This is a genomic window from Anaerostipes caccae L1-92 (assembly GCF_014467075.1).
Classification (GTDB): domain Bacteria; phylum Bacillota; class Clostridia; order Lachnospirales; family Lachnospiraceae; genus Anaerostipes; species Anaerostipes caccae.
In genome coordinates this window covers 834,309-891,979 of record NZ_AP023027.1, presented here as the reverse complement: position 1 = coordinate 891,979, position 57,671 = coordinate 834,309, and the positions used below count along the sequence as shown (strand labels likewise).

The following is a 57,671-nucleotide window of genomic DNA, read 5'->3' as shown; positions in this document are numbered from 1 at the left end:
AGGATATAAGCAATTCTGGAAACCGCCAGAAAGTGCCCGGTGTCGTGAAGACAGAAGGCCCTTTCTTTCTCCGCATCCTGAATCTGCCGGTAAGCATTCTGATATTCCGGATGATTCGTGATATATAAAAGCCGCTTCACTGCTCTAACCTCTCAGTTCTTTTAAAAATGATAAAGTTCCGAACACGACAATAACATCGTCCTGTCCGCATTCCTTCTTAACCTGCTGATAACATTCTCCAAGACTCCCTCCCTCGGTCACTTTCCGGTAAAACGGACGGGCTGCTTCGGCTAATACCCCCGAAGGCAGGGCACGGTCACCTTCTGGTGTCACCGTGTAGATTTCATCTGACATTGAAGACATGATTTCAAGCATCTGCGGATAATCTTTATCCGACAATACTCCCATTATATAGATTATTTTTTTATTTGTAAAATTCTTTTGAAGGAACTGTAAAAGCTTCTGGGCTCCGTCCGGGTTGTGAGCTCCGTCGCAGAAAGCCGCAGGAACCGCGGAAATACGCTGTAATCGGCCATCCCACCTGGCTTTTTTAAATCCTTTTCTTATGGAATCCTGCCGAAAAATATAAGATTTTTTTAAGATTTGAATGGTCTCCAGAGCGGCTGCGGCATTAAAGATCTGGTGCTCCCCAAGCATACCGATTTCCATATTCCGGTACTCTGTTCCATCTGCACAGACATAAGAAAATACTGAGCCCTCTAAGTTCTCGGATAAGATGGTGACACGGCTTGTGTCTGCGAAGATGAGAGGCACGTTTTTTTCTTCTGCAGCCTTCTCTATCACTTCCCTGGCCTCAGAAGTATTATCGTAAGAAACGGCAGGACATCCTTTTTTCAGGATACCTGCCTTCTCACCTGCGATCTCCTGAATCGTGCTGCCCAGATACTGGGTATGGTCATAGCCGATCGATGCAATGACTGTACAGATCGGGTGCTTTATCACGTTTGTTGCATCCAGTCGTCCCCCAAGCCCTGTTTCCAGAAGGACTGCGTCCACTTTTTTATCGAGAAAATAAAGAAATGAAAGGGCAGTCTCCATTTCGAAGACTGTCGGATGCTCTTTTCCGTCCCTGACCATCTCCTCCGCTGTTTTTTTTATTTTCTCCATATAAAAGCAGAGATCTTCCTTTGTGATGATCTCATCGTTAATACGGAACTTTTCTTCATAGCAGAAAGAAGCAGGAGACACATACCGCCCTGCTTCATAACCCTGCTCTTTGAATACCGACGCAAGAAACGCCAGGGTAGAACCTTTTCCGTTAGTTCCTGCTATATGAACGATCTTCAGCCGGTCCTGGGGATTCCCGAGACGGTTTAACAATTCCCTGATATTGTCAAGTCCTAAAATACTTCCAAACTTATTGGCTCGTCCAATAAATTCCATTGTCGCCTGATAGTTCATGTTAGCTGCCTCCCTGTCTCATCTCTTTTTCTGTTAAGAAAGAAGAGCCTCCCTTATGACGTCCTCAATCTTTTTCACATATACGATCTCGATATTTTCTGTAATCTCTGTATCAAATTCCCTGACATCTTTTTCATTGGCCTTTGGCACAAGTACTTTTGTCATGCCCGCGCGTTTTGCAGCCAGCATTTTTTCTTTCAGTCCCCCGATTGCCAATACCTGTCCTCTGATCGTCACCTCTCCGGTCATTGCCACAGTTCCCTGGACTTTTCTTCCCGTGATCGCCGAGATGAGGGCAAGAGTCATGGTAATTCCGGCAGACGGTCCGTCTTTTGGCACCGCACCTTCCGGAATGTGAATGTGGATATCGTGAGATTCAAAGAAATCATCCTTGATCTTATATTTGCCGCTCTTGCTCCGGATATAGCTGACTGCAGCCTGGGCCGATTCCTTCATCACATCACCAAGAGATCCTGTGACGGTAAACTTGCCCTTCCCCGGCATTGTGTTTACTTCCACGTTGAGCATGACGCCTCCGACACTGGTCCATGCCAGTCCGTGCACGATTCCCACCTCGTCCTTCAAATTTTCTTTTTCCAGTTCATACGGAGCCGTTCCCAGATAATCCCGGACTGCTTTTTTCGTCACCGTCACTTTTTTCTTCTTTCCCTGATAAATGTCTTTTGTAATCTTTCGGGAAACATTTCCAATGGTTCTCTCCAGGCTTCTCACACCCGCTTCTCTCGTATAACTGTCGATCAGCAGCCTGAGAGCATCGTCCTTCCAGACAATTTCCTTCGGAGTCAGCCCGTTGGCTTCCATCTGCTTTTTTACCAGATAATTTTTGGCGATGTGAAATTTCTCGTTTTCAGAGTAACTGGAAACTTCTATGACCTCCATCCGGTCTAAAAGCGGTTTTGGGATCGTGGAAAGATCATTTGCCGTGGCGATGAACAGTACATCACTTAAATCCAGCGGCACTTCCAGATAATGATCCCGGAAATGTTCGTTCTGCTCTCCGTCCAGGACTTCCAGGAGCGCCGATGCCGTATCTCCTCTCTGGTCCTTTCCCACCTTATCCACTTCATCCAGAAGCATCAGCGGGTTGCGTACTTTAGCCTGACGGATCGCTGCCACGATCCTTCCCGGCATAGCTCCCACGTAAGTCTTCCTGTGCCCCCGGATCTCGGACTCGTCTCTGACGCCTCCCAGTGATAATCTCACATATTCTTTGTGGGTAGCCCTGGCAATCGACCTTGCGATGGATGTTTTCCCCGTTCCCGGAGGGCCCACAAGGCAGAGGATAGCCGCGTCCTTCTTCTGGCTCATGGCCCTTGCCGCCAGATATTCCAGAACCCGCTCCTTCACTTTCTTCAGTCCATAGTGATCTGCTTCCAGAATCTTTTCTGCTTCTTCCAGATCCATGGAATCTTCCGAAAGCTTTTCCCACGGCACATCCAGCATAATCTCGATGTAAGTTCTGAGCACCGCGCTCTCGGCGGCACTGTTTCCCATAGCCTGGAACCGGGAGATTTCTTTCTTTATCTTGTCCTTCACCTCTTCGCCGGCTTCCATTTCAGAAAGACTGCGCAGGAACTCATCGGCTTCATCTGCGATATTGGTCTCTCCAAGTTCTTCCCGGATCACCTTGAGCTGTTCCCTCAGCATATATTCACGCTGATTGTCGTCAATATTCTCTTTAACCTTCTCCTGAATGTCCAGCCTCAAATAGGCGAGACGCAGTTCCTGTTCCAGAAGCACAAGCATCAGCTCACATCTCCGTTTTAAGTCCATCTCTTCCAGAAGTTTTTGTTTGTTCTGAAGAGAAAACGGAAGATGGGTTGCCAAATGGTCCACAAACACTTCCAGATCTGTCTGCATGAGGATATAACTGTATACATTAGGGTCCATCTGATTCCAAACCCCGGTATATTTTTCAAAACTTTCTTTTAAGGCTCTGAATACCGCCTCCTTCTCATCCTGTTCAAATTCCTGCTGCTCTGTATGCTGATAAGCCGCTTCCACCCGGAATATCGGTTCTTCCTCACAGACTTCCAGAATTTCAGCCCGGAACATGCCCTCGGCGAAAACCCGGATAATATTTTGAGGCAGTTTTACTACCTGGCGGATTCTCGCCAATGTCCCGATCTGGTAGAGGTCGTAAGATTTAGGATCTTCCATCGCCGGATCGATCTGATTATCCAAAAAAATCATCTGATCGTTCTGCATGGCTTCCTCGATCGCGCGCACCGATTTACTCCGTGAGACATCAAAATGAATCACCGAATTCGGATATATGTATTTCCCTCTCAGCGCAAGCATCGGTAATACTTTTTTCATCTGTTTCTCCTTCGTTGTTATATCGTTATTTATGCCAAAAAAACTGCCTCAATAGCAAGAAATTCTTGTATTAAAGCAGTTTGTTGACTTTGGGCCGGATGTCTTATGCTATCTCGCCATTGCTCTTCTTCGTTCTTTTTTTTACGCCTGACGTCCTCTTTGATCTGTCATCAGACCTCTCGATCACCGGCTCTTCCGAAGATTCTACAACGCCTCTGGTGATCACGCATTTGGACACTTTCTCGTCAGAAGGCACCTGATACATCAGATCCATGATGACGCCTTCCATGATGGCCCTTAACCCCCTGGCTCCTGTCTTTCTCTCCATGGCCTTCTCTGCAATCGCTTCCAAAGCACCATCTTCAAATTCCAGGTCTACTCCGTCGAGTTCAAACAGCTTCTGATACTGTTTCACCAGTGCGCTCTTCGGTTCTTTCAGTATGCGCACAAGCGCTTCTCTGTCCAGAGGATTTAAGGATACATTCACTGGAACTCTTCCGATGAACTCAGGAATCAGACCAAATTTTACGAAGTCTTCGGGCAGAACCTGCTGAAGCAGACTTCCGATGTCTTCTTTCTGTCCATTTCCAATTTCTGCATTGAATCCGATAGACTTCTGTCCGATTCTGGATTCAATAATCTTCTCCAGCCCGTCAAAAGCTCCTCCACAGATAAACAGGATATTGGTTGTATCAATCTGTATAAACTCCTGGTGCGGATGCTTCCGTCCTCCCTGCGGCGGAACAGAGGCTACCGTACCCTCGATGATCTTTAATAAAGCCTGCTGCACGCCTTCCCCGGAGACATCTCTGGTGATAGAGGTGTTTTCTGACTTTCTTGTAATCTTATCAATCTCGTCAATATAAATAATCCCGCACTGTGCCCGTTCGATGTCATAGTCTGCCGCCTGGATAATCTTTAAGAGAATATTCTCCACATCCTCTCCCACATAGCCGGCTTCAGTCAGCGCCGTAGCGTCTGCGATGGCAAACGGAACGTTGAGCATCTTTGCCAATGTCTGGGCAAGCAGCGTTTTTCCTGATCCCGTTGGCCCAAGCATTATAATATTGCTCTTCTGAAGATCAATATCTGAGGAATCTCCCAGAAGGATCCTCTTGTAGTGATTATAGACTGCTACAGACAGCACTTTCTTGGCCTCGTCCTGTCCGATCACATAATCGTCCAAAAATGCTTTGATTTCTTTCGGTTTATTTAAATGGATCTCTGTATCATCAATATACTGCTCAAATTCCTCTGCAATGATATCCGCACAGACCTCAATACATTCATCACATATATAGACGCCTTTTGCCTTCGGCCCTGCGATCAGTTTTCTCACCTGGTCCTGGGTCTTATTGCAAAAAGAGCAACGAAGCTGCTTTTTGTCATCGCTGTGATTTACCATAGAATTACCTCGCTCTTTCTAATTATGATTCCCTCTTCTTGTCAAAGACGGCATCAATCAGTCCGTACTCCACAGCTTCCTCTGCAGTCAGCCAGTTGTCACGGTCCGTATCCCGTTCGATGACTTCTAATGGTTTTCCTGTATTTTCACTTAAAATGCGGTTTAAGCGCTTCTTCGTCTGTAAAATATGCTCTGCGGCAATCTGGATCTCTGTTGCCTGACCCTGAGCTCCGCCCATCGGCTGGTGGATCATGATCTCGGCATTCGGCAGCGCCATACGCTTTCCTTTTGCTCCCCCTGAAAGCAGGAAAGATCCCATGCTGGCTGCCATACCCATGCAGATCGTAGACACATCACACTTGATGAAATTCATCGTGTCATAGATGGCCATGCCTGCTGTGACAGATCCCCCCGGACTGTTGATATACAGGCTGATATCCTTCTCCGGGTCTTCTGCTTCCAGAAAAAGAAGCTGGGATACAATCAGGCTTGCTGAAACATCGGTAACTTCTTCTCCCAGGAAGATGATTCTTTCTTTTAATAAGCGGGAATAAATGTCATAAGAACGCTCCCCGCGGCTTGTTTGTTCAATGACATAAGGTACTAAACTCATCTTAAATTCCTCCCGGTTTTCTATCTTTCAATTATTTTGTCTGGCAGGAACTGATCAGGAAATCTACTGCCTTCTGAACAGCAATATCATCCATCATCTGTTCCTTCTGGCTTCCCTGTACCATCTTCTCTAACTGTTCTGTTTCCATCTGATACATACCAGCCATTTTTTCTAATTCTTTCTTAAAGTCTTCTTCACTGGCCTCGATACTTTCTGCCGCAGCGATCGCCTCTAATACAAGACGGGTCTGGATTCTCTTTAATGCCTGAGGCTTTAACTCTTCCGCAAACTTCTGAGCATCGCTCCCTGTATACTGAAGGTACTGTTCCATGTTAAGTCCCTGGTAGCTGAGTCTCTGTGAGAACTCGTCTGCCATCTGCTGTACCTGCTCTTCGATCATGGCATCAGGGATGTCCATGGATGCATTCTCCACTGCCTGGTCAACCAATGCATTTTCTTTTTCTGTCTTGGCAGCTTCTTCCTTCTGTGCCTTAATATTTTTCTTGATTTCTTTCTTGTAGTCTTCCAGAGTCTCAAACTCGGAAACTTCAGATGCAAATTCATCGTCTAATTCCGGAAGTTCTTTTTCTTTAATTCCTTTGATTTTCACTTCAAAAACAGCCGGTTTTCCTGCCAGTTCCGGTGCATGGTACTGTTCCGGGAACGTTACGTTGACTTCGATTTCATCACCGATATTTTTGCCGATCAGCTGCTCCTCAAATCCTTCAATAAAGGTACCTGATCCGATAACCAGAGTCTGGTCTTCAGCCGTTCCTCCTTCAAACTTTTCACCGTCAACAGATCCTGAGTAATCAATCAGAGTGATGTCTCCGTCTTTGACCGGGCGGTCCTCTACTGTAATCTCCCTGGCATTTGCTTCCTGTTCCTTCTTCAGCTGCTCTTCAATTTCTTCTTTTGTTACGCGGATTTTCTTTTCTTCGACTTCCAGTCCTTTATATTCTCCAAGAGTCACTTCCGGTTTAACCGCAATCTCGGCTGTAAAAATAAACGGTTTCCCTTTTTCTAACTGAACTACGTCGATATCAGGTCTGGAAACAATATCCAGGTCAGAATCTTTCATTGATTCACTGTATGCTTCAGGAATCAAAATATTCGCGGCATCCTCGTAAAAAACTTCTACTCCATATGCTTTTTCAATAAAGTTTTGAGGTACTTTTCCTTTTCTGAATCCAGGTACGCTGAACTGTGATTTCTTCTTATTATATGCTTTTTTGATCGCTGCATCTAATTTTTCAGGCTCTACCTCAATCGTCACTTTTACCATATTATTGTCTAACTTTTCAACTTGTAATCCCATTCTTACAAATCCTCCTAAAATATCATTATCTTTGTTGTAGTTTTATACAAACATTAAGTCATTATACCATGACGTTTCCGACCTGTCGACTGAAAATACAGATTTTACGCCATTTCTGTCAAATGAAGCCTTCCTACTGCTTTACTCCCTGATAGACATATTCACCGGATGTCTGAAGAATTCTCGGAGCCTTGCTCACGATTTTCACCGTAAATGCATCTCCCTTCTTCAGATCCTTTTTGGATACTTCCAACAGATGTTCGTTGTGGAATGTCGTATTGATCTTCGTCTCATCCACATACACCTGGCAGAAGTTTGTGAAGTTATTTCCTTCTATAAATATACTGTTCTCAGTCTCATAAGCTTTTGTCACATTGACTTTTTTAATGCCAAACGAGATATCTGTCGCCTGAAATGGATTTTTTTGATCCCAGACATACTGCTTGCCGTAAAGCATATCATACTGCAGTGTCTTCATATCCTTCTGGTAATTTTTCGTGCCCTGCCGGGTCTGGTGAAAACTGTTCATGACACCGTTTTTGATGTTCAGCTTAGCAAGGATATCGGAACCGAGCTGATAAGCTTCGATCACTCCGTCCTTCTTTTTCAGTCCCATGTTATCCCAGATAAAATAGCTTGTCTCATATTTATTCCCGTAGGTCAGATCTTTATCGTCTACCTCAAGACTAGGAAGATGGTCGCCATACATCACAAGAACCGTATCTTCACCCCGTTTTTTCAGTGCACTCACCAGATCTCCCACAAACTGGTCCATCTGGTATACCTGATTGGCATAGTAGGTATATTTGTTCTTTAAAGCCTCATCTTTGATTCCGCCTACGACCTTGATCTTTGGATTTTCAATAATCTCTGTCTTAGGATAATCTCCGTGCCCCTGGACAGAAATTGTATAGATATAGTCTTGTCCCTTTGTAGAATCCAAAGCGTTCAGAATACAGCCTGTGAGTATCGTATCCTTGGCCCATCCGTTTTCTGTCCACTTTTTGATATTCATACATTCTTTGGAGGTGAAGGTGTCAAACCCCAGCTGGGAGAAAACCAGATCCCTGTCATAGAAGGCGGCACTGTTGTTGTGGATAGCATGCGCAGTATAACCATTTTCCTTCAGCAATGTGGCCATGCTCTCTGTGGTAGTCGACTGCAGGACAGTTTTGTAAGGGTATTCCGCCGCTCCGAAATGATCCAGGTTCATGCCTGTAATCGCCTCAAATTCGGAATTGGCAGTCCCGGCACCGTAAGACGGCATGCTCAGCTGTCCAGAAGAGTATCCCTTCATATATTTGTGGAAATTAGGAAGCGGGTCCTGATTGAACTTCACTCCTTTTACCTGGGTGATATCAAAGTGTGACTCCAGCTGTACAAAAATAATATTCGGCTTCCTGACTCTGCCCTTTTTCTTATCCTGCGCCTGTTTGGTCTTTTGCTCAATCTGGTCAATTTTATCTTCTGAATAGTTGGACGGTTTATCAATCCCATTTTTCAAGGCAGTAATTGAAAAGCAATACGGTGTCCCGTAATCTCCATAGGCAATCCGGATGTTGCCGATCCTGTCTGTGAGCATATTGCTCCTGAAACCATATACAGTTGTCCCTCCGAATGCCGCAAAAATAACAGCAACCGCAAGGATATTCCTCTTATACTGCAGATTCTGTTTTTTGGGCAGATACAGAAATCCTACAACGAGCAGCACCAGTACGATTAAAATAAGTGCACCCATAAAGACGATGGCTGACGGCGAATAATAGTTGGTCATGACCGGAAGTACAGATTTCATCAGTGTGACGTCTACATACGTGAATGGAGTATTTCTGGCACTGAGCATCAGAAAATTGACGATCCCGATGACTGACCAGACCAATGTCACTATAATGTAGGTAAACAGCCTTCGCTTCACGATCAATACCACAGAATAAGTGACAAAAATGATGAATGCGCTGTACAGAAACATCTTGGTCCTGTCATTGACAAAGCCGAATACTCCCTGGTCAAATGTCTGGCGCCCGAGAACTTCCAGTAAAAATGCCATGCCAAATGCCAGCACAATATTGCACAGAACAGGAACCTTCTCGATCCACTTCCCAATCTGCCTTACTATATTCTTTACCAAAGATTTCATGATACTCTCCTTACTTTGATTCTGTCTTTCAAAAAAGGCCCCGAAAAACTCGGAGATTTCTTATTTGCAAAAAGTCATACAGTGTATTATAACACTGTCATTCCAAAGTATCTATACTTTAATTGTGAAAAATTTCTTAAATGCTCTGCCCAGATTGACAGTTTTCTGTATCCATGATACGATGCTCTAGGAAACTTTTCTTATGGTTTTTTGTAAAGTTTCTAGTTTATATAAAGAAAGGAGCAGAACAGTTTTAAGCGCCATGCACCTTCTGGCACGGAACCTGACTTATCGAACAGATAACGAAGATCAGAAGGTTAACGAGGTGGAAAGTGATCGAAGATTCGGCGGATGCTTTCCCGTGGCTTTGGACACGTGATGTACAGAAAAAAACTGTGAGTAATCGCAGAACAAAGGCTGTACAGCCAAAGATATAAAAACCACACAAAAGAACATTTAAATAGAAGGACACTTCATCGCTTTTACATTTTAAGCGACGTTTTCTTTGTGTCCGCATAAAATTAAATAAAAAGGAGATTTCAACATGTGTGGAATTATTGGATTTACAGGGAAACTTGAGGCAGCAGATATCTTGGTAGGAGGCCTGACACAGCTTGAATACCGCGGATATGACAGTGCGGGAATCGCAGTCAATGAAGGCTCCTCCACTAAGATCATTAAAACAGCCGGAAAGGTTTCCAATCTCCGCGAAAAAGTAGAGTCATCAGAAGACCGCAGCGGAACATGCGGGATCGGACACACACGATGGGCTACTCACGGAGGAGTGACTACCGCCAACGCGCATCCCCATGTAGCAGGAAATATTACGCTGATCCACAACGGAATTATCGAAAATTATAAAGAGCTTGCGATCGCTCTAAAGGCCCAGGGCCGGACTCCGGTCTCTGAGACTGACACTGAAATTGCCGCTCTTTATCTGGATTCTGTATATGAGGGAGACCCGTTTGCTGCCATGAAAAAAGCAAATGAAGCATTGGATGGAGCCTACGGCTTCTGTATTATGTTTAAAGATCATCCCGGAGAGATCTACTGCATGCGCAATTCCAGCCCTCTGGTAGCAACCTCCACAGAAGACGGTGCCTTCATCGCCTCCGATATGGTAGCACTGCTCCAGTACTCTAAAGATTATTTTGTCGTGCCGGAAGAGCACATCGTAGTTATGAAAAAAGACGGTATCACACTCTATGATATGGAACAGAACATCGTTTCACCGAAAATGCTTCACGTTGACTGGGATACTACTGCTGCTCAAAAAGGCGGATATGATTACTTTATGCAGAAAGAAATCTATGACCAGCCGGAGGCACTGACAAACACTGTTATGCCCAGACTTCACAATGGTCTTGCGGATTTCAGCGCCGATGGGATCTCAGATGACCTGTTCAAAGATATCAGCCGCGTGATCGTGACTGCCTGCGGTACTGCAATGCATGCCGGATTAGTGGGCCGTCATCTGATTGAATCCATGGTGCGTATTCCTGTCACCGTAGAACTCTCTTCAGAGTTCCGCTATATGGATCCTATTCTGGATGAACATACATTGGTTGTCATTGTTTCCCAGTCCGGAGAAACTGCTGACTCCCTGGCTGCTCTGCGCCTTGCAAACGAACGGGGTTCAAAAACACTTTCCATCGTCAATGTGAAAGGTTCCAGCATCGCAAGGGAAAGCGATCAGGTTTTATATACACACGCAGGTCCGGAAATCGCTGTTGCCAGCACAAAAGCATTCTCTGTACAGTGTTCAGGTTTCTATCTGATCGCACTGAAACTTGCTGAACTGAGCGGTAAATTCACCGAGGCAGAATTATCAGAGTACTGCAAAAAATTTGAGGAAGCGATCGCAACCGTGCCGGAAGTCCTGAAAATGGACAGTTACATCAAAGATATTGCCGAAAAGATTAAAGATACCTTCTCTGCATTCTTCCTGGGCCGCAGCCTTGATTATGCCATTGCAAGCGAGGGATCTTTGAAATTAAAGGAGATTTCCTATGTTAACTCTGAGGCATACAATGCAGGAGAATTAAAGCACGGAACCATCTCTCTTGTGACGGAAGGAGTTCCGATCATCGCTATTGCTACTCAGGATCATGTCCTTCCTAAGATCATGGCCAATGTAGAAGAAGTCAAAGCCCGCGGAGCCCATGTGATCATGGTGACCGACAAAGACATGTCAGATTACGAAGGTGTCTATGACGACCTGATCCAGGTACCTTCCGTGGATGACAGATTCGGAACCTTCGGCGTCACCGTGGCACTGCAGCTGCTTGCATACCACGTAACTGTATTCAGAGGAAATGATGTAGACCAGCCGAGAAACCTGGCGAAATCCGTAACCGTAGAATAGGCAGACTGCTGTTTCACGAATCATAAATTTGTCACATAAAAAACACCAGTTCAAAAATGAGCTGGTGTTTTGCTGTATGCCGTGAAAATATCAAAGACTATTTTACTTCTTTTAAGTGCTGTATTTCACCACTGTGATCAATGATTACGTCCTTCATCACCAGCAGCATATGTGTATTTTGCTCCACACGGTCACTTAATCTGCTGAACTCTGCATGCGGAATCCTGTCCTCATAGAGGGCATCCAGCTTTGGAATGATATCGTTCTCTACACGGAGACAGGTTCTCTTGATAGGAATTAAGTCTTCCTCCACTGCGGTCAGTCTGTCATCTATAGACTGCACTTTTCGTTCTAATGAATCAAATCTTTTTTCTAATGAATCAAGCCTTCTTTCTAATGGAGTGATCCTTTCTTCTAGTTTGCGGTCCAGAAGCTTTTCTATCTGTATGAGTAATTCATTGTTGTCCATTCAATGTTCCTCCTTCTTTTGTATTAATCTCATTATACTCCGGCATAAGAGGAAAAACAACAGATTTTTCCATAACAGATAATATTCAGAAACTTCAAACAATATCAACTTCGTCCTTTGTCGGTATTGACGGTGCCGCTCCCTTCCTGGATACAGCAATAGAAGACGCTTTGGCACATCTTTTTAAGTTGTCCGCCGGCCTCATCCCCTTTATAATACCTGCGATAAAATATCCGGTGAAAGTGTCTCCTGCGGCAGTGGTATCCACTACCTTCACCGGTATACAATCCTGTTTCACCCTTACAGAGCCCTTTTGATAGACCGCTCCCTCTTCCCCAAGAGTCAGTACAACCTCCGCCCTCGGAAACTGTTTGGCCATCACATCCAATATTTTTCCCGGTTCTTTCTTTCCTGTCATCTGAAACCCTTCGACCTCATTGAGCATAAAGACAGAAATTTTTGAGAAATCACAGTTTTCCAATGCTTTATTGTATGGAGAAGGATTACAGACAATACACATCCCCCGGTCAAATGCACTGTCAATCAAATCATCCAACAGATTGATTTCATTCTGAATCAGCAGGAAATCCCCCTCTTCAAACGCATCCAGAGTTCTGTCTATCTCTTCCTTTGACTGCTTTATATTTGCTCCTCCGAATAACAGGATGCCATTTTGAGCATTGCGATCTACCTGTATCACCGCGTGTCCGGTTTCTCCCTCTATCATTCGCACAAAAGCGGTATCCACTCCATATCTGTTCAGTTCGTCGAGAAGCATCTGTCCGTCAGAGCCGACCGTTCCGGCCTGAAAAACCTTTGCTCCTGCTTTTGCAAGGGCTATGGACTGGTTCAGTCCTTTTCCCCCGCAGAAAGTTTCTCTTTGTTCCGATGCCTGTGTCTCTCCCGCCGCTGTGATGTGATCTACCTGATATACAAAATCATAATTTAAGGAACCATAATTTAATACCTTCATAAAACCGCCTCCCGCCCATTTGTTAGGATTATTATACCATCTTCTGCCGCGCAGGGACATAACAAAAGGGAAGAGATCTATAAAAAGACCTCTTCCCTGATATGTCTAAAAAAACTATCATTGGACGGTTCCATTTGTTTGATGGATACTTATCCAGTAGATATTACGTCCATTTTCTACATGATTGGAGTGAGGCATTCTAAGAGCCGAACGGAAATCATGTGGAAAATGTTATACAAACGCTTTCACGCTCTTGTAAATTCCTTCGCTGTCCAGTCCGAATTCTTTGATCAGTTCCACTGCAGGTCCTGAGTGTCCGAATACGTCCTGTACTCCGAGTTTCAGTACCGGAGTCGGTGCTTTCTCGCTCAGTACATCGCATACTGCGCTTCCAAGTCCGCCGATCACAGAGTGTTCTTCCACTGTCACCACTTTTCCTGTCTCTTTTGCGGCAGCGATCACCAATTCATCATCCAAAGGCTTTACCGTTGCCATGTTGATGACTTTTGCATTGATTCCGTCAGCAGCAAGCTTTTCAGCGGCTTCAAGACTCTCACCTACACAAAGACCGTTTGCAATAATGGTCACATCCGTACCTTCTCTTAAAACAGTGCCTTTTCCGATCTCAAACTTATAATCTGCTGTATCATTGATCACAGGCACAGCCAGACGTCCGAATCTCATATAAACAGGTCCGTCAAGTTCTGCTGCTGCCTTTACGACTGCCTTTGCTTCCACATCATCGGAAGGCACGATGACTGTCATGCCAGGAATTGTGCGCATTAAAGCCACATCCTCGCAGCACTGGTGAGTCGCACCGTCTTCTCCAACGGAGATACCGCCGTGGGTAGCACCGATCTTTACATTTAAGTGAGGATATCCCACACCGTTTCTTACCTGCTCATATGCACGTCCTGCGGCGAACATTGCAAATGTGCTGACAAACGGGATCATACCGCTGGCAGCAAGGCCTGCACCCATTCCCACCATGTTGCACTCTGCGATACCGCAGTCAATATGACGCTCCGGAAATTCCTTTTTAAACACGCCTGTCTTGGTAGCAGCTGCCAGATCGGCATCTAATACTACTACGTTTGGATTTTCTTTTCCTAATTCAACCAGGGCATTTCCATAACTTTCTCTGGTTGCGATTTTCTTTACATCTGCCATCTTAACATCCCACCTTCTCTAATTCATTCAATGCCTGTTCACACTGTTCATCATTCGGAGCAGATCCATGCCATCCAACCTGGTTTTCCATGAAAGATACGCCTTTTCCCTTGACTGTCTTCATGATGATGGCGGTCGGTTTTCCTTTGCACTCCCGTGCCTTTTTCAGTGCGTCGGCAATCTCGTCAAAGTTATGTCCGTCAATATTGATCACATTGAAATTAAATGCCTCAAATTTTGCATCGATCGGATACGGAGAGCAGACATCGTCAACTTTTCCGTCGATCTGAAGGCCGTTGTTGTCCACGATGACAACAAGGTTGTCAAGCTTTCTGAACCCTGCGCTCATGGCAGCTTCCCATACCTGTCCTTCCTGGATCTCTCCATCTCCAAGAAGTGTATATGTGCGGTAGTCTTTGCCCTGTAACTTTGCAGCCACGGCCATACCAACTGCCGCTGAGATGCCCTGTCCCAAAGATCCGCTGGACATGTCAACCCCAGGGATTTTCTTCATATCAGGGTGTCCCTGTAAATAAGAATCAATATGGCGCAGTGTGAGTAAATCTTCTTTCGGGAAGAATCCTCTCTCTGCAAGTGTAGAGTAGAGTCCCGGTGCTACGTGTCCTTTGGACAGAACAAAACGGTCTCTGTCTTCCATCTTAGGATTTTTAGGATCAATGTTCATCTCTTCAAAATATAAATATGCAAACATGTCTGCGGATGATAAAGATCCGCCCGGATGTCCGGATTTTGCAGCGTGTGTCGCTTTAACGATCCCTTTGCGGATCTCATTGGCTGTTTTTTGTAATTCTGCCACTGTCATTTTTTCTCCCAACCTTTCTTATTCTCCGAATACTGCTTTATAGTCTGCCTGGAATTTTGCGATTCCCTGGTCTGTCAGAGGATGTTTCATCATCTGTTCAATGACATTGTACGGTACGGTAGCAATATCTGCACCCATCTTAGCACACTCGATTACATGGATTGGATTGCGGACACTTGCACAGATGATCTGGGTATCGATTCCGCCTGCTTCAAAAATTTCAACGATATCAGCGATCAGATCCAGTCCATTCTGAGAAATGTCATCTAATCTGCCTAAGAAAGGAGAAACATATGTAGCCCCTGCTCTTGCCGCAAGCAGTGCCTGTGTCGGGTTGAATACGAGAGTCAGGTTTGTCTTAACTCCCTCGGAAGATAATACTTTTGTAGCCTTTAATCCTTCTACGGTTGTAGGAATTTTAACTACCATGTTCGGGTGGATCTTTGCGATTTCTCTTCCCTCTTTGATCATTCCCTCTGCATCGGTTGTCGTTGCTTTGACTTCCCCGCTGATAGCTCCGTCTACGATAGAAGTGATTTCTTTGATGACATCTTCAAACTGTCTTCCGGATTTAGCGATCAGGGACGGATTTGTTGTCACTCCGCAGATCACACCCATGTCGTTTGCTTTTTTAATGTCTTCTACTTCTGCTGTGTCTAAAAAAAATCTCATATTATCTTCCTCCTAAAATGAATTGCTGCACTTTTGCTCTGGTATCATTTAACCATGGAACCCCCTGGTTTGTCAAACCCTTAAACCCCAGTGTTTATGCGATTTAACGTGAATTTATTAATAATTTTAGGCTTTATTAATAGTCCCAAATTTATGGTTATTGTATACCAAATTTACCTGTTTAAAAAAACCTAGGTTTTATCTGTTTTTTCTATTCCGTTTGTGTTATGATTTTTTCAGAGAATTAATATTTTTAAATATATTAGTAATATATCTTGATTTTATTAATGAATATTAATTAATAAATATTTTTTTTGATTAGGAGGATTTATGGCTTCAAAAAAAAAGGTCACAACAAAAGATATCGCAAAACATGCAAATGTTTCCCAGTCTGCAGTGTCAATGATTCTGAACAAAAAAAGCAATGTCTCCTTTTCCGAGGAGACAAGGCTCAAAGTTTTAAATGCGGCAAAAGAACTCGGATATGAAAAAAGAAAAAAAAAGGAGACTCAGCTCGTAGGGCTTTCCAAGGTGATTGTCATCATGTGCCCTTTCTTATCCAATCACTATTACTCGATTCTCGTCCATTCCATCACAGAGCGCGCCCACGACTATGGATATGTCACCTTCGCGGCCCCTACTCTGAGGAATCCCAACACCGAGCAGTTCTACCTGAATATGATCCAGGATTTTGACGCGGCAGGCATTGTCTATCTTTACCCGACTTCCTGGCTTGAAGATGTTAACGATATGTCCAAACATATTCCCGTCATCAACATCGGGGATAAAAATGACGACATCATGTTTGACTCCATCCATGTCAGCAGCACCAAGCCGGCCTATCTGGTGGCAGAACATCTTCTCTCCCTCGGGCACCGGAAGATCACCTACGTATCCACGCCTATGAGCACGATCGAGCGTTCCCGTTCTAAGCGCTTTGAGGGACTGAAAAAGGCCTTCTATGAGCATGGTTTTGATCCGGAAAATGTCACCTGCCGCTCTGTGTCGACCGGAGAGTACAACACCCTTTCCCCGAATATGCTGGAGTACTCCTGCGGCTTTAACCTGACCAAAGAAATCCTTGCCGAGGGAACAGATTCCACTGCGTTTGTGGCTTACAACGACATGGTCGCCCTGGGGATCTTAGACGCTCTTTTTGATATGAAATACAAGGTTCCGAATGATTTCTCTGTCTGCGGCTTCGACAACATCCCCATGGCAGACATGCGCAGGATCTCCCTTACAACGGTGGAACATTCCATCGAGGCAAAGGGGCGGGAGGCCGTGGACATCATCGTGCGGCACAGGGAATCCAAGACAAAAAATAAGCCGAGGAGCTTCGTTACGAAACTCGAGTTTGAGCCTTTCATCGTCAAGAGAAACAGCACCGGGAAAGCCAGGAACACCTAGCATTTCCGGTACACAGTCTCCCCCTCCTTCAGCGTCTCCGTCACCTTGATATCTTTCAGTTCTGATACAGGCGTTTTCAGTGGATTCCGATCGAGGATCACAAGGTCTGCAAGTTTTCCTTCCGTGATACTCCCTTTTTTGTCTTCTTCAAAATAGGCATAGGCCCCGTTGATCGTCACGGCTTTCAGTGCCTCGAAGACATCGACCCGTTCTTCCTCTCCAAGGATCTTTCCCTCCCTTGTCTCCCGGTTTACTGCGCACCAGACTGTATGCAGCATATCCGGAGGGACAACCGGAGAGTCCTGATGAAAATTCACACAAAGCCCCTGCTCAAATGCAGACTTGGCAGGACTTATGGCTTCTGCCCTTTCTTCTCCCAGATTCTTTAAATGAATGTCACCCCAGTAGTAAACATGGTCTACAAACATCGACGGGATCATTCCGATATTTTTCATCCTGAGAAGCTGATCTTTCCGCACGGTCTGGCAGTGAATCATGACCGGTCTCAAATCATCTTCTTTTGAGACACCGCACTGTTCCATGGCCTTTTCAAAACTGTCTATCCACTGCTGGGCAGCCGCGTCTCCGTTGCAGTGGGCGAGGATCTGAACACCGTTTTCTATGGCATTCCGGATATATGTCTGTACTTTCTCCTGTTCCATTGCCGGATATCCCCGGTATTCTTCTTCTCCCGCATAGGGTTTCGACAGCCATGCGGTCTTTCCCTGTGGAGATCCGTCCAGGATCACTTTCCGGCCGCCCAGTTTCAAGTGATTCCAGTATGCTTTTTTAAGTTCTGCATATTCCTGCTCCAGCTTTTCCGGTTCTTCTCCGACGAGGACATAAGAAACAACATCTGCTTTCAGCAGCCCTTCTTTTGCGGCCTCAAACAAAGTCTCCACATCCTGTCCGGATGCCGCACCGTCCTGGATCGTAGTAATTCCGTGGGACAGGTAAAGCTCCTGGGCTTTCTCTATCTGTGCTTTCGGGTCCCCTGGAATCTTTGCGTATACCCGGGCCAGAAGCAGGTTCAGTGCCTTCGTCTCTTCCGCATATCCGTCCGGTTCCATAGACCCCGGTATCCTGCCGAATCTGGAACCTTCCATATCAGGTGCCGACGCATCGATCCCTGCCTCTTTTAACAAAGCGGAATTTCCGACCCCCATATGCCCGGACGCATGCAGCACAAATACTGGTATGTGATCTGACACTTCATCCAATATATATTTATCCGGATGCCTCTTTTCTTTCAGAAAATTATGGTCATACCCCACACCTATGACAGCGCCGTCTTCACCAATCTTCTTTTCCTTCTGAAATGCAGCCAGGCGCATTTTGATGTCTGAAAAGCTTTCGCATCCGGACAGATCAGCAAACTGTGAAAATTGGGCCACAAGAGAAATATGACTGTGTCCGTCTATAAATGCCGGCATCAGGGTCTTCCCGTCAAGATCTGTCATCTCCGGCTGATGTGCAGCCCTCACTGCTTCTTTCAGGCTTCCTGTGAATGCAATGAAGCCGTCCGATATCAAAACTGCCTCCGGCTCTGTCCGGGTGTCTTCCATAGTAAGAATATCCCCATTATAGTATATCTTGTCCATCTGATCCCTTCCTCTCTGTAAATCATTGACCTTGTTAGGATTTACAGACGGGAACAATTTTACTCCTCCGTTCAGCCCAAAATCTGCAAATTTTCAGAGCCGATTTCTGCCGTCACGTGGCATGACTGCCCCGGTACTTCTCCGTCCATATGAAAAAACTGAGGTTTCTCCATAAAAAATTCTGCCTTCCGGCAGCGGAAGCTGTAAACACCCGGACAGCCAATATGCTTTCCTCCGGGTACTCTGGACAGCAGACGAATCATCTTTGCCTTTGATATGCCTGCCACAATACACAGATTCAGAAAACCGTCATCCGGCCGGGCATCCGGTGAAAATTTCAGGCCCCCGCCCTCATAAGGCAGGTTATGGACCGATGCAAACAGCACATCGTGAAATATTTCTTCTCTGGAATCATCAAGAACCAGCCGCATCTCAAACAGTTCAGCCGCAAACAGGCCGCGAAGACCGATCCCCAGATAAGTCAGTTTTCCCATGTGGAGCCGGTTCATCAGCTTTTTTGTCTTTGCGTGATTGACCATATGGCAGACCCGTGCGTCATATCCTATCCCGGAGCTGACGAGGAAACACCCGGAGGCATCGGGAGCAAAAGTGCTCCCCACATTGATCACGGCCCCGTTCTCATCTGCTAAGATGCTCCTGAGTCTCTCTTTCGGGTCTTTTGAATACCCCATCCCCCTGGCAAAGTCATTGCCGGACCCTGCGGGAATGAAAGCAAGCTTCGCCTCTGTTCCTTTTTTCATTCCCGAAACCGTCTCATGAAGTGTCCCGTCGCCGCCCACCGCTACGATCACATCCGGCCTGCCTTTCTCCGTGATCCGCTCTGCAAATCTCGCGGCATCACCTTCTCCTTTTGTCAGGAGTTCACGGAATACGATCCCTTCTTCCAGCAGATATGGCTTGATCTCCTCCCAGCAGCGCATTCCTTTTCTGGAACCTGCGTTTGGATTTACAATAAAATAATACATCATCATCCCCTATAAGCAGAGAAAGCCCCTTTTTAAAGGAGCTTTCCATCAAATAAATATTATACCGTGATCTCGGCTGTCATTCCGAGCATTTCTTTATTTTCATCCAGGATCGGCTGAATGACTTCGCTGACAAATTCCTCTGTCTGCTGTGGTGCACGTCCCACGAAGTTTTTCGGTTCCATGATCGCTTCCAGCTGTTCCATCGTCATTCCGAAAGAAGGATCGTTCGCAATCCTCTCCAGCAGGTCGTTTTCTTTCCCTTCTTCTTTGACCACTTTTCCGGCCGCCATAGAATGTACACGGATCTTCTCATGAAGTTCCTGGCGGTCTCCGCCTGCTTTTGCTGCGTCCATCATGATATTTTCCGTTGCCATAAACGGAAGTTCTTTCATAAGACGGCTTTCAATAACCTTAGGATAAACGACCAGACCATCCACGACGTTCAGGTACAGATCCAGGATGCCGTCAATTGCAAGGAATCCTTCCGGTACAGAAAGACGCTTATTGGCAGAATCGTCCAGAGTCCTCTCAAACCACTGGGTAGAAGCTACGAGCGCAGGATTCATGGCATCGGAGATCACATAGTCAGCCAGGGAAGCCATACGTTCGCTTCTCATCGGATTTCTCTTGTATGCCATAGCAGAAGATCCGATCTGGTTCTTCTCAAACGGCTCCTCTACCTCTTTCAAATGCTGAAGGAGGCGGATATCATTGGAGAACTTGTGCGCAGACTGTGCGATGCCGCTTAAAACGTTCAGCACTCTGGAATCAATCTTCCTTGAATAGGTCTGGCCGGATACCGGCTGGCACTTCTCATATCCCATTTTTTCGGCAATCATGCCGTCGATCTTTTTGATCGTCTCATGGTCACCCTCAAACAGTTCCAGAAAGCTTGCCTGAGTCCCGGTCGTTCCCTTGGACCCGAGAAGACGCATATTATCGATCACATGGTCAAGATCCTCCAGATCATACACAAGATCCATCAGCCAGAGGCTTGCCCGTTTCCCAACTGTAGTCGGCTGTGCTGGCTGAAAATGGGTAAAGCCAAGGGTCGGAAGGTCCTTGTATTCCAGAGCAAACTTGGAAAGCTCGGCGATCACATTCACAAGCTTTTTCTTCACAAGCTTTAATGCCTCTGTCATGATGATAATGTCTGTATTGTCTCCGACATAGCAGGAGGTGGCTCCCAGGTGGATAATGCCTTTAGCGTTAGGACACTGCTGTCCATAGGCATAGACATGGGACATCACATCATGACGGACTAATTTCTCACGCTCTTTTGCGACATCATAGTTAATGTCTTCTGCATGTTCTTTCAGCTCGTCAATCTGCTCCTGTGTAATAGAAAGTCCCAGTTCCTTTTCCACTTCGGCCAGTGCGATCCACAGTTTCCTCCATGTTTTGAACTTCATATCCGGTGAAAAGATATACTGCATCTCTTTGCTGGCATATCGTTCGGATAAGGGGCTCTGATATTTATCGTTCATGAATTCTTCTCCTTATTTGTCGTAATCTCCGCGAATATCATCCTTCGGCGGTTCCATCGGATATTCTCCCGTAAAACAGCCTTTGCAGATCGGCAGCCCCTCAGAGAGCTGTTCCAATCTCTCAGTCTTTAAGTAGCCCAGGCTGTCCGCTCCGATCAGATCACAAATTTCATCAATGCTTCGGTTATACGCGATCAGCTGCTCTCTGGCAGGAACATCGGTCCCGAAATAACACGGCCATAAGAACGGCGGTGAACTGATCCTTACGTGAACCTCACTGGCTCCCGCCTCTCTGAGCATGGAGATGATCCGGTCGCTGGTCGTGCCCCGGACGATAGAGTCGTCGATCATGATGACTCTCTTTCCTCTCACAGATTCTTTTAAGACATTCAGCTTAACCTGCACGCTGGACTCCCGGCTGCTCTGTTTCGGTTTAATAAATGTCCGTCCCACATAAGTATTTTTCACAAAAGCTGTTCCATAAGGAATCCCCGATTCCAGAGAGTAGCCCAGTGCAGCGGCATTGCCGGATTCCGGCACACCCACGACGATGTCCGCATCCACCGGTGAATCAATCGCCAGATACTTTCCCGCCTGAAGCCTTGACTGGTACACGCTGACTCCGTCAATACAGCTGTCCGGCCGCGCAAAATAGATGTATTCAAAAACACATCTGGCAGCTTCTCCCTTTGGAAGGCACATACTGCAGTCCGACTGAATGCCGTCTTTTGTGATCGTAACGATCTCACCCGGCTCCACATCCCGGATGAACTCAGCCCCTACCGTATCCAGAGCACAGGTCTCAGATGCCAGGATGTAGGCATTATCCCTCTTTCCGATGCAGAGCGGCTTAAAGCCATATGGATCTCTTGCCCCGATGAGCTTTCTCGGAGACATCACCACAAGAGAGTATGCGCCCTTTATCTTGCGGATGGCCTTTGCCACTGCGTCTTCCACGCTGTGGGTATTGACCCTCTCCCGGGCAATATGATAAGCGATCACTTCAGAATCTATGGTTGTCTGAAAAATAGCCCCGGAATATTCCAGTTCATGCCTTAACTCCAGCGCATTGATCAGATTACCATTGTGGGCCAGGCCCAGAGTACCTTTGACATAATTTAATACGAGCGGCTGCGCATTCTCGGGACAGCTCTGTCCTGCAGTAGAATATCTGACATGGCCGACACCAATATCGCCTTTCAGTTCGCCTAACGACTCCTGAGTAAAGACTTCATTGCAAAGTCCCATGCCTTTTCTGGAAGAAACCTTCCCTTTCGGACCGTTGGTATCGGAAACCGCGATTCCGCAGCTCTCCTGTCCCCGGTGCTGAAGCGCAAATAAACCATAATAAATTGTAGAAGCCACGTCATTGCCGTCAAAATCATAGACTCCGAAGACGCCGCACTCTTCTCCTAACTTGTCAAAACGTTCTATGTCCATTTTCAAGCCTCTCTTAAGAATAAATTATAAGCCAAGTCTTCTGTATACTTCTTCGTATGCCTCTTCCACGTCCCCTAAATCTCTGCGGAAACGGTCTTTGTCTAATTTCTGGTTTGTCTCTAAATCCCAAAGACGGCATGTGTCCGGAGAAATCTCATCTGCTAAGATGATCTCATCTTTATAACGGCCGAATTCAATCTTAAAGTCAACCAGTTTAATGCCGATCTTCTTAAATTCCTCAATCAATGCCTCGTTTACTTTAAATGCATACTCTGTGATACGTTCTACTTCTTTGCGGTTGGAAATACCGATAGCATAAGCAAAATATTCGTTAATCAATGGATCTCCAAGATCATCATCTTTGTAGCTGAACTCAAGGGTTGGCTCTAACAATTCAAACCCTTCTTCAATTCCAAGTCTTTTAGAAAAGCTTCCTGCCGCCACGTTGCGGATAATCACTTCCAAAGGTACGATCTCTACCTTTTTTACAACGGTTTCACGATCGCTGAGTTCCTGTACATAGTGAGTCGGAACACCTTTTTCTTCCAGCATCTTGAACATGTAGTTGGACATGCGGTTATTTACAACACCTTTTCCGATGATCGTTCCTTTTTTCTCTCCGTTGAACGCTGTCGCATCATCTTTATAGTCGACAATTAATAAATCCGGATCTTCTGTTGTAAATACTTTCTTTGCCTTTCCTTCATATAATAATTCCTGTTTCTCCATGTCTTATCTCCTTTATACTTCTGCTTTCACTGCATTGCCTCCCGCCGGAGGCTTCCTCACAAATAGTATCACATATAAAAAACCAGTGCAATATCTTCTATCGCACTGATTTTTATTTTTCGACATACAAAAAAATTATTGGTTATCCTCAAGAAGCTTGGTATCCGGCGGTATCACACCCCGTTTCAGTTTGGTGTAGAGGATCCTTCTTACGGCCTTGTCAATGACGGATTCCTCGATCTTTCCATCTTTCACTGCACGCTTCACGGCCTTGAATGCCTGTCCCAAATCCTCCGGCATGACGACAATGTTCACACCCGCTTTTATGGCTTTCACCGCCGCTTCCCCTGAGGTATAACTGTCAGTAATGGAATTCATATTCATGGCATCGGTTAAAATGAGCCCCTCGTACTCAAGCTCGTCTCTCAGGATGTCTGATATCACCCGCTCACTTAAACTGCACGGCTCTTTCTCATCCGTCACATTAGTTAGGATCAGATGGGAAACCATGACGGCATCCGCGTCTGCATCCATACCGCTTTCAAATGGAAGAAACTCTTTTTTTCTCAGCTCCTGAATGGACTGCTTGGTCTCCGCCGCTCCCCTGTGAGTATCTCCAAGGGCATCACCGCTTCCCGGAAAATGCTTTAACGTGGCTGAGATCTGCTGCTTCTGCATATTTTTTACAAGCGTCTTAACAACAGCAGCTACTTCTTTGGCATCAGAGCCGAAAGCCCGGTTTCCGACCTCCGTGTTGTATTGATTGGAGAGCACATCGGCCACCGGCGCCAGATTCATATTGATTCCGAGGGCCTTGAGCTGTCTGCTCTGTTCCTTCCCCATCTCTGCGATCTGCCGGTCTGTATAAGTCTCCCCGATCTCCCTCGCGTCAGGATACTGGCTGACTGCATCCGGAAGCTTTGAGGCGATTCTCGAAACACTGCCGCCTTCTTCGTCTGCCGCTATAAACAGCGGTACATGAGAAACACTCTGCAGATCTTTGGTCAGCTGCTTTAATTGTTTTTCGGAACTGACATTCTTTGAAAACAGAATGATCCCTCCCACAGGATACTTCTTCATGGTCTTCTTCATCGTTCCGGTTATTTTGGTCTGGTTCTTGCTTCCCGAATCATCCAGCGAGTACATGGATACCATAAAGAGCTGTCCGATCTTCTGTTTCAGTGTCATCTCCTTCGTGATATCCTTTGCCATGCCCTGAAGGGTAGCCTCGTCCAGATCTTCTGTTTTTGTATAGTCCTTTTTGCCGTCAATGTTGCACCCGCATAACAAAAGACAGAGTGCCAGCAGCATGCATGTAATACGTCTTTTCATCATAGAAATTCCTTTCTTCAATGAAGTTATTATAGCATGGAATGGCACTTCTGTCATTGTCCTTACATTTAAAACTTTGTGTCCTACGGAAGGATCGGGAACAGGATCATAGCCTTAAACTGATCTCCGTCGATCTCGATCTTAAATTCTCCCCCGCAGTTTGCAGTAAAGCTGTCTGCGATCGAGAGTCCCAGGCCGTTTCCTTCACTGGTCCTGGATTTTTCTCCTCTGTAAAAGCGCTCCATGATCTCCTCCTCCGTAAAGTCCATTTCATAACCGGACGTATTCTGGACCGTCAGGCAGACTCTGCTGCCCTGATTTGAGATCGTGGCAAAAATCCTTGTACCTTTCAGGGAATACTTCAGTGCATTTTCCAGTATATTCTGCACTACCCGGTACATGCGGTTCACATCCCCCTTAAATTTCGTATGCTCTGCATCACACTGAAATTTCACTTTAAAGCCGGACTCTCTGATCTGATCGCTCATATCCTCCAGAGTCTGTTCCATCAGTTTTTTAAGATCCATCGGCTCCAATGTAACCTTGGCCTCACCGCTGGTGGATTTTGCAAGTTCAAACAGATCAGCGATCGTATTTTTCAGTCTCTCTGTTTTCTGATTCAATATGGTCACATAATCCCTCGCCTCAGGAGAAAGTGACTCATCTCTTGCAAGAAGATCCACATAGCTGATGATCGACGTGAGCGGCGTTTTCAGATCATGGGATACATTTGTGATCAGGTCGATCTTCATGCGTTCCCCTTTCATCTGGTCCTGGAGGGATTTGTCCAGGCCGCTTCCGATGTTGCTCAGCTGTTTCGACGCGTTATAATACAGGGATTCTTTCGGTATGTCTGCATCGGCTTTCAGATCTCCCTCCGAGATCCTCTCGATCTGCCGGATCAGTTTCCCGAGATCCCTCTGCTGCCTCGCAACCTCATCAAAATGTTCTCCCAGATATTTCATGCCAAGTACACCGACACAGAGCGCGATTACTGCCAGAAGAGGCGACCAGCCGATCATAAACAGCCCTGCAAAGAAAATTGCAAGCATGAGGTATTTTCCTTTTCGGTAGATCGAAAGCCGTTCCACAGCCAGACGGTCTGCAAACTCCAGAGCTTCTTTCTCGGCCACCCGTCTCTGCCTGTTCCTGCGGTACCATCTCCGGGCCGTACCCACACAAAGTGTGTGTTCTAAAAATGTCCCTTCCTTCAGGCGCCAGACCGTTGTCTGCAGGCAGACAGAAAGTACAAGCCCGATCATCAGCAGTACGATCCCCGCAAATGTCATAATCGGTATCAGTTCTTCCTGCTGAAGAGCACCGATGGATGCAGCCGCCACTGTTCCTGTTCCCATGAACAGGCCGAAGCCAATAACGCATAGGATCACCTCATACCAGATACGGTCCATATTCTCAAAAAAGCGTGCGCGGCTTTTCTGAAGTGCAAACAGCACGGACAGAGCAAGCAGTCCCAATACCTCTGCTCCCAATAAGATGGACAGCTTGATCATCATTTCTTTCCTCACATCAGGAAATGTCTTATAGTGTTTATTCAGCGCGTTATAATACCCATCGTAAAAGCCTACTTCGATCACTGCTGATTCCAGCCTCTGCTGCTTGGCATCGTCAATGAAAAATGTCTGTGGCAGGGAAAGGCTTCCCCTGTTCATAGAGTTTCCGCTGATATTGTAAAAATCCGACGGTGACATAATATTATCTTCGGAATCATAATAGGCCTCATCCATATTTGCATTACTTGAATATTTTGCTCTTATGCTTTTGTTGGGATTCAATCCATACCCCAGCGTATCGTTTCTGTTGATCACGATCTTTTTCTTAAATACAGGTTTTCTTGCTGTCTTGGCATCGGCACCGTATTCTTTCGTCACGGCTTTTTTGCCGTAGGGCTGAATCGTAAGTTTTGCCTTTACAAAAATTTCGTTTTCAAGGTTGGACGGAAGTTCTGATTCAACATCATCATAATTCTGATCCATCAGATTATTCGCTTTCACCCATTTGCTTAAAATCCTCTGGACGGCGTGCACATAGTAATCGGAGTCTTCCATCCGCTCACCTTTTTTGATCGTTGTGAAATCCAGTCCGTCATTATAATTATCCATGGTATGCATCTGATAGATGCCGAACAGCACTCCGCCCACCATGGCGATGATCACCGCAGCGATCAGTCCGCTGTTAATCCATTTTTTCCATTTTGTATCCAATTCCCCATACCACCTTTAAATATTTTGGGTTCTTCGGATCAATCTCAATCTTTTCACGGATCCTCCGAATATGAACCATCACTGTGTTTTCTGTTGCATATGCCGCTTCTTCCCAGACTCTTTCATAGATTTCTTCGGCGGAAAAAACTCTGCCCGGATGCCTCATCAGCAAATTCAGAATTTTAAACTCAGTTGCTGTGACTTTCACCGGTTCCCCGTCCACATAAATGCATTTGCCGTCCAGGTCCAGCGTCAGTCCGCCAAGGATCAGCCGGTTATTATCTTCCGGCCCTGCCGCTTTGCTGCCGAGCTGTAAATATCTGCGAAGCTGGGATTTTACCCTTGCAATCAGCTCATCCGGCCGGAAAGGTTTGCTGACATAATCGTCCGCCCCCATGGAAAGTCCTAAAATCTTATCGCTCTCCTCCGTCTTAGCAGACAGGATGATGATCGGAATATTTTTACTCTCCCGGATCTTCATGGTAGCAGATAATCCGTCCATACCCGGCATCATTATGTCAATGATCAGAAGCTGGATATCCTGCTCCACGAGCACATCCAGAGCCTCCAGGCCGTTATAAGCTGGAACTACATCATATCCTTCCAGTTCCAGACGCTTTTTGATCGCTCCCACAATCTCTTTGTCATCATCTACTACTAAAATCTTGGGCTGTGCCATAGTCTTCCTCCTCTTTTTCTTGATAACCACAGTGTATCATCCAATTCTGAGATTTCATTGAATACAATTCTGAAAAAAATCTTACAATCGTTGTTTTATTTTTTTTTCTTCGGCGCATAGTCTTTAAGTTCCGGGAGTGCACCTCCTGCCACAGCCCACAGATAAAGGCTGGCCACAGTTCCACAGGGGCTGTACCGCCCCGCGTATTTTGCAAATAACTTGGGAGTAATGGTTCTGTGATGGTAAAGCATTCTCATCCCTCTCTGAATCGCCAGATCAGAATAGCTTACGATATCCGGCCGCTGCATGGAAAATGTCATCAGCATCTCCGCCGTCCATACCCCGACTCCGGGCAGTTTTGTAAGCTCCTTCTTGACCTGTTCATCCCCGGCCTCTTTCAGGCCCTCAAGGTCCAGACTGCCGCTCAGAATTCTGTCAGCAGCAGCTTTTATGTACCCTGCTTTCCTGAAAGAAATCCCAAAGCTTTGAAGTTCTTCTTCTGTACACTCCCCCACCTTTTCGGGAGTGACATCCGAAAGTCCGTCTTTTATCCTCCTCCAGACTGTCTCCTGGGCCTTCGTGGAGATCTGCTGTCCTACGATGGAATTCACAAGCGCCGCAAACAATTCTGTGTGAACCTCTCTTTTTATAAATCCGATCCGGTCAATAGCCTGTCCCAGGACCGGGTCCCTCGATTTTAAGTACCCGATTTCCTGTTCTCCGTATTTAAAATATTCCATGAATTTTTCTCCTTTATTCTTCTTTCTATTATAACAGAACCTGAGCCGGATGAAACAAAAAGGAACTGCATATTCTAAAGGCATGACATTTTCCACATGATTTCCGTTCGGCTCTTAGAATGCCTCACTCCAATCATGTAGAAAATGGAGATAATGTCTACTGGATAAAGAATTCTTCAAACAGGAGGCAACATTCTGCAATAGTTTTTCTTCACTATCATAAGGAAGCATTTCAAGAGCTGACTGGAGATAGTGGAGAAAAACTCACACTTACTTGGAAAGGAGTTTTTATGTCTATTTTTGAACCAAATCTTTTAATCCATGAAAAATCACCCTATCTGCTCCAGCACGCTCACAATCCGGTGCGCTGGTATCCATGGGGTTCCGAAGCTTTTGAAAAAGCCAGGGCAGAAGACAAGCCTGTTTTTTTGAGTATCGGCTATGCCTCCTGTCACTGGTGCCATGTAATGGAGGAGGAATCTTTCGAAGACCATGAGGTAGCAGAGCTTTTAAACAAGCATTTCATTTCTATTAAAGTAGACCGGGAAGAACGCCCGGACATTGATTCCGTCTATATGTCTGTCTGCCAGGCAATGACCGGTTCCGGAGGCTGGCCCATGTCTGTTTTTATGACACCTGACCAGAAACCGTTTTTTGCGGCCACCTACCTGCCCAAGACCACCCGATACCAGCTGACGGGACTCCTGGACCTGCTGCCCCGGATCTCTCTCTTATGGAAACAGGACCGGGAACGCCTTTTAAAGATCGGAAATGAGATCACAGACCACCTGAATACAAACCAAAGACCGTCAGAAACTGTTTCCCTGTCAGAAGATGTCCCGGCTCAGGCCCTGGCAGATCTTAATGCATCCTTTGACAATGTCAACGGTGGGTTCGGCACGGCGCCCAAATTTCCGACTCCGGCAGTGCTGCTGTTTCTGATTCAGCAATACAAGCAGTGCGGTGACAAGGACAGCCTGGCTATGGCAGAGCACACACTTCTTCGCATGTACCGGGGAGGGATCTTTGACCACATCGGGGGAGGCTTTTCCCGCTATTCCACCGATGACCGCTGGCTTGTGCCCCATTTTGAGAAAATGCTGTATGACAACGCACTGTTATTAGAGGCATATGCGGAAGCTTACGCGTGCTGTGAGAATCCTCTCTTCCCGGAAATCGCCGACGCCGTCGTCTCCTGCGTCTTGAATGAACTTTCTCATCCCGATGGAGGCTTTTACTGCAGCCAGGACGCTGACAGCGAAGGAGAAGAAGGAAAATACTATACTTTTACCAGAGATGAAGTCCTTCACGTTCTGGGAGAAGAAAACGGCAGCCTTTTCTGCTCCCTCTATGATATTACGGACCGGGGAAATTTTGAAGGCAAAAGCATCCCGAATCTGCTCAGGCAGTCTCCATTCCCGAATGACCCCGAGGGTCTGAAAAGGATGAAAAGGACCCTTTATCTTTACCGAAAAAAACGGACCAGCCTGTCCACAGACAAAAAGATCCTGACTTCCTGGAACTGTCTGATGATCTCTGCCCTTACAAAGGCATCCCGGATCTTCGGGCGGGAGAAGTTCCTTGCTGCCGCTCAGAAGGCAGAATCTTTCCTCGACAAACATTTAAGGAAAGATGACGGTCGTCTTTTTCTCCGGTGGTGTGACGGTGAAGCGGCTTACGACGGCCAGCTGGAGGACTATGCTTTTTATTCTCTGTCCATGCTTTCCCTCTACCGCTCTACATTTCTGGAAGAATATCTTGAAAAGGCGGTACAGGCGGCAGATCTCATGATCTCTCTGTTTTTTGACCGGGAACACGGCGGTTTTTTCCTCTATTCCAGCGAAAGCGAGGCCCTGATCTTAAGACCGAAAGAACTCTATGACGGCGCCATGCCTTCCGGCAACTCCGCTGCCCTCCATGTACTCTTTATCCTGTCTGAAATAACCGGAAAATCCATATACAGAGACTGCATGGATCAGACTTTTTCTTATTTTTCCCCCGAGCTGTCTGTCCATCCTTCTGCTTACTGTTATGCTCTGTCCGTGCTGTCTTCCCAGTTTCATCCGTCCAGACAGCTGGTCATCACAACAAAAAAAGAGAGCCTTCCCAAAAAATTCATGGAACTGCTCTCCAAACCTCAGATGAACGACTTAACCGTGCTGGTCAAAACAGAACAAAACGAAGATACACTGGCTGCCATTGCTCCGTTCACGAAAGAATATCCGGTTCTTGCTGATAAAACATCCTGCTACCTCTGTCGGGGAGGAGCATGTCAGGCCCCGGTCTTTGACGCAGAAAGCCTGGAAACACTCTTACAGGCGGCGGATTAACCCAGCCGCCTGTTCCGGCGTCATGTGATGGTGAAGTACCCCATTGATTATAAGATTAGGGCCTTTGCCGCACCGCCGGGTACACCTGCCTTTCACAATTTTAATGGAGATCCCCTGGTCCCGTTCTTTCTCCTCCCCGGCAGCTTCCACAGCCCTCAATATTTCAAGGGCTTTTCCTGCCCCGCAGGACGGGCCGGTGCAGACCTTAACCTCATATTTTTCTGAAACTTCCTTGAAGCCGGGATACTTTTTTACGAACGCGGCCAGAAAGGACGGCTTGACTCCAAGCCGCAGGGCAGCTTCTTCCTGTACTGCTTTCGGGATGCATCCCAGCACCTCCTGGATCTCCCGGAGAGCAGAAAGAATCTCTTCCTGTCCCGCGGGCTTTCCCTGCCGCTCATAAAACCTCAGGATCTCATCGACACGCGGATTCATGACTTCTCCTTTATGCTCTGTTCAAAACTTCCCCTGTCTGTGATCATATCGAGAACTTTCAGTTTCCTGTCCCAAAAAGTATATCTCACTCTGCAGCAGAGACTTTCTCTGATCCTCCGGTCCATTGCCCCGTGTTCCGGCGCAAGAAGCTCATTTCCTTCTCCCGAAAGCAGCTGGGCCCGGAGTTTTAAATCTCCCTGACGGATGATGATTCTGGATTTCCAGTCTGTCTTTACCTTAGCGCCCAGGTAAGTACCCATCTTATATTCTTTTCCGTATAAATGAAGCGCCGCCAGCACGCCATCGAAATGAAGACCTGCAATCGGTATTTTTGCCGCCGCCAGCATCAGGCTGTTCTTTCCGCTGTCGGGAAATATACTCTGGGACCATAGGTAGGCATCCGGAAAAGATCCGCCCCAGTCCTTTTCAATGTATCCTGTCCCCTGATCAAAGTTCATTTTATATCCGTTCAAAGTGAGTTCTCCGAAAAGCTGATGCCGCATACTGATGATTCCATGGCGGCACTGCATTCCGGGCACATACCGGAACGGCCCCATAATATCGGAAGAAAGAGGATGAATATTTTTATAAATGATCCTCCCCTCAAGGCTCAGTCCTTCCTCATGGATATTGAGAAGAATCCCCCGCTCAGAGAAAATGCTTGCCGGACCCTCTCCTCTTCCCGTGTCCAGGACCACATGAAACTTCTGTTTCGAACCACAGAAAGCCTCTGCCTTCCATGAAAAATACCATGACTGTTCCTTTGTAATCACCTGAAGGGATGAAAATGCATTTCCTTCCCGGTCAATATGATAAGCCGGTATGACCGAAAACATCTGATCCCCTTTCTGGTGTTTTAAATACCATCCCTCAAAATAATTATTCTTTCTTTTTGTACCCTGAAATGCATTCGGGTTTTTCATGTGTTAAATCCTCCTTTGCTGGATTGTCAATCAAATTTCCTTTATAGTCAAATCTGGAACCATGACATGGACAGTCCCAGCTTAATTCCTCCGGATTCCATTTAAGGATGCACCCCAGATGCGGACAGGTCAGAGAAACCACGTGAACACTTCCTTTTTCGTCTCTGTATGCCCCGGCCTTTTTCCTTTCGTATTCGATCACGCCGCCCTGTCCCTTTTTAAGATGCGCTGCCGCTTCATCCGGAATCTTCATTCTCTCCAGCACAAAGTTCCTGGCAGTCTCCATCCCCTCTTTTGCCAGCGGTTTGGCTGAAGCTTTCAGATGAAGCCTCTGAGGTGAAAAAACATGGGCAAAGGCATTCTTCTTTTCAATAATATAATCTGTAATCAAAAGAGCCGATGCCATGGAAGAACTCATTCCCCACTTTTTAAATCCTGATGCCACATACCATCCCGTCTTTGAAAAAGAGTAATATCCAATGTACGGAATGGAATCAATGGTCATACAGTCCTGTGCAGACCAGGCGCTTTCCACCCGGCAGTTTTCCCAGTACTGTCGGGCATTAGACTCAAGCATCTGATACTGCCCTCCCAAAAGATTCTCTCCCGTCCTGTGACCGCCGCCGCCAAATAATAAATATGGCCCGTAAGACCGGAACGACAGGCCGTCATTTGGATCGACTCCCAGATACATATCTTCTATATGATCGGTTCCCGTGAGAGCCAGAACATAGCTCCTTTCCTGATGCATCCGCAGAAAATAGTATCCGGGCCGGTTCATGATGGGATAATGGGTCGTAAAGACGATATTCTCCGCCTCAACAGTTCCCTGGTCCGTGATAATTTTATTTCCTTCCACGTCTGTGACAAGGGTCTGTTCATATATCTCCAGCCCTTCCGCCGCTGCTTTTAAGAATTTCAGCGGATGGAATCTGGCCTGTCCGGTATACCTGACCGCCCCTTTCACGGAAAATGGAAGTTCTGTCTGTGACGTATAATCGGCCGGAAGTCCTAATGACTGTGCCGCGCGGACTTCTTCCTTCAGCGCCTCCTCCTGATATTTGGAATATAAATAGGAGGAACACTCTTTAAAATCACAGTCGATCTGATGATCCTTGATCAGCTCCCTGTATTTTCTCACCGCAGCCTGGTTCATCAGCGCATACTGCCTGGCCTGTTCCTTTCCGACTTCACGGACCAGCTTTTGGTAGATAAGACCATGGGAAACTGTAATTTTTGCCGTAGTCCCCTTTGTCTGTCCGCTGCCGATCCTGTCTGCCTCCAAAACGAGAACCTCTCTACCCTCCAATGACAAGAGATATGCTGTCAGAATCCCGGCCATGCCTCCGCCGATCACTGCAGTTTCAACTTTTTTTCTCCCCTGAAAAGGCGGGAAAGAAGGCATATCCACAGTCTTTTCCCAAATTGTATCCACTAAAATCCCTCCCTTCATTTATTTTTCTTTTTAGGATGGCTCAAATCAATCAGGACTATTCACGGCAGAATTGTTAGCACTCATATTAATCGAGTGCTAATTTTCTCTTGACTTTCCCTTTCTGTGGCTCTACAATATTATGCAGAACGGCAGATTCCTGCTCTGCCGAAGAATTGAAAATTAAACCTGTCAATAGAAAATCAATGCAAAGGAGTGTGTATATCATGGCACAAAAACATGGTAACCTTTCAATTAACAGTGAAAACATTTTTCCAATCATTAAAAAATGGCTGTATTCCGATCATGACATCTTCGTCAGGGAATTGATCTCCAACGGATGCGATGCTATCACAAAACTTCGAAAACTGTCCTCCATGGGAGAATACGAATTTCCGGAAGGCCACAAAGAAAAAATCGAAGTCATCGTAGACGCAAAAGAAAAAACAATGAAGTTCGTCGACACCGGCCTTGGTATGACGGCTGAAGAAGTCGAAGAATACATCACACAGATCGCGTTTTCAGGAGCCACAGAATTTTTAGAGAAATATAAAGATAAGACAGATCAGGACCAGATCATCGGACATTTCGGACTTGGCTTCTATTCTGCATTTATGGTAGCCGACAAAGTTTATATCGACAGCCTCTCCTACAAAGAAGGGGCAGTCCCGGTACACTGGGAATGCGACGGCGGTACAGAATATGACATCGAAGACGGCGTCCGGGATCAGGTCGGAACTCAGATCACACTGTTTTTAAATGAAGACAGCCTGATGTTTGCCAACGAATCAAAAGTTGAGGAAGTCATTCAAAAATACTGTTCTTTCATGCCTGTGGAAATCTTTTTGACTGATGCGGGCAAAGAACAGGAATATGAGACGATCGACGAATCAGAACTGACTGAAGAAGACGTGGTTGTCGAGCACATCCATGAGGATGCAAAAACCGAAGAGAAAGAAAATGAAAACGGTGAGAAAGAAACGGTGGAGGTCTCTCCCGCAAAAGATCTGGTAAAAATCCATAAGCGCCCGGTATCCTTAAGCGATACTCATCCGCTCTGGATGAAACACCCGAACGACTGCACGGACGAAGAATACAAGGCATTTTACCATAAAGTATTCGCTGACTTTAAAGAGCCTCTGTTCTGGATTCACCTGAATATGGACTATCCGTTTAATCTGAAAGGAATTTTATACTTCCCTCAGATCAACACAGAGTATGACTCCATCGAAGGAACGATCAAGCTCTACAACAGCCAGGTATTCATCGCCGACAACATCAAGGAAGTCATCCCTGAATTCCTGATGCTCTTAAAAGGTGTCATCGACTGTCCGGATCTGCCTCTGAACGTTTCAAGGAGTGCTCTCCAGAACGACGGCTTTGTGAAAAAAATCTCCGACTATATTTCCAAGAAGGTTGCGGATAAACTGAGCGGCATGTGTAAGACTGATCGGGAAACCTATGAAAAATACTGGGATGATATCAGCCCGTTCATTAAATTCGGCTATATCAAGGACCAGAAATTCGGAGAAAAGATCAAAGATTATATTCTGTTTAAGAACATGGACCAGAAATATTTAACCCTCAGTGATCTGGCTCCGGCACCGGCTGATGAGAAAGACAAGACAACCATCTACTACATCACGGACGAAGTACAGCAGAGCCAGTATATCAACATGTTTAAGGAACAGGGTCTGGATGCCGTGATTCTGAAGCACAATATTGATTCTGCATTTATCTCCCAGTTAGAACAGCAGAGCCAGAACCTGGCGTTCAAACGGATCGATGCGGATGTGGAAGGCGCACTGAAAGAGGATTCCGAAGAGGATCTCACCGATATCACGACTGCTCTGACAGAACTATTTAGAAAGACTCTCGGAAAAGAGAATCTGGATGTCCATGTGGACAAACTGAAAAACGAGGACATATCTGCCGTCATTACCTTATCCGAGGAGAGCCGCCGGATGCAGGACATGATGAAGATGTACGGCATGGCAGGCATGGACCCGGCCATGTTCGGAGGAGCAGAATCCCTGACCTTAAATGCCAACAACCAGCTGGTGCAGTACCTGTTTGAACACGGGGACGCAGAGAATACACCGATCATCTGCGAACAGCTGTATGACCTGGCAGTTTTGAGCAACAAACAGCTCCCTGCAGACCAGATGACCAAATTTATCGCACGCAGCAACAAGATCATGCAGATGCTGACGAAATAGAAAATGAGCCGCAGACAATTTCACAGACTGTCTGCGGCTCTCTTTTACCTGTCACTTATCCTAAACTTTACAAAACCGAAATATAATCTCAAATCCTTCTGTGTAATCCTCCGGGATCTCAATCTGTATTCCCAGGCTGTCCGCCGTCTGTTTTGCCAGATAAAGTCCCATTCCGGTGGAATTCTTTCTCTTTTCCTCTGTGTCTCCGGTAAATCCCTTTTCAAAAAGAAAGGGAAGATCCCAGGGCTTTACTCCGATTCCATTGTCCCGGACTGCCAGTGTTACATCCCCGTTCTCTGCATCACGCTTTGTATACAGCTTCAAAAAAGATGCTTCTGCTTTCTGCCCGGCATATTTCAAAGAATTGCTCACTGCCTGACGGATCAGGAAAGAAAGACCTTTTTTGTCCGACAGAACATGTAAATCTTCCACTTCATTTATGACACGGATCTTCTGTTCCTTCAGCAGATTTTCATATCCGCAAAGCACTTCCCCGCATATATCAGAAAGAGATACTTGTTCAAATACATAGTCTGTACATACATTTTTTATCCTTGCGTAATACAGCATTCTCTCGACATTTTCTTCTATGTTAGTCTGCACATACTCAAGCCTCCTGTAAGCAGCAGAAGACATCTCATCTTTTCGGTTATCCAGAACAAAGGTCATCAATGCCAGCGGAGTTTTGATCTCATGGGCCCATGATTCAATATACTCCTCATACTCCGCAAGATCCGCCTCCTGATCCCGAATTTTATGGTCCAGCATTTCAATGCGCTCTCCTATGTGTCCCATCGCCTGTATTTCCCTGTCATTCATAGATAAAAGTTCTATCTCATTTGGAGAACTTCCGGGCTTCTCCAGGAACCGCATAAAGTCCTTTTCTTTTTTCCTGTCCCTTCTGTCCAGCCAGAGACCCATAAATACGTATAAGATTACGGCAGCCAAAATCACCGAAGGCAGGATGGCATAAAAGCTGCCAATGTCTGAGAGCCAGAGAAACATACAGAATACGAGACAAAGAACCATGGTAAACACAAACCATTCTTTGTATTTTAATAAAATCTGCTTCCATCTGTCAGTCATCGCTTTCTCCGATCTCTGTAAGGCAGTACCCTATCCCTCTTCTTGTCTCTATTCTATAAGGGATATGAAGTTTTCTTATGGTTTTCTTTAATCTTGTCATGTTCACCTGAAGTGCATTTTCATCGATATACTCTGTGGTTCCCCATAATCTCTCTGACAGCATGGATTTTGTCACAGTATCTCCCGCATGCAGCAGAAGCAGTTCCATGATCTTTCCCTGATTTTCAGGCAGTACCGCCGACTGTCCATTCATATACACCGTAAAAGTCTGGCGGTCCAGCCTGACTCCCTGAATCTCCGCAAAGCGGTCTCTGTCCTCATATCTTCGGAGCAGGTTTAAAATCCGGGCGGTCAGCCTGTCTTTGTGACAAGGCTTTGTCAGATATTCATCTGCCCCCAGCTTAAGGGCATGCAGTTCATCCTTTAACTGATCCCGGCTGGTCAGCACAAGAACCGGCACTGTACTTATCTTCCTGATGGATCTGCATATCTCAAAGCCCGTGATTCCCGGAAGATTCAGATCCAGCAGCACCAGATCAGGAGACAGACTGAGAATCTTCCTGGCCGCATCGGAAAAGTCCGCAAGACAGTCCGTCTCATAGCCCTCCTTCATAAGAATCGAAGCAAGTTCTTCCCTCATAAATACGTCATCTTCTGCAATCACAATCTTTTTCACGCTATCCGCCTTTCAGCCGTCGTCCCTCTTAAGCTTTGTCTGCCGGAGGATCTGTTTGTCGCTCATTTTCATGACGGCCACAATATATCCTAATTCTATCACACACACAAGCAGAATTACAGGCACTGCTGACGCTGTAAGAATTCCTTCTCTTCCCCGCATGTCAGATGCAGCAAAACCTGAGGCCATGGACCGAATGCCAAACAGGCTTCCGAAAGCGGCGGCGGATATGGGCAGAAGGAAGAACCATCTGATCTGTCTCCTGGCAGACTCGCACAAATATTTGCAGCGGCATCCGAGACGAAGAATCGTCCGGTATCTCTTTTTCGTCTGCTGCTGATGCATCAGAAACTGCACGCCAAGCACCGTATTTGCGATAAGAAGAAAGATGACCCCCAGATAAATGGTTGTATAACTGGCTGCCGCCGTATAAAACAGCTGCCTGCCCATGCTCTTTAAATAGCTTTCATACTTTAGGGAAGTTTTGTCCAGCCGGGCGTTGATATCTGTCATGGTTTGCATCAGCCCTTTCTTCCGGACAACAGAATCCTTGAGCTTTATATTCCAGTACGAATGAAACTGCCCTTCTGTCAGCTGTTCAAATACCGGATCAGGAACGACCAATCCATAGCTGATCGTAATCGAACGGTCCGTGACGATGTTTTCCTGACAGTATGTTTTGGACAGTTCATATCTTTCGTGGTTCATTTCCACAGCGGGCCGTATTTTCAGCGCAGACTTCATTGTCCTGTCGATATCCCCATTTGAATATTCCCTGCTGGTATAGAGAGCAGCCTGACGGCTTTTCAGACGGAGCGGCTCGTCTCCCTTCAGCTTTAGAATTCGGTTATATCCGGATAAGGAGATCAGGTAGGGTTCATCAAAATATTGGAGATTGTTTAGAAGAACTTCTCTGCCCTGAGAGTCCTCCTGCGCCTTTACGGCTTCGTAAAGTTCCGCTCCGGAAAAAGTTCCCTCTGATTTGTTCCCCTTAAACGGACCTGTTTTCACCTGGAATGATTCCTCTGTAAATTCATCCAGATTCAGCTGTTTCAGCTCTCTTTTGATCTGTCCCGGCTCTCCTTCAAAGGTATAGTCAATGACATGACGGTTATTGAGACCAGAGTTTACGCCGATGGCACATCCATATCCAAAACAGCAGAACGCAGCCAGCATAAGCAGAGAGGACACCGCTATGGAATCCGGCCTCAGAACGATCGTCTCCTGGATCTGACGGAATGTAAAAACGGCCAGTCCCTTATTGCTGTCTTTTTGCTTTAGGTACATATCAAATACAATTCCTATCCCCCTGAAAATAAGGAAGTTCCCGCCGATACCCAGTACCATAATCACAGCCATTTCTCCAGGTGATCTCCAGGCATTTACCTTCAGGGCCCGGGTATAGGCCGCTGCCAGCATAAAAAATCCCGCTGCCAGCTGTATAGCTGTGAAACAAGTCCTGTGATCCCTGTGCCTCTTATCCTGTGACTGGGACAGCAGCTGTATGATCTCTTTTCGGACGGTCTTTATACTCTGAAAAAGCAGTGCAGTAAGCCTGACGGCAAAATATCCGGCAGCAGTCCACAGTGCAGCGGAAAGCGAAAATGTAAAACGATGCCCCACAATTCCCATCCCCGCCGCTTTTGCCGTGATCATACTGATCAGCTCTGACAGAAGGACCGCTATGGGGATACCTGCGGCAAGCGACAGGATACTGTTCCAGATATCCTCAGCAAGGAGCATGGCAAACAATTTCCTCCGACCCATTCCAAACATCAGATAGATGCCCATTTCATGGCTCCTCTGCTCCATTCGGTATCTGTCTGAAAAATACACGAGAAAAAACAGGAAAAAAAGAGAGATCCCATAAAGAACAGGAATCAGAAGCAGCAGCTTTTGGACGGCATCGCTCTCCATTTTTTTCAAAAATACCATCACATCCTGATTTTCAAGAGACAGAATAATATAAAATGCAGCAATGGAAACGATAAGAGATACAAACAGCAGCCCGTTTTCTTTTCTGTTTTTCCTGCTGTTTTTTCTGACGGTCTCAAAGAACATTGGCACTTCCCCCTCCCAGCTGAGCCATGACTGCTATGATCCTGTCATAGAACTCCTGTCTGGATTCCGCCGGAACCCTTTTCCTCAGCTGATGAAAAATTACTCCGTCCTGGATAAAAAGGATCCTGGAACAATAGCTGGCCACATTGGCATCATGGGTCACCATAAGGATCGTGGCCTTCTGCTCCCTGTTCAGATCAGAAAGCTTCTGCATCAGCAGCCTGGCATTTTTAGAATCAAGTGCCCCTGTGGGTTCATCCGCCAGCAGAATCTCTGGGTTTAACAAGAGCGCCCTGGCCGCTGCGGCCCGCTGCTTCTGCCCGCCGGACAGTTCCGAAGGAAACTTTCCAAGAATATCCTCTATATCAAGGCAGACGGCCAATTCCTTCAGGCGGTGCTTCATCCTGCCTGCATTATGGATGGCAGCCGGCAGCAGAATATTTTCTGCCGCAGTCATATTGTCAATCAGTTCAAAGTTCTGAAACAAATATCCCATCTGCCTCCCTCTGTAGTTTTCCAGCTCTTTTCTGGTAAACTTACTGATGTCCTGTCCTTTTAAAAGAATCCTGCCGCCAGTTGGGTTTGAAGCCGTGGAAATGCAGTTTAAAAGAGTCGTCTTTCCCGATCCGCTGCTGCCCATGATACCGATAAACTCACTGTCCACAACCTGGAAACTGATTCCATTCAGAGCCTTTGTTATATTCTCTTTCTTCCCATAATACTTTGTCAGAGATTCTATTTCTAATTTTTTTCCGGTCATTTTGTATCCTTTCTATCAGCCATAAGACTTGATTGCCTTTCTGACCTAATTATACAAAATAACGCTTCTGAATAACACTTACACTTCTTGTAAGGATTCATGAACAAAGTGGGCAAGCCACTTCAGCTCCCTGCATCCTTTTCTCAGGAACACTGTTCTAAGATTGATTCCAGCGCCGCCTCACTGCTGCTGTGTGACCGGACGATTTTGGCCTTGCTCCTTTTCGCCTCACAGAGGGCACATTTCACCATCTTATGGGAAACTGTATTGGTGAACAGAACAACTAAGTCAGGACTTCCTACCTGTTTTCCCAGTTTTGCACTCATCTGAGTAAACACTTTTGCTTTGCAGTTATACTCTTTGCAGATTCTTTTATATTGACAGACCATCCGGTCGTGTCCTCCAATGATCACAACACTCATAAGGAACCTCCTCTGTTTGAAAAGGAGCCGGTGAAACCGGCTCCGGCACTTGTTATCGCTTCTATTGGGCCAGCTGGGCCAGGGTTTTTCCAAGTCTTACACAGTCTGCTTTTACGTCGTCGTCCGGAGTTTCATGGGCAATCAGTCCCTCTCCGTCAACAACAGACGCTCCTGCAGATTTCATGCGGTCTGTCCAGTCCCTCATCCATTCTCCGTCACCCCATCCATAGGAGCCGAAAAGTGCGATCTGCTTTCCTGAAGCAAAAGCTTCCACTTCCTGGACAAAAGGCTCCATTGCCGATTCTTCCAGCTGTTCTGCTCCCATTGACGGGCAGCCGAGTGCAAATGCCTTAGTATCTTTCAGTGTGTCCGCAGAGACTGATTCCACATCTACAAATTCCGGAGTCCCTCCTGCCGCCGTGACCCCCTCTGCGATGGCCTCCGCCATGATTCCTGTATTGCCTGTGCCGCTCCAAAATGCGATGTATACTTTTGCCATGATAGCTCCTTTCTAAGCTGCAACGGTCATCTTCAAGATACCCCTGCCCTGCTGATACAATTTCCAGTAGACTTCTTTACATTTTTTATATTTTTTAAATAGTTTCAGTGCTTCACATTGATCGCAGTAAACCTTCCACATTCCGCAGAGCCTGCAGTTCATCCCTCTGTTCTCAATAAATCCAAGAACGTCCCCCAGCGGATAATCCAAAAACACACCGATCTCATGGGGAAAATCATCTGCCAAAAGCCTGCTTTTCAGATGACTCAGACAGTCTCCGGCCTCTGTTCCGGAATAGCCGAAATCAGAGAGCAGCTCAGCAATTCCTTCCTCCCGGAGTCTCTGATCCAGGTCTTTTCTACGGTATACATAAACCAACACCGACTCTTCTCTCCATTTCAGTTCTTCCAGATACAGCCCGCATGGATTCAGCCGTTGATTCCAGCTGCGGATTTCCTGTCTTGCAGCCGTAGTTCCCTGATAACGGTAGTTAAACAAGCTGCCGCATTTCATCCCCGCCAAAGTCGGGGCACATTGCTCTACGATTAAATCTGATAAGGTTTTCTCTCCCATGTCACACCTGCTTCATTTTTACACCGCGCGATGGTTAGTTTTAACTAACTATCAACATCATATCATCCTTTTCAAAAAAAACAAGGGAATAACTGAGAGTCATTCTCAATTATTCCCTTGCCAAAAACTCATATCATTTTAAAAATCAATGTGGTCGCTGTCTCTGTAAGAACCTTCACATGTGGAAACCTCATCCAGAATCTTCATATCTTCAGGACTGATCGTAAAGTCAAGCTTTAAATTATCCTTAATCCTTTCCCTGGTCACGCTTTTTACGAGCGGCACCGTATTATGCTGCAGTGCATACTTCACACAGAGCTGTGCAGCACTCACACCGCAGCGCTCTGCTATTTCTCTGATCTCCTCACATTGAAAGACTTTTCCGTTCGCCAGAGGGCTGTAGGCTTCTACGATAATATTTTTTTCTTCGCAGTATGCCCTGGTCTCTTTCTGCAGACAGCTTGGGTGAAACTCTATCTGATTGACCATTGGGGGGATCTCGCATACTTCGAGGATCTCATCGATGTGATGGGGCTTAAAGTTGCTGACACCGATAGCTTTCACCTTTCCTGCCTTGTAGAGTTCCTCAAAGGCTTTCCATGTCTCCCGGTTCTTTTCGATATAATCGTCATGGAACTTTACAGGCACCGGCCAGTGGATCAGATACAGGTCCAGGTAATCCACGCCAAGATCCGTAATCGTATTCTCAAATGCCCTCAGTGTGGACTCATATCCGTGATCATCGTTCCAAAGTTTGCTTGTCAAAAATAAGTCTTCTCTCTTGATTCCGCTCTCCCTGATTCCTTTGCCCACCCATATCTCATTGTGGTAGGCTGCTGCCGCGTCAATATGAGTATATCCGCACTCAACGGCTGTCTTTACTGCATTCACCGTGATCTCGTCACTGGGCGCCTTCCATGTTCCGAACCCGACCGCCGGCATCTGCTTTCCGTTTGAAAGTGTCACTGTTTCCATAAAAGCATAACCACCTTTCCTCTTCACACTGCATCGACTGTTATCATTATTATATCAGATTTTCCCGGGTTCGGACAGCCGCTGTTTTGCGCAGTGAGTGATAACGGAGCAGAATATATGACATTTTGACCAGTTTTCCGGCTTGCTGTCTCAGAGATGTAAGATTTTCTAACTTTCAGTAAAGTCTCTGCGGTGGCCCGCTCGGAACTCGCTGGCGCGGGGGCGGCCTCACTGTGCTTTGCACACCACCTCCGAGCCTTTTCTGAAAGAAGAAAAACTAACATCTCTTCGAATGCAAGGCCTCCAAACTGGTCAAAATGGATGTAATATCTACTGGATAAATATCCATTAAACAAATGGAACCGTCCAACGATAGTTGTTTAGCACTATTGGAGGAACGCATTTCAAAGCGTGACGGAAATAGTAGTGAATAACTCATGCTTGAAAATCACCGGCAGGCCATGAATCATGCCAATTCTTTCCTAACCATGTGGCCTACTCCGTATTCGTCATAGACCGCCTCATATCTGGTCCGTTTATCTTCCTTTCGGCAGTCTGATTCGTCAAAAGCACATGCGCCTTTTGGATAAAGATTGCAGAACCGTTCCATATTCCTTCTTGCGGGTATATAGGTCGGGTCCAGGGCCCAGGCGGCTCTGAAATGTTTCATGGCATTTCCGTGCTCCCCGTTTTTCTCCAGAAGGATTCCCATCAGATTATGGGGCTGGGGCGCATGCGGATACACCTTCATAGCCTCCGTAATTCTTTCCTGACAGATATCGTACTCTTTATTTTCCATGAGATATCTTACATCTTTACATAATATACTCAGTCCGTCTCTTTCTATTTTATGATTGAACATAACTATCAAACTCCTTTCCTTTCTTTCTGATTTTATTATAAAGAAAAATCTGTGAAGCCGATGTGAGGAACAGCAGAAGACTGTGAGAATTCTGTGAGAATTCAGCAAAAACAATGGTAACGTCTTTCTTTACCGATGTTGAAATCCGTATCTTATTTGCTATAATGGTTCATAATCTTTAACGAAAGGAAAGAAACCTATGCCACAACATAAAGTCAAAATAAATGCCGAAAAATGCATCGGCTGCGGGTTATGCGCAAAGACGTGCCCCGAACACAATATTATAATGAAAAACAAGAAAGCCGGTATCTTACTGCAGGACTGTCTGATGTGCGGACACTGTTCCTCGGTATGCCCGAAAGAAGCTGTCACAGTTACCGGCTTCCATACGAAACAATATCCGCAGACGAAATCCGTGCGTCTAAACCCCGATGAAGTCCTGGATGTCATTCGGTTCAGGAGGACAGTCAGACGGTTTAAAGATAAAAAAATACCGGATGCTGTGATCGCTCAGATTCTGGAAGCAGGGAGGCTTACCCATACGGCTAAAAATATGCAGGACGTATCCTTCGTTGTTCTAAATAAAAAAAAGCAGGAACTGGAGCAGATGGCTGTCCGCCTGTTCAGAAAAGTCAAGCCTTTGGCAGATTTGTTCAGTCCCATGGCCAGAAATAACAAGATACATGATCATTTTTTCTTCTTCCAGGCACCCATTGTCATCGTAATATTGGCAAAAGATAAAACAAACGGCCTGCTTGCCGCCCAGAACATGGAATTTATTGCAGAAGCCAATGGACTTGGTGTGCTGTACAGCGGCTTCTTTACGACTGCCGCAAACATTTCAGGGAAGATCAGGAAAGCATTGAAAATTCCAAAAGGAAAACATGCTGCAATGACTTTGGTATTGGGATATCCGGATGTAAAATTTCTCCGCTCTGCCCGGCGTGAAGCATTAGATGTGAAATATATGTAAAGGACCAGGATATGGATAAAGATTGTGAAAAAAGATTAAGTCAGATTGTACAGGGTTTCAGCGAATGCAAAGATGCATTTACTGCCATCGGAGATGAGACGAGACAACTGATCCTGATGGTGCTGTTAGAGAGTGACTTATCCGGCATCCGTGTCGGAGAAATTGCCCGGAAGACCCATTTAACCAGGCCGTCTGTCTCCCACCATCTGAAAATATTAAAGGAGGCAGACATTGTGGCCATGAGAAAAGAAGGAACAAAAAATTATTACTATATCAGTCTGGATGAAACCCGGTGGAAAACCATAGCCGGACTGATCAATCTTATTTATGAGAGTATCGAATGCAGCAGCCATAATATAGCCGGTGAAAGGCAGGAGAAAATATTATGATCTTATATTTTTCAGGAACAGGCAACAGCGAATATGCGGCAAAAAGAATTGCAGCAGAATTACAGGATGAGGCTGTAAATCTCTTTCATAAAATAAGAAGAAATGATTGCAGCAGAATAAATTCAGAGACTCCATGGGTCATTGTCACTCCCACCTATGGATGGAGAATCCCCCGGATTTTACAGGAATGGCTGTCAAAAACAGCATTAAAGGGCGCCAAAGATATTTACTTTGTCATGACATGCGGCGGAAGCATAGGAAACGCGGGCAAATATGTCAGGAAACTGTGTTCAAAGAAAGGCCTCTCTTTTAAAGGATGTATCCCCGTGGTCATGCCGGAGAACTATATTGCGCTTTTTGAAGCGCCGGAGCAAAATGAAGCATTGGAGATCATTGCGAAAGCCGAACCTGTACTGGACGAAGCGGCCCGTCTGATAAAAAACAGAGAAGCGTATGCACAGCCCGCGGTCACATTAAAAGACAGACTAAGCAGCAGTATCGTGAATGACATCTATTATCCTGCCGTCATACACGCAAAAAAGTTTTATGCCACAGACAGGTGTACATCCTGCGGCATGTGTGAAAGGGTTTGTCCGTTAAAGAATATCGATATAAAAGAAGGAAAACCTGTATGGAAAGACAGATGCACACACTGTATGGCGTGTATCTGCCGCTGTCCCGCAGAGGCGATTGAATACGGCAGCCACAGCAAAGGGCTGGTCCGGTACCTCTGTCCAAAGCAGCTCTGATCACTCATCCACCAGACGGTAGCCTACCCCAATCTCTGTCAGAATATATCTCGGATTGGCCGGCGTCTTCTCTATTTTTCTCCTGAGTGCTGCCATCAGGGCTCTCAGTGCCTGGGTATCCCTGCCGTAGCCTTCTCCCCATATTTCTTTGATGATATAGCTTGTCGTCAGAACCCGGCCCATATTTTTAAACAGCAGGGCGAGAAGCTGATATTCCATAGGCGTTAAATGCAGAACTTTTCCTTCCAGAAAAACAGCCCGCTTGTGAAGATCCAGTTTCAGGCCTCCAACTTCAAAGGAGGTCTGTTCCTTTGCCGCGGTTCCTTTATAATAATGGCGGAATGCCACCCGGATTCTTGCCAGCAGTTCCGTGGCTGAAAACGGTTTGGTCAGATAATCGTCAGCCCCTGCATCCAGTGCCGCAGCCTTTTCTTTGTCCTGGTCCCTCGCCGATACGATGATGACCGGCATCTCTGACCACTCCCTGACATTTTTAAGCACATCCATGCCGTCCATTCTGGGAAGGCCCAGGTCCAGAAGCATCATGTCCACCGGCTCTGAGACCAGGGCACTCAGTGCACTTTCCCCGGAATTAGCCGTGATACATCCAAATCCCTCCTGCCTCAAAGCATAGCCTATGAAATTTCTTATCTGGGGATCATCTTCCACGATCAGAATCCGTTCATGATAATGCTCCATTGCTTCCTTCCTCCTTGTTTACGGGAATCTTAAGAGTAAAGACGGCGCCCTTCCCGTCGGCGCGGTTCTCCGCCCTGATGCTCCCTCCGTGTGCTTTTATTATGGTATCGCAAATCGCCAGGCCGAGCCCGATCCCCTGTTTTGAATCTGCATCTCTTGTACTGGAAGTATAGAACGTCTCGAAAATGTTCGGAAGATCTGCGTCCGAAATCCCTTCTCCCCGGTCTGCCACCTCGATACGGATGCCGGATTCCCGCTCCGGCGCCTCCACAGTTATCGTAATCTGGTCTGACGGTTCAGAATGTTTGACCGCGTTATCCAAAAGATTCACAAATACCTGCTCCATAAGCCTGGCATCCATTGGGATCATGAGAACTTCTTCCGGCATCTCCACCTGAATTTTCTGCTCCGGAGCTCTCTTTAAGATCAGTGCGATGGCGCCGCCGATGACTTCCTCCAGAGCCTCCGGTTCTTTCTTGATCTTTAGTCTTCCGTCCTGCAGCCTCGTAAGGCTTAATATATTTTCCACCAGAGAATGCAGCCAGTCCGCGTCTTTGTGGATACCGACGGCCATCTCATGCCGTGGATCATCCTCACTGGTCATGCCAATAAGCATTTCGGACGTTCCCATGATGCCTGACAGAGGCGTCCTCAGATCGTGGGAAATGGCCCGCAGAAGATTACCCCGGTACCGCTCCTGCTCAATCTCAGCCTCTTTCTCCTGTGCCCTCACCGCATCTTCCTTCACCCTGGTCGTAAGGGCGCTGGTACAAATCGCCGTTATCGTCATGATAACAAATGTGATCAGATACCCCGGATTGTATACGGCGAAAGAGTAGTAAGGCTTTGTAAACAGCCAGTTGAAAAGAAATGTTGCGATGACGGAAGCTGTAAGGCCAAAAACATATCCTTCCGTAAACCTGGATGTCAGGAGTACAGACAGCATGTAGACGATAACAATATTAGACTCCTGAAAGTGCAGCTCCCTGAAACATATACCCACGGCAGAAGCCAGCAAAAGGAATCCCGCCGTGATCAAGATGCGGCTGCCTGCTGATTCTTTGTTTTTCCCTGTTTTCATGCGGTCACCCTATTCTATCTTCATCATCCGGTACCCGATTCCCACATGAGTCTGGATATATTTTGGATGAGAGGAATCTGTTTCAATCTTCTTGCGCAGATTTGCCATATAGACCCGAAGAGATGTCACGTCACTGTCCAGTGCGCTCTTCCACACATCATTTAAGATGAAATTGTGTGTCAGAACCTTTCCCACGTTTCTGGAAAGCAGACAGAGCAGCTTATATTCAATCGGTGTCAAATGAAGTTCTTTTCCGTCCAGTGACACACAGCCCGAGCTGTAATCGATCTCAAGCCCTCCGTTTGTGAAAACAGCTTCTTCCTGTGCAGCATCCGAAAAGTCATGAAGTCTTCTCAAACTGACCCTGAGTCTTGCCAGCAGTTCCTCTACATTAAAAGGTTTTGTCAGATAATCATCGGCTCCTGCATTCAATGCCTCAATCTTATCTTCGTCATCACTTCTGGCACTAACCACAATAATCGGCATTTTGGACCAGCTCCTTACCTTGCTGATGATCTCCATGCCGTCCATATCCGGAAGTCCCAGATCCAGAAGCATAATATCAGGCTTCTGGGACACAGCCTCCACCATGGCCTCCTGTGCCCGGCCCGCCGTATGGTAACGGTATCCCTCAATATCCAGTGTAGTAGTAATCAGATTTTTCACTGCTTTGTCATCCTCCACAACGAGAATCAATGGTCTATCCATGTACAATTACCTCCTCAGCCTGCAGTTCAAATGAAAATACAGTTCCCCTGGGTTTCCGGTCCCTGACAGTGATCGTGCCTCCGTGTGCCTGAACGATGGATTTACAAAGAGCAAGCCCCATGCCCATGCTCCGGCGGCTGTCCGCCACGGTTTTGCTTCCCGTATAAAACATATCAAACAGCCTGGTCTTTGCCTCATCAGAAATCCCTTCCCCGTCGTCGGCTACCTCTATGAGTACCTTTCCGTTTTTCTTCTCCGCAGAGATATCGATATGGGAACCTTTTCCTGTATACTTGATGGCGTTGTCCACCAGATTGATGATCACCTGAATCATCAGCTTGGCATCCATATCCGCCATCATCATATCGTCATCTATGCGGATATGGATATGATGCTCATTTTTTCTCCTGTCAATGTGTTTCACAGCCTCCAGGATCACTTCCTCCACGATCTCCGGCTCCTTTTCAATCTTCATTGTCCCATTCTCAATCCTGGTGACAGAAAGCAGATTTTCCACCAGGTTGATCAGCCACATGGCATCGTCATAGATATCCGTGTACAGTTCCTGTTTCTTTTCCTCACTGATCTGATCCGAACTCTGTCTTAAAACACCGGCATTTCCTGAAATGCTTGTGAGGGGAGTCCTCAGGTCATGAGAGATAGAGCGAAGCAGGTTTGCCCGAAACTCTTCTCTCTGGGCCTTTAGTTCCGCCTCTTTCTGGCTGGCCGCGATCTTATCCTTTTCCAGAGCCAGACCGATCTCATCCAGCATAGAAATCATCAGCTCTTTTTCAAAAGTCTCCAGTTTGGTCTTCTCCAGGCAGATCCCGATGACGCCGTGGACATGGTCAGCACTTCTCACTGCCAGGTAAAGACCTTTCGCTCCCGGAAGAGTGTCGGTGGTAGCCCCCGCATGTTTATTATTCTTTCGCACCCATTCCGCAACAGCCCGTTCCTCATGAGTTAAATAGCGGCTGAAATCTGTCTGCGTTTTATTCCCATAGGTTCTGGGTTCCAACAGTCTGTCATCCTCTGCATCATAGAAAATAATAGCACGGTCCAGAAGCCTTGTCATCTGCTTTGAGGAAAGCTCTATGATCTCCTCCCTGTCTGCGGCATTCTGGAGCCTGCGGTTTGTCTCCAGCAGAATTCCCGTCCGGTACGCCTGGATGGATGCTGCCCTGGCCTGCTGTTTTACTCTGGTCATCAGATTTCCGCTGATCAGTGCTGACAAAAGCATGATCGCAAACGTTACCGGATACCCGCTGCCATAGACATTGAGTGTAAACAGCGGCTGAATGAACAGAAAGTTAAAACACAAAACGCTGCACACGGAAAACAAAAGACTGTAAAACCTGTATTCCGTCACCAGCGCGGTGATCAGTGTCCCCAGAATATAGATCGTAATAATATTGGATTCGCTGAATCCGATGCTCTGAAACCATAGTCCCAGCGCTGTCACAAACACGAAAATAGATGCTGTCCTGATGACGTCTTCGGATCTGACCCGGATTTTTTCTTTATTCCAGAATGTTCTCCTCCCTGAGTCAGGAGCAGCCTGCTGGTCCGGAATGATATAAATGTCCAGATTCGGTGCCAGAGCCGAAAGCCTGTCGGCAAAGTTATGTCTGGCCGCAAAGACGCTCCTGTTTACCGACCGTCCGATAACGATCTTGGACACTCCTGCAGCCTTTGCATAGCCTGCAATCTGCTCGGGAATATCTTCCCCAAAAATCGTCGTGATCTTTGCCCCCAGCTGTTCTGCAAGCCGGACATTTTCCACCAGCCTCTGTTCGTCATCCAAAGATATTTTGTCAGCCGCCTCTGTTTTTACAAAAACTGCCGTAAATTTCCCATGGAACGCCCTGCTCATCCTCGAAGCAGTGCGGATCACTTTCTGGTTGGAAGGAGACGGGGACAGGCAGATTAAAATATGTTCATCCGTATAATAGCCCTCTTTTCCCTCCTGCTCCTTCTGCTGCTCGGAGATATGATTCACACGGTCTGCAGTCCTTCGAAGTGCTATCTCTCTGAGCGCAACCAGATTGCTCTCAATAAAAAAGTTCTGCATGGCCTTTCCCGCCTGGGCTTCCCGGTAGATTTTTCCCGCCTTCAGGCGTTTTAATAAATCTTCGGGTTCGATATCGGCCAATTCCACAGAATCCGCGTTATCAAACACGCTGTCAGGAATCCGCTCTCTCACAATCACCCCGGTGATGGATGCCACAATATCATTTAAACTCTCGATGTGCTGGACATTGACTGTTGTATACACATCGATCCCCGCTTTTAAGATTTCTTCCACATCCTGGTATCTCTTTTTATGCCGGCATCCCATGCCGTTGGTATGAGCCAGCTCATCCACAAGCACAAGCTGAGGATGCCTTTTTATAACCCCGTCCAGGTCAAGTTCCCTTAAATTCATCCCATTGTATTTAATTTCTTTCACTGGTACGGTCTCGAGTCCTTTCACTAAAGCCATCGTCTCCGGCCTGGTATGAGGCTCGATATACCCAATGACCGTATCCCTCCCCTGTTCCAGTGCATCATGTGCCGCTTTCAGCATTGAATAAGTCTTACCCACCCCCGCGGCATACCCGAAAAATATTTTCAGCTTTCCACTCGCCCGTGCCTGTTCCGTCTCTTCTCTGTGAATCTGTTTTAAAATCCGGTCCGGATTCCGGCGCATCTCTTCTTCCATTTCTTTTCCTCCCTGAACACATAGAACCTTACCATGGATTATACTCCACGGTAAGGCTTTCTTCTATCCAATAAAGACAGATTTCCTGTTATTTTAAAATTCCTTCCAGGGCAAGGTTTACTTTCAGTACATTGACATACTCCTCTCCAAAGATTCCAAGAAATTTATGGACTGTGTACTTATCCACGATCTTCCTTAATTCCGCCTCAGATTTACCGGTAGTTTTCACGAGACGCGGAATCTGATACTCGGCCGCTGCCACGGAAATTCCAGGGTCCAGGCCGCTTCCCGAACAGGTCACCAGGTCCACCGGCACCTTCTTGTCTGTCTGTTCCGGATTTGCCTTCCTGATCATGGCCACACGGTCGGCGACAAGCTCTTTCATCTGTTTTTCATCCTCTTTAAGTTCTCCCTTGTCTTTCTGTTTCGTCTCCCCTGCCGGAGTCAGATTTGACGGTGACGCATACATGACCGGACTGCCGTCCTTGTCGGTAAATGTCTTTGTATCCACGTTCATGATCCTTCCCCACATATGCTTTTCATCATTGAACTGCTGTGCCAAAAGCTCAGATCCATATTTCTTTCCGTTCACTTCTACAATGCTGCCGTTGGCCTTATCCGGAAAGAGCAGCTGGGAGATTCCGGTGACAGCCAGTGTATAAAGCAGCCCGCATATAATGGAAAAGATCAGCAAAATCAGTGCCGCTTTGGGCAGATCTTCTTTTAATATTTTACTCATAACTGAAAACATCCTTTCTTTAAACCAGGCCCAGCGTGACGAGTATCACATCGATGGCCTTGATACAGATAAACGGTGTGATGATCCCTCCGAGTCCATAAACCAAAAGGTTTCTTGAAAGCAGCGCCCCCGCAGATACTTCCCTGTATTTAACGCCTTTCAGTGCCAGAGGGATCAGTGCAATGATGATCAGCGCATTGTATATGATAGCCGAAAGAATCGCACTCATCGGGCTGTCCAGCCGCATAAGGTTCAGCGTCTGGAGTCCGGGATACAATCCCACAAACATAGCCGGGATGATGGCAAAATATTTTGCTATATCATTGGCGATGCTGAAAGTTGTAAGACTTCCTCTTGTCATAAGCAGCTGTTTTCCGATCCTGACAATGTCAATCAGCTTCGTCGGTGAGGAATCCAGATCCACCATGTTCCCGGCTTCTTTTGCCGCCTGAGTACCGGTGTTCATGGCCACGGCTACATCGGCCTGTGCCAAAGCGGGCGCATCGTTGGTTCCGTCGCCGGTCATAGCAACAAGATGACCCTTTTTCTGCAGATCCCTGATCATATCGAGTTTTCCCTCCGGAGTGGCCTCAGCGAGAAAGTCATCGACTCCCGCTTCTGCCGCAATGGCTGCCGCAGTCAGCGGATTGTCTCCTGTGATCATCACTGTCTTGATTCCCATTTTCCTCAGATCGGCGAATTTTTCTTTTACGCCCTTCTTAATGATATCCTTTAAGTAAATAACACCGAGAACCTTTTGATTCTTTGCCACTACAAGAGGTGTCCCTCCTTTTCTTGCAATGCCGTCCACTACTTCCTGACACTGGGGGCTGAAGATTCCTCCACCTGCCGTCACATACTCCCTGACTGCATCGGCCGCACCTTTTCTTATCTGAGTGCCGTCGTAATTTACGCCGCTCATTCTTGTCCTGGCAGAGAATGGAACAAACTCCATATGTAACTCATTTAAATTTCTTCCCCTAAGTCCAAACTGTTCCTTTGCAAGAACTACAATGCTCCGTCCTTCCGGTGTCTCATCCGGCAGGGATGCCAGCTGTGCCGCGTCCGCAAGCTCTTCTATGCTGTTTCGGTCCACCGGGATAAACTCACTGGCCTGACGGTTTCCGAGAGTGATCGTTCCGGTCTTGTCAAGCATCAGTGTATCTACATCACCGGCTGCTTCGATCGCCCGGCCGCTCATGGCAAGTACATTAGCCTGATTTAACCGGCTCATTCCCGCAATTCCGATGGATGAGAGCAGTGCTCCGATGGTTGTCGGTGCCAGGCAGACAAGCAGTGCCACAAGTGAGGTGACAGATGTAGGATTATCGACCCCTGCCTGCTTTGCTGAAAATACGGAATAGGAGTACAGGGATACGGTCACTAAGATAAAAATGATGGACAGCGCAACCAGGAAGATCTGAAGCGCGATCTCATTCGGGGTCTTCTTTCTGGAAGCACCCTCCACCATGGCAATCATCTTATCCATAAAACTCTTGCCCGGCTCACTTGTTACTTTTACAGCGAGCCAGTCGGAAATAACTGTGGTCCCTCCGGTTACCGCACTCCGGTCACCGCCGCTCTCCCGGATGACCGGGGCAGACTCGCCGGTAATAGCGCTCTCATCTACAGATGCAGCGCCGTCGATGACATCTCCGTCGGCAGGAATCTGTTCCCCTGCCTTTATAATCACAATATCACCTTTGTTTAACTGATTGGACGGCACCACCGTCACCTGATCTTTCTTATCCAGAGAAGGAATCTTATTTGCCGGTACATCCTTTTTGGATGCGCGCAGGGCGTCTGCCTGTGCCTTTCCTCTTCCTTCCGCAATGGCCTCCGCAAAGTTTGCAAAAATTACGGTAAACCACAGAATGACTGCGATGGCCAGGGTAAAGCCGGAAGGGGCATCCTGAATACCCATAAGCGAGATCAGGAAGAGAATGGTCGTCATGACCGCAGATACATAGACGAGCATCATGACCGGATTCTTTACCTGCGTCTTTGGGGCAAGTTTCACAAATGAATCTTTCACGGCTCTTAACAGCATCTTTTTATCCGTCAGAGCACTTTTCTTTTTTTCCATATTCTTAACCACCTATCCTAAATTCTACATCTGAAAAAATTCTGCAATCGGTCCTAATGAGAGTGCCGGGAAGAAACTTAGTGCTCCGACGATCAATACAACCAGAATGAGCAAAAATACAAACATGGCGTTTGTCGTTGAAAGCGTTCCCGCCGTCTGTGCGACCTTTTTCTTTTGAGCGAGGCTTCCTGCAATCGCAAGGACTGCAAATATTGGAAGAAATCTTACAAACAGCATGACCAGTCCCAGGCTTACATTTAAAAATACCGTATCTGCTCCGAAGCCGGCAAATGCGGAACCGTTGTTTCCTCCGGCAGATGAGTAGGCATACAGGATCTCAGAAAAGCCATGGGCTCCAGGGTTATTGAGACTGTCCGCCACCTGAGGCAGCAGCGCCGCGATACCGCTTCCTACAAGAATTGCAACCGGTGTGGCAAGGCAGACTAACACTGCCATTTTCATTTCATAAGGCTCGATCTTCTTTCCGAGAAATTCCGGCGTCCGCCCGACCATGAGCCCTGCGATAAATACCGTGAGGATCGCAAATCCCAGCATTCCATAGAGTCCGCATCCGGTACCTCCGAACACTACCTCACCGAGCTGCATCAGAAGCATCGGCACCATACCTCCGATCGGTGTATAGCTGTCGTGCATGGAGTTTACGGAGCCGTTGGATGCCGCTGTCGTAAATGCAGCCCATGTGGCCGATGCGGCAATTCCGAATCTCGACTCTTTGCCCTCCATATTTCCGCCCGGCTGATTGTCTGTACTCAGATCAACCGTCTGCTCATTTGCCAGCTGAGGGGTTCCTTTCTGTTCGTTATATCCGACAACTCCGAGAGATACCGCAAGCATAAGGAACATAGCCATAAATATGGCAAAGCCTTGTTTTTTATTTTTTACCTGTCTTCCGAATGTAAAACACAGTGCTGCCGGAATCAGAAGAAGAGAAATCATTTCCACCATGTTGGACAGTGCCGTGGGATTTTCAAGCGGATGTGCTGAATTGACTCCGAAGAATCCTCCTCCGTTTGTTCCCGCCTGTTTGATGGCAATCTGGCTGGCTGCCGGACCCTGGGGCACGATCTGCTGTGTCACCTCGGTGCCGTCTTCCATTGTGATCGGTTCTACCAGATCCACGGTCTCATAAGCGCTGAAGTTCTGCACAACACCCTGAGATACGAGGACCAGGGAAGATACAATGCACAGAGGAATCAAAAGGTAAAGTGTAATCCTCGTGAGATCCACCCAGAAGTTCCCGAGACCCTTGGATTTTACTTTAATAAATCCCCGAATCAGCGCAAATAGAACTGCGATTCCAACCGCTGCGGACAAAAAATTCTGCACCGTAAGCCCCATGGCCTGAGTGAAATAACTCAGCGCGGATTCACCGCTGTACGCCTGCCAGTTGGTGTTCGTCACAAAACTGACTGCATTGTTGAATGCCAGATCCCATGAAATTCCTTTTTGCCCCTGAGGATTCCACGGAAGGACTCCCTGGAACATGTGGATCAGCATCAGCACGATCAGTGCCGTGATGCTGAACATGAATACGCTTCCCGCGTACCGTTTCCATCCCATCTCTTCCTCTTCCTTTACGTGCATGATCTTATAGATGCCATGCTCCACAGGACGAAGAAGCCTTGATAAAAACACTTTTTCTCCATCCATGATCTTACCGATGTATTTTCCAAGCGGAATGGCAAGTGCCGCCAGGATGACGAGATAAAGTACATACTGCAATATCGTTCCCATTACATATTCTCTCCTTTCAGCAAGACGATGACTAAATAGACAAGCAGTGCCAGCGCTGTGACACCAATCAGACAAATAACTGTATTCATTCTTCATATCCTCCTTTATGATTTAACAGCTTATCACAGAGTAAATAAAATTAGTGTTAAGGTAGAGGGGAAGGGCATTAAAATTGTGTAAAGATATGGTATACTAAGATTTATAATTACGATAGAAAAGAGAGTTGTTATGAAATTATTAGAAAAACATCCAATGGCTATGATCGTCATCGGAATCATAGGGATATCCCTTTCGGCAATTTTTGTCAAATATTCTGCGGCCCCTTCTTCGGTGACTGCGGCATACCGCCTTTTGTGGACGGTGCTCCTGATGACGCCGGTTGTTCTTGGAAAGAAAAGATATCTTGCCGAGCTCAGACAGACCGACCGGAAAACCGTCTGTCTCTGTGCGGTCAGCGGTATTTTTCTGGCCCTGCATTTTACCTTCTGGTTTGAATCCCTCTCCCACACCACCGTCGCAAGCTCCACGGCCATCGTTTGTACGGAAGTCATCTGGGTCGCCCTTGGCTTCACCATTTTTATGAAGGGGCATCTGTCCCGAACTGCACTCATAAGCATTGTCATCACTCTGGCCGGAAGCATCCTGATCGCATTTTCCGACTCTGCCGGTTCCCACGGCAGCCTGTACGGAGACATGCTGGCCCTGGCCGCCGCTGTCTTTGTGGCGGTATATACGCTGATCGGACGGATCGCCCGGACGGAGATGTCCACAGTGAGCTATACATATATCGTATACGGATTCTGCTCCATATCTCTGGTATTTGCTTTGCTGGTCCAGGGAAATTCACTTTTCGGGCATGGAAAAAGCCCGGCAGTCGTCGGGCTTTTGTTAAGTATTTTTTCCACTTTATTAGGCCACAGCATCTTCAGCTGGTGCCTGAAATTTTTCTCACCGGCCTTTGTATCGGCCTCCAAGCTGTGCGAACCTGTGGTGGCATCTGTATTTGCAGTCTTTTTATTTCAGGAACTTCCCGCTGTCCTTCAGATCCTTGGCGGACTCATCACGATAGGAGGCGTGCTTCTTTACTCCAGGGCTGAATCCAGAGAAGCCGGACAGACATCCGCGGATACTTAATATACCCGGATGACGCTGGAAACTTTCTTTGTCGTCTGCATCTCGGCGATGGTCGCCAGCGCGTCAGAGAAGTTCTGCTCTTTTACTTTTGCGGTAATGACAACCAGCTCAGCTGTTCCTTCCCTGCTGTCTTTCTGGATCACCTGGGAGATGCTGACATTATATCTGCCCAGTGTATCCGCGATCTTTGCAAGCACTCCTGCCCTGTCCTCGACTTTAAGCCTCAGAAAATATCTGCTCTCGATTTCATTGATCTTCTTGATCGGCAGATCCTTATAACAAGTGCAGCTGATCCTTCCGCAGCAGTCAAACTGGATATTTCTCGCCACGTCGATCACGTCGCCCATGATGGCGCTGGCTGTCGGCAGTTCTCCCGCACCTCTTCCATAGAACATGGCATCATCTACGGCGTCTCCGTGGACAAACACCGCATTGAAGGAGTCATCCACCTTTGCCAGCGGATGGCCGCTTGGAATCAGCATCGGGTGGACACGCACTTCGATGCCTTCCGGCGTGTTTTTCGCCACGCCCAAAAGCTTGATGGTACAGCCCATCTCTTTAGCGTAGGCGATATCTCTGGACGTAATCTTTGTAATCCCTTCCGTATAAACATCTGAAAAAGTGACTCTGGAATTAAATGCGATGGAGGCCATGATGGCAACTTTCCGCCCCGCATCGTACCCTTCGATATCCGCTGTGGGATCTGCCTCCGCATAACCAAGTTCCGTGGCAAGCATAAGAGCATCCGAAAATTCCATTCCCTCCTGTGTCATCTTGGAGAGGATAAAGTTTGTGGTGCCGTTTACGATCCCCATGACTTCGGACAGATGGTTCCCCGCCAGGCACTGCTTTAACGGGCGGAGGATCGGAATCCCACCGGCCACCGCCGCCTCAAACAGCAGGTCACATCCATTGGCGGAAGCCTCGTCCAAAAGTTCCTTTCCATGCTCCGCGATCAGATCCTTGTTGGCGGTAACTACGTGCTTTCCTGCTCTCAGAGCAGCATTTATGTAGGTTCTGGCAGGCTCGATTCCTCCCATCACTTCCACGACGATCTGGATGTCCTCA

General features: G+C 46.7%; 49 protein-coding genes (2 of these 49 cut by a window edge). 8 read left to right on the top strand and 41 right to left on the bottom strand.

Annotation, left to right across the window (positions count from 1 at the left end; genetic code table 11):
- The 7 genes from ANCC_RS04390 to ANCC_RS04360 all read right to left on the bottom strand — a co-directional run.
- On the bottom strand, nt 1-140 hold the start of the coding sequence (locus ANCC_RS04390) for an HD domain-containing protein (protein ID WP_006566529.1). 334 nt of this gene lie to the left of the window's left edge; only the first 140 of its 474 coding nucleotides appear in the window; its start codon is at nt 138-140; the stop codon falls past the left edge of the window.
- Nucleotides 141-144: 4 nt separating this feature from the next.
- Nucleotides 145-1,422 (bottom strand): bifunctional folylpolyglutamate synthase/dihydrofolate synthase, encoded by a 1,278-nt coding sequence (locus ANCC_RS04385; protein WP_006566530.1) that lies wholly within the window; start codon nt 1,420-1,422, stop codon nt 145-147.
- A gap of 33 nt (nt 1,423-1,455) precedes the next feature.
- Complete coding sequence (gene lon, locus ANCC_RS04380; protein ID WP_006566531.1) at nt 1,456-3,762, bottom strand: endopeptidase La; 2,307 nt, start codon at nt 3,760-3,762, stop codon at nt 1,456-1,458.
- Between the two features lie 103 nt (nt 3,763-3,865).
- Entirely contained in the window at nt 3,866-5,167 is a 1,302-nt protein-coding gene (clpX, locus tag ANCC_RS04375; protein ID WP_006566532.1) for an ATP-dependent Clp protease ATP-binding subunit ClpX, read from the bottom strand.
- Nucleotides 5,168-5,189: 22 nt separating this feature from the next.
- The gene (clpP, locus tag ANCC_RS04370; protein WP_006566533.1) at nt 5,190-5,780 is read right to left on the bottom strand and encodes an ATP-dependent Clp endopeptidase proteolytic subunit ClpP; all 591 of its coding nucleotides are present in this window, start codon (nt 5,778-5,780) and stop codon (nt 5,190-5,192) included.
- 31 nt (nt 5,781-5,811) lie between these two features.
- The gene (gene tig / locus ANCC_RS04365) at nt 5,812-7,098 is read right to left on the bottom strand and encodes a trigger factor (RefSeq protein WP_006566534.1); all 1,287 of its coding nucleotides are present in this window, start codon (nt 7,096-7,098) and stop codon (nt 5,812-5,814) included.
- A gap of 133 nt (nt 7,099-7,231) precedes the next feature.
- Complete coding sequence (locus tag ANCC_RS04360; protein WP_156340665.1) at nt 7,232-9,235, bottom strand: LTA synthase family protein; 2,004 nt, start codon at nt 9,233-9,235, stop codon at nt 7,232-7,234.
- Between the two features lie 544 nt (nt 9,236-9,779).
- On the opposite strand from ANCC_RS04360, the gene glmS reads away from it, so the two are divergent.
- Nucleotides 9,780-11,600, top strand: coding sequence for a glutamine--fructose-6-phosphate transaminase (isomerizing) (glmS, locus tag ANCC_RS04355; protein WP_006566538.1), 1,821 nt, complete (start codon nt 9,780-9,782; stop codon nt 11,598-11,600).
- Nucleotides 11,601-11,697: 97 nt separating this feature from the next.
- Here glmS and ANCC_RS04350 read toward each other — a convergent pair whose 3' ends face one another.
- From ANCC_RS04350 to fsa, 5 genes are all read right to left on the bottom strand, one after another.
- Nucleotides 11,698-12,069, bottom strand: a complete 372-nt coding sequence (locus ANCC_RS04350) for a hypothetical protein (protein ID WP_006566539.1) — start codon at nt 12,067-12,069, stop codon at nt 11,698-11,700.
- Between the two features lie 94 nt (nt 12,070-12,163).
- The gene (locus ANCC_RS04345; protein WP_039946492.1) at nt 12,164-13,042 is read right to left on the bottom strand and encodes a ribokinase; all 879 of its coding nucleotides are present in this window, start codon (nt 13,040-13,042) and stop codon (nt 12,164-12,166) included.
- A 231-nt stretch (nt 13,043-13,273) separates the two neighbouring features.
- Nucleotides 13,274-14,212: a transketolase family protein gene (locus ANCC_RS04340; RefSeq protein ID WP_006566541.1), complete on the bottom strand. Its 939-nt coding sequence runs from the start codon at nt 14,210-14,212 to the stop codon at nt 13,274-13,276.
- 1 nt (nt 14,213) lies between these two features.
- Complete coding sequence (locus ANCC_RS04335) at nt 14,214-15,035, bottom strand: transketolase (RefSeq protein ID WP_006566542.1); 822 nt, start codon at nt 15,033-15,035, stop codon at nt 14,214-14,216.
- An 18-nt stretch (nt 15,036-15,053) separates the two neighbouring features.
- Complete coding sequence (gene fsa / locus ANCC_RS04330; RefSeq protein ID WP_006566543.1) at nt 15,054-15,707, bottom strand: fructose-6-phosphate aldolase; 654 nt, start codon at nt 15,705-15,707, stop codon at nt 15,054-15,056.
- Between the two features lie 330 nt (nt 15,708-16,037).
- Between fsa and ANCC_RS04325 the strand changes: the two genes are divergently transcribed.
- Complete coding sequence (locus ANCC_RS04325; protein ID WP_006566545.1) at nt 16,038-17,117, top strand: LacI family DNA-binding transcriptional regulator; 1,080 nt, start codon at nt 16,038-16,040, stop codon at nt 17,115-17,117.
- Here the strand turns inward: ANCC_RS04325 and ANCC_RS04320 are convergent.
- From ANCC_RS04320 to ANCC_RS04280, 9 genes are all read right to left on the bottom strand, one after another.
- Entirely contained in the window at nt 17,114-18,718 is a 1,605-nt protein-coding gene (locus ANCC_RS04320) for an amidohydrolase (protein WP_006566546.1), read from the bottom strand. The two genes, ANCC_RS04325 and ANCC_RS04320, sit on opposite strands and share 4 nt — an antisense overlap.
- A gap of 71 nt (nt 18,719-18,789) precedes the next feature.
- Nucleotides 18,790-19,704 (bottom strand): diacylglycerol/lipid kinase family protein, encoded by a 915-nt coding sequence (locus ANCC_RS04315; protein ID WP_039946494.1) that lies wholly within the window; start codon nt 19,702-19,704, stop codon nt 18,790-18,792.
- Nucleotides 19,705-19,763: 59 nt separating this feature from the next.
- The gene (gene purB / locus ANCC_RS04310) at nt 19,764-21,194 is read right to left on the bottom strand and encodes an adenylosuccinate lyase (protein ID WP_006566548.1); all 1,431 of its coding nucleotides are present in this window, start codon (nt 21,192-21,194) and stop codon (nt 19,764-19,766) included.
- Nucleotides 21,195-21,206: 12 nt separating this feature from the next.
- Nucleotides 21,207-22,634, bottom strand: a complete 1,428-nt coding sequence (gene purF, locus ANCC_RS04305; protein ID WP_006566549.1) for an amidophosphoribosyltransferase — start codon at nt 22,632-22,634, stop codon at nt 21,207-21,209.
- A gap of 24 nt (nt 22,635-22,658) precedes the next feature.
- Nucleotides 22,659-23,363 carry a phosphoribosylaminoimidazolesuccinocarboxamide synthase gene (purC, locus tag ANCC_RS04300; RefSeq protein WP_006566550.1) on the bottom strand — a complete coding sequence of 235 codons (705 nt, stop codon included), beginning with the start codon at nt 23,361-23,363 and terminating at the stop codon, nt 22,659-22,661.
- 135 nt (nt 23,364-23,498) lie between these two features.
- Complete coding sequence (locus ANCC_RS04295) at nt 23,499-24,698, bottom strand: glycoside hydrolase family 3 protein (protein ID WP_233458262.1); 1,200 nt, start codon at nt 24,696-24,698, stop codon at nt 23,499-23,501.
- A gap of 80 nt (nt 24,699-24,778) precedes the next feature.
- Entirely contained in the window at nt 24,779-26,917 is a 2,139-nt protein-coding gene (locus ANCC_RS04290) for a sensor histidine kinase (protein ID WP_006566552.1), read from the bottom strand.
- Entirely contained in the window at nt 26,889-27,596 is a 708-nt protein-coding gene (locus ANCC_RS04285; RefSeq protein WP_182483058.1) for a response regulator transcription factor, read from the bottom strand. The genes ANCC_RS04290 and ANCC_RS04285 overlap by 29 nt, the downstream gene beginning before the upstream one ends.
- Before the next feature lie 95 nt (nt 27,597-27,691).
- Nucleotides 27,692-28,336, bottom strand: a complete 645-nt coding sequence (locus tag ANCC_RS04280; RefSeq protein ID WP_039946525.1) for a DNA-3-methyladenine glycosylase family protein — start codon at nt 28,334-28,336, stop codon at nt 27,692-27,694.
- A gap of 290 nt (nt 28,337-28,626) precedes the next feature.
- On the opposite strand from ANCC_RS04280, the gene ANCC_RS04275 reads away from it, so the two are divergent.
- On the top strand, nt 28,627-30,666 hold the full coding sequence (locus ANCC_RS04275) for a thioredoxin domain-containing protein (protein ID WP_156340664.1): 2,040 nt from the start codon (nt 28,627-28,629) through the stop codon (nt 30,664-30,666).
- Here ANCC_RS04275 and ANCC_RS04270 read toward each other — a convergent pair.
- From ANCC_RS04270 to ANCC_RS04260, 3 genes are read right to left on the bottom strand one after another with little or no spacing between them, the layout of a single operon-like run.
- Complete coding sequence (locus ANCC_RS04270; protein WP_006566557.1) at nt 30,649-31,101, bottom strand: NADH-quinone oxidoreductase subunit NuoE family protein; 453 nt, start codon at nt 31,099-31,101, stop codon at nt 30,649-30,651. The genes ANCC_RS04275 and ANCC_RS04270 overlap by 18 nt on opposite strands.
- Nucleotides 31,098-32,024 (bottom strand): tocopherol cyclase family protein, encoded by a 927-nt coding sequence (locus ANCC_RS04265; RefSeq protein ID WP_006566558.1) that lies wholly within the window; start codon nt 32,022-32,024, stop codon nt 31,098-31,100. Before ANCC_RS04265 ends, ANCC_RS04270 begins: the two co-directional genes overlap by 4 nt.
- A complete protein-coding gene (locus tag ANCC_RS04260) occupies nt 31,981-33,459 on the bottom strand; it encodes an FAD-dependent oxidoreductase (RefSeq protein ID WP_156340663.1) in 1,479 nt (492 codons plus the stop codon). The genes ANCC_RS04265 and ANCC_RS04260 overlap by 44 nt, the downstream gene beginning before the upstream one ends.
- A gap of 224 nt (nt 33,460-33,683) precedes the next feature.
- Here ANCC_RS04260 and htpG point away from each other — a divergent pair, with 224 nt between their 5' ends.
- Nucleotides 33,684-35,675 carry a molecular chaperone HtpG gene (gene htpG / locus ANCC_RS04255; RefSeq protein WP_006566561.1) on the top strand — a complete coding sequence of 664 codons (1,992 nt, stop codon included), beginning with the start codon at nt 33,684-33,686 and terminating at the stop codon, nt 35,673-35,675.
- A 60-nt stretch (nt 35,676-35,735) separates the two neighbouring features.
- Here the strand turns inward: htpG and ANCC_RS04250 are convergent, their stop codons facing one another.
- The 9 genes from ANCC_RS04250 to ANCC_RS04210 form a co-directional block, all read right to left on the bottom strand.
- Nucleotides 35,736-36,761: a sensor histidine kinase gene (locus tag ANCC_RS04250; RefSeq protein ID WP_006566562.1), complete on the bottom strand. Its 1,026-nt coding sequence runs from the start codon at nt 36,759-36,761 to the stop codon at nt 35,736-35,738.
- Nucleotides 36,754-37,437, bottom strand: a complete 684-nt coding sequence (locus ANCC_RS04245) for a response regulator transcription factor (RefSeq protein WP_006566563.1) — start codon at nt 37,435-37,437, stop codon at nt 36,754-36,756. Before ANCC_RS04245 ends, ANCC_RS04250 begins: the two co-directional genes overlap by 8 nt.
- A 12-nt stretch (nt 37,438-37,449) precedes the next feature.
- Entirely contained in the window at nt 37,450-39,498 is a 2,049-nt protein-coding gene (locus ANCC_RS04240; RefSeq protein WP_156340662.1) for an ABC transporter permease, read from the bottom strand.
- Nucleotides 39,488-40,258, bottom strand: a complete 771-nt coding sequence (locus tag ANCC_RS04235) for an ABC transporter ATP-binding protein (RefSeq protein WP_006566566.1) — start codon at nt 40,256-40,258, stop codon at nt 39,488-39,490. Before ANCC_RS04235 ends, ANCC_RS04240 begins: the two co-directional genes overlap by 11 nt.
- Before the next feature lie 143 nt (nt 40,259-40,401).
- Nucleotides 40,402-40,680 (bottom strand): DUF2325 domain-containing protein, encoded by a 279-nt coding sequence (locus ANCC_RS04230; protein ID WP_006566567.1) that lies wholly within the window; start codon nt 40,678-40,680, stop codon nt 40,402-40,404.
- Between the two features lie 61 nt (nt 40,681-40,741).
- Nucleotides 40,742-41,179 carry a flavodoxin gene (locus ANCC_RS04225; RefSeq protein WP_006566568.1) on the bottom strand — a complete coding sequence of 146 codons (438 nt, stop codon included), beginning with the start codon at nt 41,177-41,179 and terminating at the stop codon, nt 40,742-40,744.
- A gap of 12 nt (nt 41,180-41,191) precedes the next feature.
- Nucleotides 41,192-41,752, bottom strand: a complete 561-nt coding sequence (locus ANCC_RS04220; protein WP_006566569.1) for a DUF3793 family protein — start codon at nt 41,750-41,752, stop codon at nt 41,192-41,194.
- 138 nt (nt 41,753-41,890) lie between these two features.
- On the bottom strand, nt 41,891-42,727 hold the full coding sequence (locus tag ANCC_RS04215; protein WP_009289095.1) for an aldo/keto reductase: 837 nt from the start codon (nt 42,725-42,727) through the stop codon (nt 41,891-41,893).
- A 466-nt stretch (nt 42,728-43,193) separates the two neighbouring features.
- The gene (locus ANCC_RS04210) at nt 43,194-43,589 is read right to left on the bottom strand and encodes a hypothetical protein (RefSeq protein ID WP_006566572.1); all 396 of its coding nucleotides are present in this window, start codon (nt 43,587-43,589) and stop codon (nt 43,194-43,196) included.
- A 199-nt stretch (nt 43,590-43,788) separates the two neighbouring features.
- Here ANCC_RS04210 and ANCC_RS04205 point away from each other — a divergent pair, with 199 nt between their 5' ends.
- From ANCC_RS04205 to ANCC_RS04195, 3 genes are read left to right on the top strand one after another with little or no spacing between them, the layout of a single operon-like run.
- Nucleotides 43,789-44,562 carry a nitroreductase family protein gene (locus ANCC_RS04205; RefSeq protein ID WP_006566573.1) on the top strand — a complete coding sequence of 258 codons (774 nt, stop codon included), beginning with the start codon at nt 43,789-43,791 and terminating at the stop codon, nt 44,560-44,562.
- Nucleotides 44,563-44,573: 11 nt separating this feature from the next.
- Nucleotides 44,574-44,951 carry an ArsR/SmtB family transcription factor gene (locus ANCC_RS04200; protein WP_006566574.1) on the top strand — a complete coding sequence of 126 codons (378 nt, stop codon included), beginning with the start codon at nt 44,574-44,576 and terminating at the stop codon, nt 44,949-44,951.
- The gene (locus ANCC_RS04195) at nt 44,948-45,700 is read left to right on the top strand and encodes an EFR1 family ferrodoxin (protein ID WP_006566575.1); all 753 of its coding nucleotides are present in this window, start codon (nt 44,948-44,950) and stop codon (nt 45,698-45,700) included. The genes ANCC_RS04200 and ANCC_RS04195 overlap by 4 nt, the downstream gene beginning before the upstream one ends.
- On the opposite strand, the gene ANCC_RS04190 is transcribed toward ANCC_RS04195, so the two are convergent.
- From ANCC_RS04190 to kdpA, 7 genes are all read right to left on the bottom strand, one after another.
- Nucleotides 45,701-46,399 carry a response regulator transcription factor gene (locus tag ANCC_RS04190; RefSeq protein ID WP_006566576.1) on the bottom strand — a complete coding sequence of 233 codons (699 nt, stop codon included), beginning with the start codon at nt 46,397-46,399 and terminating at the stop codon, nt 45,701-45,703.
- The gene (locus ANCC_RS04185) at nt 46,383-47,480 is read right to left on the bottom strand and encodes a sensor histidine kinase (protein ID WP_006566577.1); all 1,098 of its coding nucleotides are present in this window, start codon (nt 47,478-47,480) and stop codon (nt 46,383-46,385) included. Before ANCC_RS04185 ends, ANCC_RS04190 begins: the two co-directional genes overlap by 17 nt.
- A gap of 9 nt (nt 47,481-47,489) precedes the next feature.
- Nucleotides 47,490-48,188 (bottom strand): response regulator, encoded by a 699-nt coding sequence (locus tag ANCC_RS04180; RefSeq protein WP_006566578.1) that lies wholly within the window; start codon nt 48,186-48,188, stop codon nt 47,490-47,492.
- On the bottom strand, nt 48,181-50,889 hold the full coding sequence (locus tag ANCC_RS04175) for a sensor histidine kinase (protein WP_006566579.1): 2,709 nt from the start codon (nt 50,887-50,889) through the stop codon (nt 48,181-48,183). The genes ANCC_RS04180 and ANCC_RS04175 overlap by 8 nt, the downstream gene beginning before the upstream one ends.
- Before the next feature lie 88 nt (nt 50,890-50,977).
- The gene (locus tag ANCC_RS04170; protein ID WP_009289101.1) at nt 50,978-51,628 is read right to left on the bottom strand and encodes a potassium-transporting ATPase subunit C; all 651 of its coding nucleotides are present in this window, start codon (nt 51,626-51,628) and stop codon (nt 50,978-50,980) included.
- A gap of 19 nt (nt 51,629-51,647) precedes the next feature.
- Nucleotides 51,648-53,714, bottom strand: coding sequence for a potassium-transporting ATPase subunit KdpB (gene kdpB / locus ANCC_RS04165; protein WP_006566581.1), 2,067 nt, complete (start codon nt 53,712-53,714; stop codon nt 51,648-51,650).
- A gap of 24 nt (nt 53,715-53,738) precedes the next feature.
- On the bottom strand, nt 53,739-55,469 hold the full coding sequence (gene kdpA / locus ANCC_RS04160; protein ID WP_039946499.1) for a potassium-transporting ATPase subunit KdpA: 1,731 nt from the start codon (nt 55,467-55,469) through the stop codon (nt 53,739-53,741).
- Nucleotides 55,470-55,697: 228 nt separating this feature from the next.
- Between kdpA and ANCC_RS04155 the strand changes: the two genes are divergently transcribed.
- Nucleotides 55,698-56,603 carry a DMT family transporter gene (locus ANCC_RS04155; protein ID WP_006566584.1) on the top strand — a complete coding sequence of 302 codons (906 nt, stop codon included), beginning with the start codon at nt 55,698-55,700 and terminating at the stop codon, nt 56,601-56,603.
- Here the strand turns inward: ANCC_RS04155 and ANCC_RS04150 are convergent.
- Nucleotides 56,600-57,671, bottom strand: partial view of a homoserine dehydrogenase gene (locus ANCC_RS04150; protein ID WP_039946501.1) — the 3' portion only. Its footprint extends 215 nt past the window's final position; the window shows 1,072 of its 1,287 coding nt (coding positions 216-1,287); its start codon lies off the right edge, out of view — the gene reads right to left on this strand; it ends in the stop codon at nt 56,600-56,602. The genes ANCC_RS04155 and ANCC_RS04150 overlap by 4 nt on opposite strands.

Coding starts and splice junctions, on each gene's coding strand:
- purB (WP_006566548.1), bottom strand. CDS start 21,194: ATGAACGATAAATATCAGAGCCCCTTATCCGAACGATATGCCAGCAAA.
- ANCC_RS04230 (WP_006566567.1), bottom strand. CDS start 40,680: ATGAGTGTTGTGATCATTGGAGGACACGACCGGATGGTCTGTCAATAT.
- kdpB (WP_006566581.1), bottom strand. CDS start 53,714: ATGGAAAAAAAGAAAAGTGCTCTGACGGATAAAAAGATGCTGTTAAGA.
- ANCC_RS04315 (WP_039946494.1), bottom strand. CDS start 19,704: ATGTATTATTTTATTGTAAATCCAAACGCAGGTTCCAGAAAAGGAATG.
- ANCC_RS04280 (WP_039946525.1), bottom strand. CDS start 28,336: ATGGAATATTTTAAATACGGAGAACAGGAAATCGGGTACTTAAAATCG.
- ANCC_RS04190 (WP_006566576.1), bottom strand. CDS start 46,399: ATGGAGCATTATCATGAACGGATTCTGATCGTGGAAGATGATCCCCAG.
- ANCC_RS04225 (WP_006566568.1), bottom strand. CDS start 41,179: ATGGCAAAAGTATACATCGCATTTTGGAGCGGCACAGGCAATACAGGA.
- ANCC_RS04320 (WP_006566546.1), bottom strand. CDS start 18,718: ATGGACAAGATATACTATAATGGGGATATTCTTACTATGGAAGACACC.
- tig (WP_006566534.1), bottom strand. CDS start 7,098: ATGGGATTACAAGTTGAAAAGTTAGACAATAATATGGTAAAAGTGACG.
- ANCC_RS04385 (WP_006566530.1), bottom strand. CDS start 1,422: ATGAACTATCAGGCGACAATGGAATTTATTGGACGAGCCAATAAGTTT.
- ANCC_RS04325 (WP_006566545.1), top strand. CDS start 16,038: ATGGCTTCAAAAAAAAAGGTCACAACAAAAGATATCGCAAAACATGCA.
- ANCC_RS04340 (WP_006566541.1), bottom strand. CDS start 14,212: ATGGCAGATGTAAAGAAAATCGCAACCAGAGAAAGTTATGGAAATGCC.
- htpG (WP_006566561.1), top strand. CDS start 33,684: ATGGCACAAAAACATGGTAACCTTTCAATTAACAGTGAAAACATTTTT.
- ANCC_RS04250 (WP_006566562.1), bottom strand. CDS start 36,761: ATGACTGACAGATGGAAGCAGATTTTATTAAAATACAAAGAATGGTTT.
- ANCC_RS04155 (WP_006566584.1), top strand. CDS start 55,698: ATGAAATTATTAGAAAAACATCCAATGGCTATGATCGTCATCGGAATC.
- clpX (WP_006566532.1), bottom strand. CDS start 5,167: ATGGTAAATCACAGCGATGACAAAAAGCAGCTTCGTTGCTCTTTTTGC.
- ANCC_RS04345 (WP_039946492.1), bottom strand. CDS start 13,042: ATGAAGGTATTAAATTATGGTTCCTTAAATTATGATTTTGTATATCAG.
- ANCC_RS04200 (WP_006566574.1), top strand. CDS start 44,574: ATGGATAAAGATTGTGAAAAAAGATTAAGTCAGATTGTACAGGGTTTC.
- ANCC_RS04350 (WP_006566539.1), bottom strand. CDS start 12,069: ATGGACAACAATGAATTACTCATACAGATAGAAAAGCTTCTGGACCGC.
- ANCC_RS04270 (WP_006566557.1), bottom strand. CDS start 31,101: ATGAATCCGCGTGTCGATGAGATCCTGAGGTTTTATGAGCGGCAGGGA.
- ANCC_RS04360 (WP_156340665.1), bottom strand. CDS start 9,235: ATGAAATCTTTGGTAAAGAATATAGTAAGGCAGATTGGGAAGTGGATC.
- ANCC_RS04215 (WP_009289095.1), bottom strand. CDS start 42,727: ATGGAAACAGTGACACTTTCAAACGGAAAGCAGATGCCGGCGGTCGGG.
- purF (WP_006566549.1), bottom strand. CDS start 22,634: ATGGACATAGAACGTTTTGACAAGTTAGGAGAAGAGTGCGGCGTCTTC.
- ANCC_RS04335 (WP_006566542.1), bottom strand. CDS start 15,035: ATGACAGTGGCAGAATTACAAAAAACAGCCAATGAGATCCGCAAAGGG.
- ANCC_RS04175 (WP_006566579.1), bottom strand. CDS start 50,889: ATGGAAGAAGAGATGCGCCGGAATCCGGACCGGATTTTAAAACAGATT.
- ANCC_RS04220 (WP_006566569.1), bottom strand. CDS start 41,752: ATGGGAGAGAAAACCTTATCAGATTTAATCGTAGAGCAATGTGCCCCG.
- purC (WP_006566550.1), bottom strand. CDS start 23,363: ATGGAGAAACAGGAATTATTATATGAAGGAAAGGCAAAGAAAGTATTT.
- ANCC_RS04265 (WP_006566558.1), bottom strand. CDS start 32,024: ATGAAAAACCCGAATGCATTTCAGGGTACAAAAAGAAAGAATAATTAT.
- ANCC_RS04210 (WP_006566572.1), bottom strand. CDS start 43,589: ATGTTCAATCATAAAATAGAAAGAGACGGACTGAGTATATTATGTAAA.
- ANCC_RS04180 (WP_006566578.1), bottom strand. CDS start 48,188: ATGGATAGACCATTGATTCTCGTTGTGGAGGATGACAAAGCAGTGAAA.
- glmS (WP_006566538.1), top strand. CDS start 9,780: ATGTGTGGAATTATTGGATTTACAGGGAAACTTGAGGCAGCAGATATC.
- ANCC_RS04205 (WP_006566573.1), top strand. CDS start 43,789: ATGCCACAACATAAAGTCAAAATAAATGCCGAAAAATGCATCGGCTGC.
- lon (WP_006566531.1), bottom strand. CDS start 3,762: ATGAAAAAAGTATTACCGATGCTTGCGCTGAGAGGGAAATACATATAT.
- ANCC_RS04185 (WP_006566577.1), bottom strand. CDS start 47,480: ATGAAAACAGGGAAAAACAAAGAATCAGCAGGCAGCCGCATCTTGATC.
- ANCC_RS04170 (WP_009289101.1), bottom strand. CDS start 51,628: ATGAGTAAAATATTAAAAGAAGATCTGCCCAAAGCGGCACTGATTTTG.
- ANCC_RS04240 (WP_156340662.1), bottom strand. CDS start 39,498: ATGTTCTTTGAGACCGTCAGAAAAAACAGCAGGAAAAACAGAAAAGAA.
- kdpA (WP_039946499.1), bottom strand. CDS start 55,469: ATGGGAACGATATTGCAGTATGTACTTTATCTCGTCATCCTGGCGGCA.
- clpP (WP_006566533.1), bottom strand. CDS start 5,780: ATGAGTTTAGTACCTTATGTCATTGAACAAACAAGCCGCGGGGAGCGT.
- ANCC_RS04295 (WP_233458262.1), bottom strand. CDS start 24,698: ATGATGAAAAGACGTATTACATGCATGCTGCTGGCACTCTGTCTTTTG.
- fsa (WP_006566543.1), bottom strand. CDS start 15,707: ATGAGATTTTTTTTAGACACAGCAGAAGTAGAAGACATTAAAAAAGCA.
- ANCC_RS04285 (WP_182483058.1), bottom strand. CDS start 27,596: ATGGCACAGCCCAAGATTTTAGTAGTAGATGATGACAAAGAGATTGTG.
- ANCC_RS04275 (WP_156340664.1), top strand. CDS start 28,627: ATGTCTATTTTTGAACCAAATCTTTTAATCCATGAAAAATCACCCTAT.
- ANCC_RS04235 (WP_006566566.1), bottom strand. CDS start 40,258: ATGACCGGAAAAAAATTAGAAATAGAATCTCTGACAAAGTATTATGGG.
- ANCC_RS04195 (WP_006566575.1), top strand. CDS start 44,948: ATGATCTTATATTTTTCAGGAACAGGCAACAGCGAATATGCGGCAAAA.